We start from the raw sequence: 56,566 nt of genomic DNA on the forward strand, positions 1-56,566 counted from the left end.
GTCTCAGTCTTCCGACGCCCTCCGGTTGAAGCCACGGCCCCCGTTCTTCCACGCCGCACGTCTTGCTTCTCGGCGCACAGTCAAATCCCCTTCGCTCCCGGTTCCTTGGCCTGCCAGGGTCATGTCGGCGGGAGCCCCGGCGGCAACCCCCAGTAGGGTCGACGACGTGAGTAGCGAAGAGATCACGTTGGCCGCGGCCGACGCGCAGGCGGTGCTGGCCCCGGCCAACGGCGGACGTGTGGCGGGGCTACGGATCGACGGGCTCGAACTCCTGCGCCAGGGCGACCGGTTCGGCTGCTTCCCGATGGTCCCCTGGTGCGGCCGGGTCCGCGACGGCCGCTTCCTCAGCGGCGGCGCCGTCCAGCAGATGCCCCTCAACGCCCCGCCCCACGCCATCCACGGCACCACGCGCGACAGCCCCTGGCGGGTCGCGAGCCGCACCGACACCGAGGCCGTCCTCACGTACGACCTCGTCGACCCGTGGCCGTACCCCGGCCGTGTCACCCAGGTGTTCACGCTCACCCCGGACGCCCTCACCCTCACCATGTCCGTGGAGACGTACGAGTCGTCCTTCCCGGCGCAGATCGGCTGGCACCCCTGGTTCAACCGCACCCTGGGCGACGGCGGCGAGGACGTACGGCTCGACTTCGCCCCCGCCTGGCAGGAGGAGCGCGGCGCCGACCACCTCCCCACCGGCAACCGGATCGACCCGAGGCCCGGCCCCTGGGACGACTGCTTCGGCATGCCCGACGGCGTCGACGTCACCCTCACCTGGCCCGGCCTGCTGGAACTGAAGGTGGCCTCGCGGGAGGAGTGGGTCGTCGTCTACGACGAGCAGGCGGAGGCCGTGTGCGTCGAACCGCAGACCGGCCCGCCCAACGGCCTCAACACCCACCCCCGGCTGGTCACGCCCATCGACCCGCTGGAGGCGACCACGACCTGGAGCTGGCGCAGGCTGTGAGGGCGGGCGGAACGGCCCCCTTAAGCTGGCTGCCATGACTGACGTGGACGTTCGCGGCTCGCTGCTGCAGCAGATCAAGGACAAGGCCGTGGTGCACGGCAAGGTGACCCTGTCGTCGGGTCTGGAGGCGGACTACTACGTCGACCTGCGCCGCGTCACCCTCGACGGCGAGGCCGCCCCGCTGGTCGGGCAGGTGCTGCTCGACCTGACCGCCGACCTCGATTTCGACGCGGTCGGCGGTCTCACCATGGGCGCCGACCCGGTGGCCGCCGCGATGCTGCACGCCGCCGCCGCGCGGGGCCGCCGCCTCGACGCGTTCGTGGTCCGCAAGGCCGCCAAGGCGCACGGGCTGCAGCGCCGGGTCGAGGGGCCGGACATCGCGGGCCGCCGCGTCCTCGTCGTCGAGGACACCTCCACCACCGGCGGCTCCCCGCTGACCGCCGTCGAGGCCGTCCGGGAGGCCGGGGCCGAGGTCGTCGCCGTCGCCACCATCGTCGACCGCGCGACCGGCGCCGCCGAGAAGATCGAGCAGGGCGCCGGGGTCCCGTACCGGTTCGCGTTCTCGAAGGACGAGCTGGGTCTCGACTGACCCGGTCCGTCGTGTCCGTCGTATAAACACCAAGGTCAGGGGTTACCGCACAGTTTCGGACACCCTGGCCGGAGCATCCGGTCACGTCTGGAAAGATGGGGCCGACGATGATGTCGCAACCCTAGGTCAGGGCTCGTAAGCACAACGCCACCCGCACATACAAGGAGCGGACCATGCCCATCGCAACCCCCGAGGTCTACAACGAGATGCTCGACCGGGCGAAGGCAGGAAAGTTCGCCTACCCGGCCATCAACGTGACCTCGTCCCAGACCTTGCACGCCGCGCTGCGCGGCTTCGCGGAGGCGGAGAGCGACGGCATCATCCAGATCTCGACCGGCGGTGCCGAGTTCCTGGGCGGCCAGCACAACAAGGACATGGTCACCGGCGCCGTCGCCCTGGCCGAGTTCGCCCACATCGTCGCCAAGAAGTACGACATCACGGTCGCGCTGCACACGGACCACTGCCCGAAGGACAAGCTCGACGGCTACGTACGTCCGCTGCTCGCGGTGTCGGAGGAGCGCGTGGCCCGCGGCGAGAACCCCCTCTTCCAGTCCCACATGTGGGACGGCTCCGCGGAGACCCTCGCCGACAACCTGGAGATCGCCCAGGAGCTGCTCGCCCGCGCCGCCGCCGCGAAGATCATCCTCGAGGTCGAGATCACCCCGACCGGCGGTGAGGAGGACGGCGTCTCCCACGAGATCAACGACTCCCTCTACACGACGGTCGACGACGCGATCCGCACCGCCGAGGCCCTCGGCCTGGGCGAGAAGGGCCGCTACCTGCTGGCCGCGTCCTTCGGCAACGTGCACGGCGTGTACAAGCCGGGCAACGTCGTGCTGCGCCCGGACCTCCTGAAGGAGCTGAACGAGGGCGTCGCCGCCCGCTTCGGCAAGGAGTCCCCGTTCGACTTCGTCTTCCACGGCGGTTCCGGCTCCACGGAGGACGAGATCCGCACGGCCCTGGAGAACGGCGTCGTCAAGATGAACATCGACACCGACACCCAGTACGCCTTCACGCGTCCGGTCGCCGCGCACATGTTCCAGAACTACGACGGCGTCCTGAAGGTGGACGGCGAGGTCGGCAACAAGAAGACCTACGACCCGCGCACCTGGGGCAAGCTCGCGGAGGCCGGCATGGCCGCCCGTGTCGTCGAGGCCTGCAACAACCTCCGCTCCGCGGGCACGAAGATCAAGTAACCCGTCGTCCGACGGTCGCACCACGACTGCCCGCAGCCCACAAGGCTGCGGGCAGCCGCCGTTTCCGGCCGCGTTTTCGCCCGCTTTCCGGCGCCCGCTTTCCGGCCCGCGTGCCCGGCCTGCTTTCCGGCCCGCGTGCCCGGCCGGGTGTCCGGCCGCGTGCCCGGCTGGGTGCCCGGCCTGCCTCGGCCGCGGGGGTCGCTACTTCCTGCCGTGCGTCCCGCCTCGGCCGCATGCTGTCGTCACTCCCCGCTCGCCCGCTCGCCCGCTCGCCCGCTCGCCCGCTCGCCCGCTCGCCCGCTCGCCCGCTCGCCCGCTCGCCCGCTCGCCCGCTCGCCCGTCGCCCGCCCGTCTCGGCCGTGGGCCGCGTGCCGCCGCCCCCTGGCCCGAACAGCCCCCGCGCGGGATGATCCCTGCATGGCCGACGTACGGCTCGCCTCCGCTCAGGGCAAGTGGATCCTGCTCACCACGGTCCTCGGGTCGAGCATGGCCATGGTGGACTCGACGGTCGTCAACGTCGCCCTTCCCCGGATGGGGCGCGACCTGGACGCGGACCTCGCCGCCCTCCAGTGGACCGTCAACGCGTACATGCTCACCCTCGCCGGTCTGATCCTGCTCGGCGGTGCCCTCGGCGACCGGTTCGGCCGCCGCAGGATCTTCGTGCTGGGGGTGGTGTGGTTCGCCTCCGCGTCCCTCCTGTGCGGCGTCGCCCCCGACGCGGCCGTACTGATCGCCGCCCGAGCCCTCCAGGGCGTCGGCGGCGCCCTCCTCACCCCCGGTTCCCTCGCCCTCATCCAGGCCTCCTTCCACCCCGACGACCGGGCGCGGGCGGTGGGCCTGTGGTCCGGCTTCGGCGGCATCGGCGCGGCCGTCGGCCCCTTCCTCGGCGGCTGGCTCGTGGACGGCCCCGGCTGGCGCTGGGTCTTCCTCCTGAACGTCCCCCTCGCCCTGCTCTGCGTCCCGATCGCCCTGCGCCACGTACCGGAGTCCGGCGACGGCCGCACCCACGGCCGGGGCTTCGACGTCCTCGGCGCGGCCCTCGGCGCCCTGTCCCTGGCCTTCGTCACCTACGCGCTGATCGAGGCGACGACGGGCTCGGTCCCGGTGGCCGTCGCGGCCGTGGCCGGTGTCGCGACGGGCGTGGCCTTCGTCCGGGTCGAACGCCGCCGCGCCGACCCGATGATGCCGCCGGAGATCTTCGCGTCCCGCCAGTTCACGGCGGTCAACATCGTCACCCTGTTCGTGTACGCGGCGTTCAGCGGCTTCTTCTTCCTCGCCGCGCTCCAGCTCCAGGTGGTCTCCGGGTACTCGGCGCTCGCCGCCGGCACGGCCCTGCTCCCCATCACCGTCCTGATGCTGCTGCTCTCCTCCCGGGCGGGCGCCCTCGGTGAACGCGTCGGCCCGCGCATCCCCCTCACCGTCGGCCCCGTGCTGTGCGCGGCGGGCGTCCTGCTGATGCTGCGGGTGGGCCCCGACGCCTCGTACGCGAAGGACGTGCTGCCCGCGCTCCTCGTCATGGGCCTGGGCATGGTCACCCTCGTGGCGCCGCTGACGGCCACGGTGCTCGCCTCCGTCTCCACCGAGCACGCGGGGCTCGCCAGCGGCATCAACAACGCCGCCGCCCGCGCCGCCGGCCTCATCGCCGTGGCCGCGCTCCCGCTGATCGCCGGGATGGGCCCGGAGGCGTACCGGGACCCGGCCCAGTTCGACGACGCGTTCACCACGGCCATGCCGGTCTGCGCGGCCCTGCTCCTGGCCGCGGCGGCCCTGGCCTTCACCACGGTCCGCCGACCGCCCGCCGACTGCCACCACCCCGAATGCCGCACCCACGCCTCGGTGACGGCACCCCCACTGGAGGGCGAACCGGGCAGGCCGGGCCACGCCGGGGGGTGAGAGCCGCGTGCGGGTCCCGTGAGCCGGTCCCGTGCGCTGGTTCCGTATGCCGTCCGATCTCACGATGGCCGGCGGCCGGCTGGCCCTCGCCCCACCCGGCGCTCCCGCCTCCCCCGATGGGCCAGACTGGAACCCATGACGATTCACGAGAACCTCCTCGGGGGCCCGCCCCCGACGCACCTCCCCGACGACCCGGCGCCCCGCGAGCTCCTCGCGAACGGCACGGCCCCGGCCGACGTCGCCGCGCAGTACCCGACCTCCTCCCTCGCCTGGGCCCAGCTCGCCGACGACGCGTTCGAGCGGGGCAGCGTCGTCGAGTCGTACGCCTACGCCCGTACGGGCTACCACCGCGGCCTGGACGCCCTGCGCCGCAACGGCTGGAAGGGCCACGGCCCGGTCCCGTGGGAGCACGAGCCGAACCGCGGCTTCCTGCGCGCCCTGCACGCCCTCGCCCGCGCCGCCGGGACGATCGGCGAGCAGGAGGAGTACGAGCGCTGCACCCAGTTCCTGAAGGACTCGTCCGAGACGGCGGCCGAGACCCTGGGCTGACCCCTACGGCCGAGGCCCCTGGGGTGCGTTTGCGCAGGTCCGCCTGGTGTGACCAGGCGGACCTTGCGATGTCGGGGGCGCATCCCCGACTATGCGGGTGGGGACCGGGGCCCCCGTGTCGGTAACGGCAGGGGCGGACCGCTACCCGGAGCACACAACAGGAGACAGCGATGTCCCAGCAGGCTCAGCCCGTCGAGGCTTCGGAGCCCGAGACCCCGCATCTCGACTTCCAGGGAACCACCCCGTACGAGGACTACGTCCAGGCGGACGTCCTCACCCACCTCCAGCACCCCCTCTCCGACGACCCCGGAGAGATGGTCTTCCTGGTGACGACCCAGGTCATGGAGCTGTGGTTCACCGTCATCGTGCACGAGTGGGAGACCGCCACCGCCGCGCTGCGGAGCGACGACGTCCCGACCGCGAAGGACGCGCTGAAGCGTTCCGTGCGCGAGCTGGAGGCCCTGAACGCCTCCTGGAAGCCCCTCGGCCAGCTCACCCCGGCCCAGTTCAACTCCTACCGCGCCGCCCTCGGCGAGGGCTCCGGCTTCCAGTCGGCGATGTACCGCCGCATGGAGTTCCTGCTCGGCGAGAAGTCCGCGTCCATGCTCGTACCGCACCGCGGGGCGCCCCGCGTCCACGCCGAGCTGGAGAAGGCGCTGCACGAGCCGAGCCTCTACGACGAGGTCCTGCGGCTCCTGGCCCGCCGCGGCCACGCGATCCCCGAGTCCGTCGTACGGCGTGACGTCTCCCAGCGCTACGAGCCGTCCCCCGAGGTCGAGGAGGTGTGGACCGCGCTGTACTCCGGCGACCCGGACCACGAACTCGCGCGCCTCGGCGAGGCGCTCACCGACGTGGCCGAGCTGGTCTGGCGCTGGCGCAACGACCACCTCGTCGCCACGCGGCGCGCCATGGGCGCCAAGGCCGGCACGGGCGGCTCCGCCGGTGTCGCCTGGCTGGAGAAGCGGGCCCGGAAGAACGTCTTCCCCGAGCTGTGGACGGCGCGCTCCCATGTCTGACCTCACCGAGACGAAGACGGGGCACGCCGGTGGTGCCGAATACGCCGGTGGTGCCGAGCACCTGTCCTCCGAACTGGCCCTGGAGGCCGCGAAGCTCGACGAGGCAGACGAGCTGGCCGGCCTCCGTGACCGTTTCGTCCTCGACGACGCCGTGTACCTCGACGGCAACTCCCTCGGCGCGCTGCCGGCCGCCGTCCCCGGCCGGGTCGACGACGTCGTACGCCGTCAGTGGGGCTCCCTGCGCATCCGCTCCTGGGACGAGAGCGGCTGGTGGACCGCGCCCGAGCGGATCGGCGACCGCATCGCCCCGCTGGTGGGCGCGGCGCCCGGCCAGATCGTGGTGGGCGACTCCACAAGTGTCAACATTTTCAAGGCAGTTGTGGCGGCAGTCCGGATGGCCGACGAGGACGCCCGGGAGGGCGGGGGCGGGGTGGGACACGGCCGCGACGGTGACGGAGCCGGTGACGGCGTCGGAGCCGGTGACGGTATCGGAGCCGGGGGGCGGCCGGTCCGGGACGAGATCCTGGTCGACGCGACCACCTTCCCCACGGACGGCTACATAGCCGAGTCGGCCGCCCGGATGACCGGACGCACACTGCGCCCGGTGACCCCGGCGGAGGTACCGGACGCCCTCGGTCCCCGTACGGCCGCGGTGCTCCTCAACCACGTCGACTACCGCACAGGCCGCCTCCACGACCTGCCGTCCCTGACGGCGGCGATCCACGAGGCGGGCGCGTACGCCCTCTGGGACCTGTGCCACAGCGCGGGCGCCCTGCCGGTCGGTCTCGACGAGCACGGCGTCGACCTCGCGGTCGGCTGCACGTACAAGTACCTGAACGGCGGCCCCGGTTCACCGGCGTACCTCTACGTACGCCGCGACCTCCAGCCCCGCTTCGACTCACCCCTCCCGGGCTGGAACTCCCACACGGACCCCTTCGGCATGCGCCCGTCCTTCGAACCGGCGGGCGGCGCCCTGCGCGGCCGCGTCGGCACGCCGGACATCCTGTCGATGCTGGCGCTGGAGGCGGCGCTGGACGTGTGGGACGGAGGAGGGGCCGGGGCCGGCAACGGTTCTGGTGTCGGGGCTGGGACCGGCAACGGTTCTGATGTCGGGGCTGGGACCGGCAACGGTTCTGATGTCGGGGCTGGGACCGGCAACGGTTCTGGTGTCGGGGCGGAGGCCGGGGTGACGGTCGAGGCCGTTCGGGCCAAGTCCCTCGCGCTGACGGACTTTTTCCTGCGCTGCGTGGCGGCGTACGTCCCCGAGGGGCGCGTCGAGTGCCTCACCCCGGTCGCCCACGCCGAGCGCGGCAGCCAGGTCGCGCTCCGCTGCGACGACGCCGGCGACGTCATGAAGCGCCTCATCCAGCAGGGCGTCGTGGGCGACTTCCGCCACCCCGACGTCCTCCGCTTCGGCTTCACCCCCCTCTACGTGGGCTTCGCCGACGTGGAACGGGCGGCACGGGTCCTGGCTCAGACGCTGAGGTCCGCGGGCTGAGGTACGGGTCGGCTCGCCCCCGGTGGCGCGCGGCGCTCCTGCCCGCGCCACCGGGGCGCCGTTCGCGCCGGGGCACGGCACCTACGCCCCACTCCGCACCACCCCGCCCCACCCACCGGCGTGCGCCTCCCGTCCCGCGCGCCGCTCGGCACGCCCCCCGTCGCCGCACCCCCAAAACCCCCAGAACCGTCAACCCTGACCCGGCGTCATATCCGCGTGTCGACGCACGTCACCGGCCTGGTACCGTCCCCGCCAACGGCCGGCGTCCCCACCTCCGAGCCCGCCCACCCCCAAACCCATCCAAATCCGTTTCACCCTTGAGAGGTTGGAGCATGCCGGACGACGACGCCGCTGCCCGCGATGCCGCCGAAGAGGCATCCGCCTTCTCGCACCCCCCGGTCGACCCGGACGCCACCTCCGCCTACGGCGACCACCCCGACCAGGTGATCGACTTCTACGCCCCCCGTGCCACCCCCGGCGCCACCCCGGCCGCCTCGGCGGCCCCGTTGGTCGTGGTCCTGCACGGCGGTGCCTGGCGCGCCCCGTACGACCGCCGGCACATCACCCCATTCGCTGCCTTCCTGGCCCGCCGGGGCTTCGCCGTCGCCAACGTCGAGTACCGCAGGGGGAGCGCCCTGCCCGCGCAGAGCGGCCCCGGCGGCAGTGCGGGCCCGGTGGCGGGACGTTGGCCGGAGACGTTCGACGACGTGGCCGCCGCCCTCGACGCCCTGCCCGACCTCGTGCGGGACGCCGTGCCCGAGGCGGACCCCAGCCGCATGGTGCTCACCGGCCACTCCGCGGGCGGGCACCTGGCGCTGTGGGCCGCCGCCCGTCATGTCCTCCCGCCGGACGCGCCATGGCGTACGGCCGGCCCGGTCCCGCTGCGCGGCGTCGTCGCACTGGCGCCCATCGCCGACTTCGCCGTGGCCGAGAAGCTGGACGTCTGCGGCGGCGCGACCACACAACTCCTGGGCGGACAGGACAAGTTCAGCGAACGCCGTCCCTACGCCGACCCGGCTCTCCTCCTCCCGACGGGCATCGCCACGACCCTCGTCCAGGGCCGCACCGACATCGTCGTGCCGCAGCCCGTCGCCGACGCGTACGCGGACGCCGCGGCCAAGGCCGGCGAGGTCGTCGGCCTCACCCTCCTGGAGGACGTCGGCCATTTCCCCCTGATCGACCCGGCGGCGGACGCGTGCGCGGTGGTGGCGGAGGAGATCGCCCAGCTGGCCTGGTGAAACGGGGCACCGCCGAGCGGCAGCCTGCCCTCGGCGGCCCTCGATTCCCGCTGATACCCGTAGTACGAGCGAACTGTCCTTGGCTCCTGCTGATACCCGTCGTACGAGCGGCTTGTCCTTGGCTCCTGCTGATACCCGTCGTACGAGCGGTCTGTCCTTGGCGCCCGCTGATACCCGTAATACCTGAGAGCTACCTCGCAGGTGAGCTCTGTGGCGGGACGCCGACCACGGCCTCCGATTCATAGTTTCCTTCCCAGAACGCCCGGCAGCCGGGCGAGCGAAGGGGAGGGGCAGGGACATGGGGGCCGTGACATGGCCGAAGACAGCCACATCGCCACGGCGACCCGATCGGCGGAGCCGTACGGGGGGTCACCTCTGGCCCGCCCGTCTCCGCCGCACCCTTCTTGCCCTGCTCGTCGCCACCGCCGTCGTCGGCCCCGTCTCCGCCGCGGCCCGCCCCCGGATCCCGGCCCCGCCGCCGGCCACCCTCGCGCCCCTCACCCCGACGTCGCTGGAGGCGGTGTACGCGGCCAACCGCGCGAACGCGGCGGAGGCGGCCCGCATGGCCGAGGCCCACGGCAACCGCGACCGGGCCGCGAAGGACCGCTCGATGGCGCAGCCCTCGCGGCAGTTCCTGACGTTCGACGGGCGGGGCCCCGGCCAGGCCGTGGAGGTCACGGGCGACCTGCTGAAGGCCGACCACATAGCGGTACTGATCCCCGGCTCGGACACCAGCATCGACACCTACGACCGCTTCCGCGAGGCGGCGCTCGCCCTGCACGCCCGCACCGGCCCGGCCTCGGCGGTCATCACCTGGCTCGGCTACGAGACACCGGACACCATCAGTTCGACGGTGCTCACCGACACCCGGGCCGAGGAAGCGGCCCCGCGTCTCAGCTCGTTCATGCGCGAGCTACGAGGACTGGTCGGTGATACGGCCGACGTTTCCCTGCTCTGCCATTCCTACGGCTCGGTCGTGTGCGGCAGAGCCGCGGCGGACCTGGACGACGTGAACGACCTGGTCCTGATCGGCAGCCCGGGTACGGGCGCGGACAGCGCCGCCGCGCTGCACACGTCGGCCCGCGTATGGGCCGCCCGGGGTGCGGAGGACTGGATCGAGATGGTCCCGCACACCCGGGTCGACGTCTTCGGCACGACCGTCGGCTTGGGCACCGACCCGACGTCCCCAGCCTTCGGCGCCCATGTCTTCGCCGCGGGCGACGCCACCCACAGCGGCTACTTCGCCCCCGGCTCCCTCGCCCTCGACAACCTCGCGCACATAACCCTCGGCACCCCTCAGGAGGTGACCCATGCGTGAAACGGCCACGCCAGTGGGTGCGCGACGCGTAAGAAACCGCCTCCGTCGAGCCGCCCACCACCTGCACACCGCGACCCCGCCCACCCGGGACCGCGCGGTGGACGCCCTACGAGCCCTCGCCATCCTCGGGATAATCCTCGGCCACTGGCTGGTCACCGCCCTCGTCCCGGCCGGGGACGGCACCCTCCGCACCACCAGCCCCCTGCAGCACATGCCGTGGCTGGCCCCCGTCTCCTGGGTCTTCCAGACCCTCGCCGTCTTCTTCCTGGTGGGCGGCCACGTGGCGACGAGAAGCTACACCTCGGCACGGGCCCGCGCCATGACGTACCCCCAGTGGCTGCACGCCCGATTGAGCCGTCTGTTCACACCGGTCGCGGCGGTCCTGACCCTCTGGACCGTGGTGACGCTCGGTCTCCTGGCCACCGGCACGGACCTCGACACCATCCACACCCTCTTCAAACTGGCCCTGTCCCCGATGTGGTTCCTGCTGGTCTTCGCGGCCCTGACGGCGGCGACCCCGCTGGTGCTCCGCCTCAACCCGGTATGGCCCCTCGCCGTGGTCCTCCACGTGGACCTGGCCCGCTTCGGCCTGGGCGCCCCGCAATCGCTGGGCTGGATCAACCTGGCCGCCGGGTGGCTGGTCCCCTACACGGTGGGCGCGGCCTGGACGAGAGGCGAGCTGGACCGCCGCCGCGCGGGCTGGACACTCCTGCTGTCCGGTACGGCGGCGACGGCGGCCCTGATCACCTGGGCCGGTTACCCGGCGTCGATGGTCGGCGTGCCCGGCGCCCAGATCTCCAACCTGAACCCCCCGACCCTGGCGGCCGTCACCTTCGGCCTGGCCCAGTGCGGTCTGGCCCTGCTGCTCCGCGGCCCGCTCCGCCGGACCCTGGGACGACGCCCGTTGGCCTGGGCGGCGGTGGCCCTGGTCAACCTGTCGGCGATGACGGTGTTCCTCTGGCACCAGACCGCCCTGATGGCCACCATCGCCACGGCCCTGACGGCAGGCCACCTCCCCGGCCTCCACACGCTCCCCGACAACCCGGCCTGGACAGCGGCTCGTCTGGCCTGGCTCCCGGTGTTCGCCCTGGCCCTGCTGCTCTGCTGGGCCGCCTTCCACATCCATGAGACCAGGACCCCGCGAGCGGCCCGCCGCACCCGGCGGGACCCGCGGACAGCCCTGACCGCCGTATCGAAGGCCGCCCCGCACCGCACGTCGCCGCCGCACCGGAGCACTTCACATCCCCGCCTCCCGGAGAAGCCGCGAGCCGAAGGGGTGCGGCATGCCTAGGCTGTCCCGGATGAGTGCCGTGGAGAAGCGACTGACCACAGGGCTGCGGGTGTTGCGCGCGGACCTGCTGAACGGCGATTCCCATCCGCTGCCGCCGTCCGTCTGGCTGCGCTGGCTCCCGCACGGCGTGATCGTCCTGATCGCGTTCGTCGATCTGCTCGCCAACCTCGACCAGATAGGCGACGGTTACGAACTGGGCCCCGAGTACGCCCTGTTGGGCGCCGGTGTGCAGGCCGCGGCGGTGGTGCTGGCCCTGTGGTGGCCGGTCCCGGCGTGGTGGGCGTCGACGGCGGTCACCGTCGTCGTGGCCCTGGGCGCACGGGCACAGCTGCTCACGCAGCGGCCGGAGTTCGGGTTCCCGTTGCCCGCTCCCGCGACCGTCGCCGACGTCCCCTGGCCATGGAGTCCGCCCGGCCTCATCGCACACGCCGTGATCCTCTTCCTGCTCGCGCTGCGGCTGCCCACCCGGGTGGCCGTCGAGGTGCTGGCGCTGACCACGCTGCTCACCTTCGTCGTCGAGGGACTCATCGGCGCCTCCCACTACTCGTCGACGAGCCCTCTCGCCCTCGCCCTGTTCCTCGGCGTCGTCCTGCTCGGCAGCACCATGCGGGGCCGCCGCGAAGCCCGTACCCAACTCGTCGAACAGGCCGGGATCACCGCGGAGGAGCGCGCCCGCCGCACCCTCCTGGAAGAACGCAGCCGTATCGCCCGCGAGTTGCACGACGTCGTCGCCCACCACATGTCGGTGATCTCCATCCAGGCGCAGGTCGCCCCCCACCTGGTGGAGAACCCGTCCGAGGAGCTGAAGGAGAACCTCCACGGCATCCGCCAGAACGCCCTGGAGGCCCTCACCGAACTCCGCCGCGTCCTCGGGGTCCTGCGCTCGGAACACCCGCCGGGTCCCGACGACCCGCACGGCATAGCGGCCGCCGCCGAAGGCGCCGCCCCGCACACCCCGCAGCCGACGCTCGCCCGTCTCGACGCCCTCGTGGAGAACACCCGCGCGGCCGGTCTGGCGGTCACCGTGGAGACCGAGGGCGAGGCGCGTCCCCTGCCGCCCGGCGTGGAACTGTCGGCGTACCGGATAGTCCAGGAAGCGCTCAGCAACGCCCTGCGGCACGCACCCGGCTCCACCGTCCGGGTGGAACTCACCCACTTCCCGCGCGGCCTGCAGGTCCGGGTGATCAACTCCCGGCCCCAGCGGCCCGCCCCGCCGTCCCCCGGCGCCGGCCACGGCCTGCTGGGCATGCGCGAGCGTGCCGCCATGCTCGGTGGCACCCTCATGGCGGCCGAGACCTCCCATGGCGGCTTCGCGGTGGTCGCCTTCCTCCCGAAGGACGGCGGCCCCGGCAACGACACCACCGCCCCAGACCCCCACCCCGACCACCGACCGCCCGCGCCCCGTGGCCCCTCGGCCCGCGCGGACACGACAGGAGAACGCACTCCATGACGAGCAGCACCATCCGCGTACTGATCGCCGACGACCAGCAGATGGTCCGGCAGGGCTTCTCGGTGCTGCTCAACACCCAGCCCGACATCGACGTCGTCGGCCAGGCGGTGCACGGCCTCGACGCCATCGACAAGGTCGCCGACCTCGCCCCGCAGGTCGTCCTGATGGACATCCGCATGCCCGAGCTCGGCGGTATCGAGGCCACCCGCCGCATCACCACCGAGAACCCGCACATCAAGGTCCTGGTGCTCACGACCTTCGACCTCGACGAGTACGTCTACGAGGCCCTGCGCGCGGGAGCGTCCGGGTTCCTCCTCAAGGACGCCTCCGCGGACCAGCTCGCCGAAGCGGTCCGGGTCGTGGCCGCGGGCGACGCCCTGCTCGCGCCCGGCATCACCCGCAGACTCATCGCCGAGTTCTCCCGCCTCGGCACGCCACCCCGGGCTCCGCTGAAGGACCGCGTCGGCGACCTGACCGAGCGGGAGACGGAAGTGCTGTCCCTGATCGCCCAGGGCCTGTCCAACGCGGAGATCGCCCAGCGCCTCGTCGTCGCCGAACAGACCGTGAAGACCCACGTGGGCCGCATCCTGGTGAAACTGGGCCTGCGCGACCGCACCCAGGCCGCGGTCTTCGCCTACGAGTGTGGCCTGGTCCGGCCCACGGGCTACTGACCGCGTCGGCGGACCGGTGCCGGACCGGTGCCGGGCCGATACGCGCACCCCGTAGTACCTGAGACGGACCGGGACAGACCCTCCTCACTGGTGACGACGGCGACCCCGCCCCCCGCCTACCGTTTTCCACGTGACCGAGACGACTCACACCCAGCCCACGCCACCGCGACGGGGTGCCAAGGAACGCAGCCCGGAGTTCAGACTCGCCGTCAACGCTCTGAACGGTCTGTGGCAGGACATGTTCCACGACGCCTTCGCCTACCGACCCCTGCCCCGCATGCGACTGAACGGCCCGTTCGTCCGGCAGCTGCCCCTGCGGCTGCGCGAGCGCGCCGTCTGGGCCCCGCACGCGACGGTGATCTTCGGCGCCCTGATAGCGATGTACGCCTCGCTGGAGGGCAACGGAGGCAGTGATCTCACCCAGATGATCACGGCCGTCCTCTCCCTGACGGCGGTCCTGCTGACGCTCGCCAGGCCCGTCGGCGCCTTCTGGGCCTCCATGGGCGCCACCGTGATCGGCACCGTGATCGGCAGCGACTTCAACGACTGGCCGTGGATCCCCGGCGCCTTCGTGACCCACGTCATCGTCCTCACGGTCGTCGCCCTGCGCACCAGGCCCCGGATCGCCGCGTGGATGTGGGGCGTCACCGCGCTCTACAGCCTGCTCGCCGAGACGTTCTTCTCCTCCCGCTACATGAACTACGGCTACTACAGCGCCAACACCGGGCCGATGCTGACCGTCGCGGCCTTCGTCCTCCTGTCCGTGTCCGTGTGGCAGATACGGCGCACGGCCCAGCGGGAGGTGACCGCCCAGCAGACGGTGACCGAGCACGAGCGTTCCAAGCGGACCCTCCTGGAGGAGCGCACGACGATCGCCCGCGAGCTGCACGACGTGGTCGCCCACCACATGTCGGTGGTCGCCATCCAGGCCGAGGCCGCGCCCTACCGCGTGGAGAACCCGCCGCCCGAGCTGGAGCAGGCGTTCGCCACCATCCGGGAGAACGCGGTGGCCGCGCTCACCGAACTGCGCCGCGTCCTCGGTGTCGTCCGCGCCGAGGACTACGAGGCCCCGGACGCCCCGCAGCCCACCCTCGCCGACCTCGACGGCCTGCTCGCCAATGTGCGGGAGGCCGGCCTGACCGTCGAGAAGGCCGTCACCGGAGCGGTGCGGGAACTCCCGCAGGGAGTGGAGCTGTCGGCGTACCGAATAGTCCAGGAGGCCCTCAGCAACACCCTGCGGCACGCGCCCGGAGCGACGGCCCGCGTGGAGATCGGCTACGTCCTGGGCGGGCTGGGCCTGCGCATCGTCAACGGCCCATCCCCGGAGGTGACCCTGGTGAAGTCCACGCACGGCGCCGGCCACGGCATCACCGGCATGCGTGAGCGCGTCACGATGCTGAACGGCGAGATGACCACGGGCGAGACGGACGACGGAGGCTACGAGGTGACGGTGTTCCTGCCGGTGGCCAGTGCGAGCGAGGACGACGCATGACGATCCGTGTACTGATCGCCGACGACCAGATGATGGTCCGCGAGGGCTTCTCGGTACTGCTCGGCGCGATGCCGGACATCGAGGTGGTCGGCGAGGCGGTCAACGGCCGGGACGCCGTCGACCGTGTCCGGGAGCTGTCCCCGGACGTCGTCCTCATGGACATCCGCATGCCGGAGATGAACGGCATCGAGGCCACACGGGAGATCGTGGCGGCCGACGGCGGCGCCAAGGTGCTGGTGCTGACCACGTTCGACCTCGACGAGTACGTGTACCAGGCGCTGCGCGCGGGCGCCTCCGGCTTCCTGCTCAAGGACGCCTCGGCCCGCCAGCTCGCCGAAGGGGTCCGGGTGGTGGCCGCCGGGGAGGCGCTGCTCGCTCCGTCGGTCACCAAGCGTCTGATCACCGAGTTCTCCAAGCTGGCCGAGACACCCCGCCCCTCGGCGGCCGCCCAGCTGGCCTACGGGGAGCTGACCGACCGCGAGACGGAGGTGCTCGTCCTGATCGCCCAGGGGCTCTCCAACTCCGAGATAGCCGAGCGCCTGGTCGTGGCGGAGTCGACCATCAAGACCCATGTCAGCCGGGTCCTGGTGAAGTTGGGCCTCCGTGACCGTACCCAGGCGGCGGTCTTCGCCTACGAGGCCAGGCTGGTCACCCCCGGCTGAGCCGGCCCGAAGATCCCCTCGTGGTACGTTCGGCACCGCCGTGCTTCGCCGCGAACCGAGGAGGTGAGACCGATCAACGCTGTGACAGGTCGGGGCTCCCTCCCTCGCATGGCCTAGGGAGCGCCCGCAGAAGGCATCCCGAAAGGCTTGAACCGCTCATGCGTTTCAACTCCGAGACGTCGTCCGACGGCGTCCGCGAACACCTCTTCACCCTCGACGAGATCCCCGGCGTGCTGTGGACGCCGGACGGTGCCGTCGGTCCGCGTCCGCTGATCGTGATGGGCCACGGCGGCGGACAGCACAAGAAGGCGCCCGGTGTCGTGGCGCGTGCGCTGCGTTTCGTCACCGAGTGCGGGTTCGCCGTCGTCGCGGTGGATGTGCCGGGACACGGTGACCGGCCCAAGGACGAGAACTACGACCGGATAGTGGCGGAGAACCAGGCCCGGGCGGCTGCCGGGGAGGAGCTGGCTCCGCTGATCGCCGGGTTCCAGGCGCTCGTGGCGCGCCGGACCGTCCCGGAGTGGCGGGCGGTCCTGGACGCCGTGCAGGAGCTTCCGTTCGTCGGCACCGGGCCGGTGGGCTACTGGGGGGTGTCCCTGGGATGCGGGCTCGGTGTTCCGTTCGTCGCCGCCGAGCCCCGGGTCCGGGCGGCGGTACTGGGCCTGGGCGGGGCCCTGGCCTCGGCGGAGGCCGCCCGGCGGATCACGGTCCCGGTGGAGTTCCTGGTGCAGTGGGACGACGAGCGGGTGCCCAGGGAACAGGGGCTCGCCCTGTTCGACGCCCTGGGGTCGGCCGAGAAGACCCTGCACGCCAACCCGGGCGGGCACGGGGAGATCCCGCGCTTCGAACTGGACAGCACCATACGGTTCTTCGCCCGCCACCTGAGCTGATCCGATGAGCTGATCCGACCGCCGCCGTGCGGCGCGGGAGCCTCACCTCGGGCGAACACACCGCACGGCCGGCACGGGGAGGGACCGGGCCCTCCAGGAGGGTTTGTCGAGGTCATGCGGCAGGTCGGCTCTGTTCAGGGAGGTGGGTCGCGGGTTAGCGTCCGTTCATGGCACCTGCTTCCCCTCTCGCTTTCGACCCGTGGGACCCCGACTTCCTCGCGGACCCGTACCCGGCGTACGCCGAGCTGCGGGCGCTGGGCCGGGTGCGGTACTTCGAGCCCACGAACCAGTGGCTCGTCGCCCACCACGCGGACGTCTCGGCGCTGCTGCGGGACCGGCGCCTGGGCCGGACGTACCAGCACAGGTTCACCCACGAGGACTTCGGCCGCACCGCGCCGCCGCCGGAGCACGAGCCGTTCCACACGCTGAACGACCACGGGATGCTGGACCTGGAGCCGCCGGACCACACCCGGATCAGACGGTTGGTGTCGAAGGCGTTCACACCGCGCACGGTGGAGCGGCTGAAGCCGTATGTGGAGGGGCTGGCGGGCGACCTGGTGGCCCGGCTGGTCGAGGCCGGCGGCGGTGATCTGCTGACGGACGTCGCGGAGCCGCTCCCGGTGGCGGTGATCGCCGAGATGCTCGGTGTCCCGGAGTCGGACCGGGCGCCGCTGCGGCCCTGGTCGGCGGACATCTGCGGGATGTACGAGCTGAGCCCGTCGGAGGCGACGGCGAAGAAGGCGGTGCGGGCGTCGGTGGAGTTCTCGGAGTACCTCCGGGAGCTGATCGCGCACCGTCGGGAGAAGCCGGGCGAGGATCTGATCTCGGGTCTGATCGCGGCGTACGACGAGGGCGACCGGCTCACCGAGCAGGAGATGATCTCGACCTGTGTGCTGCTGCTGAACGCGGGCCACGAAGCGACGGTGAACGCCACTGTGAACGGCTGGTGGGCGCTGTTCCGCAACCCCGACCAGCTGGCGGCCCTGCGCGCGGACCACTCGCTGGTGCCGACGGCCGTGGAGGAGCTGATGCGGTACGACACCCCGCTCCAGCTCTTCGAGCGCTGGGTGCTGGACGACATCGAGATCGACGGCACGACCGTCCCGCGGGGCGCGGAGATCGCCATGCTGTTCGGCTCCGCGAACCACGACCCGGCCGTCTTCGCCTCCCCGGAGAAGCTGGACCTCACCCGTCAGGAGAACCCGCACATCTCGTTCAGCGCCGGTATCCACTACTGCATCGGCGCGCCCCTCGCCCGGATCGAGCTGGCGGCGTCGATGACGGCCCTGCTGCAGAAGGCCCCCACCCTGACCCTCGCGACGGAGCCGAAGCGCAAGCCGAACTTCGTGATCCGGGGGCTGGAGGGACTCCAGGTGGAGGTGGCGTAGAGCGCGCCGCTCCCCGGCAGTGCGCGGCTGTTACGTCCGCCGACCGAGGGGCATCGGAGGGGCATCCGTTGGCTTGTTGTCATCGGTTGGCTTGATCACTACGGTTGGCCTGTTCGTCCGACCGCCCGCGTCGGCCGTCGCCCTTCGGCGTACGCCGCTCGTCGCGTGAGCCGCGTACGACGATCGTCGTCCGAGGTGCGTACGGCGTTCGTCGTGTGAGCCGGTTCGCCGGTCGCACATGGGCCGTACTTCGGCCGCGCGCAGGGGGCCACCGTGCGCCGGTCGACGCCGTCGCGCTCGCAGGGCACCCGGGGCTCATAGGGCTTGTACACGCCGGCAGGGGTCGGATCGTCACTCGCTAGGGAGATGCATGCGCAAGCACGCGCTTTTCGCCGGGCTCGTCGCCGCCACCGTGCTGGGCGGCGTCACCGGCCCGTCCGCGTCCGCGGACGAGATAGTCGGCGACATCCAGATCACGAAGGTCGCCTTCAGCAGCGGCAAGGACATCGTGATCGACACCGCCGACAGGACGGTCACCGTCTCGGTGACCGCCACCGACCCCTCGGGGATCTGGGACGCCGATTTCCATCTGTGGCGCGGGGCCGACCCCGACGACCCCGACGGCTACATCACGCCCAACGAGGACACCACGCCCGCGGACTGCGTCGTCTCGGCCTCCAGCGCCACCACCTCCACCTGCTCGAAGACGTTCACCTTCGAACCGGACTGGTGGGTCACCAACGCCGACGCCGGCACCTGGAAGGTCTGGGTCACGGTCTCGGCCAACGACGGCAGCTGGACGGTACGGGACGCGTACACCACGACCCGGCTGCAGCGGCACGCCAAGCTGTCCGCGAACGCGAGCCCGGAGCCGGTCACCAAGGGCAAGACCCTCAACGTCACCGGCACGCTGACCCGCGCCAACTGGGACACGCTCGACTACCGCGGCTACACCAACCAGCCCGTCAAGCTGCAGTTCCGCAAGGCCGGCACGACCACGTACAGCACCGTCAAGACTGTGTACACCTCCGGCACGGGTGCTCTGGCGACCACGGTCACCGCGTCCACGGACGGTTACTGGCGCTGGTACTTCGCCGGTTCCTCCACCACTCCCGCCGTGAAGGCGACCGGCGACTACGTCGACGTGCTGTAGCCGACCACCGTCTCCGACCTGTCTCCGCCCTCGTCCACACAGCTCCTCGCGAACGTTCGTGGTCTGCTCAAGACCGTCGACGTCGTCGGTTCAGCAGCAGCCCGATCAGCAGGCCGAGGAGGGCGGGCGTGGCTCCGGCCGCGGCCACCAGGGGGAGTTCGGTGACGAGGACGGTGTAGTCGGTGCCCTCGCCCTCGAAACCGCCGCCCATGTGGCGCCGGGTCCGGGACGAGGACGCCCACGCGAGTGAGGCTGCGGTCGCCCCCACCGCCGACAGCGCCCACCCCGCGCACCCCGCGCACGCCAGCGCGCTCTGCCGATCGGACCGCCTCCCCCGCCCGCCCGCTTCGTCCAGCCCGTCCACCCCGTCCCGCGCCTCCGGCCCCTCCATGAGGACAGGGACGCGGCCCTCTCCTCCACGGTTCTCGCGGCCTGCTCCTCCGACCCGACCGCCCCGGCCCTCGCCGCACCGCCGACGGCCCTGGTGCTCGCCGCCCGCCGCCCGGTGTCCGGCGTCAGCTCATGACGACGTCCCGGCGTCGCAGGCCCGCCAGGCCCGCCGTCACCAGGGCGACCGCGAGCCCGATCAGGGTCAGTACCGGGCCCCCATCCATGTCTCCGCCCGGCAGCTTCGGCAGGTGGCCGAAGGGGGAGAGGTCGAGGACGGCCTGGGGGGCGTCGAGCGCCGGGCCGATCCAGCCGATCAGGAGGACGGCGCCGGCGACGCCCCACGCCGCCATGGCCGCCCGGGGGGCGAGGCCGTGCACGAGGACGGCGACACCGCCGATGACCCACACCCCGGCGACCTGGACGAGGCAGGCGCCCAGGATGGGGCCGAACTCCTTGCCGTAGCCGAGGGCGAAGCCCAGGCCGGCGAGCAGCAAGATCCACACGGAGCCGGCGAAGGCGACGGTCAGGTGGCCGGCGGCCCACCGCAGCCGGCCCACGGCGTTGGCGAGGAGGGGCTCGGCCCGGCCCGAGGTCTCCTCGCTGTGCAGCCGCAGGACGGCACCGACGATGTAGAGCGCGGCGATCAGCCCGAGCATGCCGATCATCGACGCGAGGAACGCGTCCGTGAGCCCGGACCGGCCGCCCATGCGTTCGAAGATCTGGCGGGCGCCCTCGTTGTCGGCGACCAGGTCGGCCGCGCCCTCGGTCAGCCCGCCGTAGACCAGCCCGGCGAGGAAGAACCCGATGCTCCAGCCGAGCACGCTGCCCCGCTGCAAGCGCCAGGCCAGCGCGCCCGCCGTCGCCAGGCGGCCCGTCGCCGGTCCCGGCCGGGTCGACAGGAAGCTCATGCCGACGTCCCGGCGCCCGGCGAGCGCGTAGGCCACCACGCCCTGGACCAGGGCGGCCCCGACGAACAGCAACAGCACCCACCAGCGCTCATGCGCGAACGAACGCTCGTTTTCGAGCCACCCCAGCGGTGACGACCACGTCAAAAAAGACGAACCTTCGTTCGCGGACGCGTCGCCCGCCGCCCGCAGCGCGAACGCCGCCCCCAGCATCCCCGCCGTCAGCCCTCGCGCCAGCCGCGCGCTCTCCGTCAGCTGAGCGACCACCGCGGCCATCGTCGCGAACACCATCCCGACGCCCGCGATCCCCAGCCCGAAGGCGAGCGCGCCCGCCGCGCCCTGCCCGGCGAGCCCGGCCGCGACCAGCAGCGCCAGCGCGCCGTTCGCGAGCGCCGCCATGAGCAGCGCCGCCGTCAACGGCGCCCGGCGCCCCACCGTCCCCGACACGACCACCTCCAGACGGCCGCTCTCCTCCTCGTCGCGGGTGTGGCGGATGACGACGAGGAGGCTCATCACGGCGGCGAGGGCACCGGCGTAGACGCCGACGCGCCATGCGGTCAGGGCGCCGAGGGAGTCATCGAACACCGGCCCGACCAGGGCGCGCAGCGACGAGTTGGTGGTCATCTGGCGCATCAGGTCGGCGCGTTCGGCGGCGGTACCGTACAGGCTGCGCAGGCTGTTCGGCATGGAGAGGACCATCAGTCCCGTCACCGCGACCCAGACCGGCACCATCACCCGGTCCCGCCGTAGGGCGAACCGCAACAGGATGCCCGTACCGGCCAGTTGGCGTCCCGCACCGGACCGCACGGCGAACGCGGACGTGGACGTGGACGAGGACGAGGACGACCCCGATGGCGAGGGCGCGGACGCGGAGGCGTTGTCGACGGCGGTCATCGCGCGGCCGTCCTCTCCGGTGAGCGGGCGGCGGCGTCGCCCCGGACGTCCTGGTAGTGCCGCAGGAACAGTTCCTCCAGCGTGGGCGGGGTCGAGGTGAGGGACCGTACGCCCGACTCGGTCAGGGAGCGCAGGACGGCGTCGAGTTCGCTGGTGTCGACCTGGAGGCGGACCCGGTTGCCCTGGACGTCGAGATCGTGGACGCCGGGGAGGCGGGACAGGTCGCCCGGCGGGGAGGCGAGTTCGGCGGCGACGGCCGTACGGGTCAGATGGCGCAGGTCGGCCAGGGAGCCGCTCTCGACGGTGACGCCCTTGCGGATGATGCTCACCCGGTCGCACAACTCCTCGACCTCGCTGAGGATGTGGGACGACAGCAGGACGGTGCGGCCCCGGCCGCGTTCCTCGCGGACGCAGTGCTGGAAGACCTCCTCCATCAGCGGGTCGAGGCCGGAGGTCGGTTCGTCGAGGATGAGCAGGTCGACGTCGGAGGCGAACGCGGCGACGAGGGCGACCTTCTGGCGGTTGCCCTTCGAGTAGGTGCGGCCCTTCTTCGTCGGGTCCAGCTCGAAGCGTTCGATCAGGTCGGCCCGGCGGCCGGCGTCGAGGCCTCCGCGCAGACGGCCGTAGAGGTCGATCACCTCGCCGCCGGACAGGTTCCGCCAGAGGGTGACGTCGCCGGGTACGTACGCGATGCGGCGGTGCACCTCCACCGCGTCCTTCCACGGGTCGCGGCCGAGGATCCGGGTGGCCCCGGCGTCGGCGCGGAGCAGGCCGAGGAGGACGCGGATGGCGGTGGACTTGCCGGCGCCGTTGGGACCGAGGAAGCCGTGGACCTCGCCGGACGCGACGGTCAGGTCGAGTCCGGCGAGCGCGTGGGTCCGTCCGAAGGACTTGTGGAGTCCGGAGACCTCGATGGCTGGGTTGGCCTTCGTCATGCTTCAGAACGTACGCTTACTTCAGAAATTTGTGAAGTTAAGGAAGCGTATGAATCGACAGTAGACTGATCGGTAGGGGGCTGCGGTGTGACTGGGGCGCCTGACCAGGGGAGATGATCCAGAGATGGCGGAATCGAAGTCCGGCTCCGAGACTGAGCCCGAGGCCGAAGCCGAGCTTGAGGCCGAGTCCGAGGGCACGATCAGGGCCGGGCTCGGTGCCGAGTCCGAGGAGGGCGCGGGGCGGGACCCCGAGGCGGTCTCGCGTTTCGTCGAGCACTTCGCGGCGCAGCTCGTCGAGGCCGGGATGCCGCGGATGCCGGCCCGGGTCTTCGCCGCGCTCCTCGCCTCCGACACCGGCGCGCTGACCTCCGCCCAGCTGGGCGAACAGCTGCGGATCAGCCCCGCCGCCGTGTCGGGCGCCGTCCGCTACCTGGCCCAGGTGCACCTGGTGTCACGCGAGCGTGAGCCCGGTTCACGGCGTGAGCGCTACCGCGTCCACAGCGACCAGTGGTACGAGGCCCTCACCAACCGTGAGGCGATCATGAAGCGGTGGGAGGACGCGTTGCGCGAGGGCGTCGCGAGCCTCGGCGCCGACAGCCCGGCGGGGCGCCGCCTCGGCGAGACCCTCGCGTTCTTCGAGTTCGTCGAGGTGGAGGTGGAGGCGATGATGGCCCGCTGGCGCATCCACCGCGACCAGCTGTTCGGCGGGGACTGACTCCGGAGGCCCCTGTGCCCGCTCCCGGCTCCCGGCGCCCGGTTGCGGTGCCCGGTGCCCGACGCTCTCCGCTACTCGACGGATTCGGCGGGCCTTTCCGTACGGCTCGCCAGGCGTTCGTAGCGCTGGCGGGCGGCCTGCGGGGTCTGGAGGCCCAGCCCGAACGCGATCTCCGGCCAGGTCATGCCCCGGCCCCGGGCCATCTCCAGAAGTCCGACCTCCAACTCGTCCATCTCCGCGCGGGCCAGCGGGACGAGGCTCAGCGCGGCGGTGATGTCCGCCCGGTCGACCTCCGGTTCCCCGTCCTCCAGCAGCGCGGCGCCACTGAGCAGGAACGACACCAGCCGCACGGCCTCGTGCGGGCCCAGCACGTGCGGGTGCGCCTGCCGACGGCGCTGCCCGTCCGTGGCCGCGTGCCGCTCGGCGATACGGAACAAGGAGGTGTACGTCCGCTGCGCCCGCGCCTCGTCGGCGCTCGGGGGCGTGAACGGGTCGGAGGGGTCCTGGGGCGGCGTCGACGCATCCGAGGGCTTCGAGGTCATGCGTACAGCCTCGGATGCAAACGATTCGTTGTCAACATTTTATTGCCGACCCCTGGGAAGGGCGGGGTCGCCGGTCAAGGGCCGCGCCCGTCGCTGCTCTCCGCGTCTACGGCAGGGGTAATGGCGGGACCACGGTGGTGTCGGTCGTCGCCATCGGGAGGGCATGGGCCGCATGCGACGTCGGCGCTGCGGGAAGGGCATCACGCTGTTCTTCCTCGCCCCGGTCATCTGGGTCGCCGCGGCGGTCCCCTGGCTCGTTCTGCACGGCACGCTCGGACGCCGTCACCGAGGGGCGGCGCCGGCCGTGGGGGCTGTTCACGCTGTGGTTCACGTGGTTTCTCGTGACCTGGCTGGGCATCCCGGACGCGTACCCCGCGCCCCTCTGCCCGGGCAACGTCCCCCGTGGTGGCCGGACTTCCTCCCCACCTGACCCTGCGCGGCGGCGTGGCCGAAACGCCCTGCCCGGGGCCCCGTGGACGTGCCGACCGCTCCGCGCGGCCGCCGTAGGATCCGGCGAGGGGGTGGTGGTGATCGATTCCGGAGGCATCGGCGGCATGGACGAGCGACGGTCACGGCCCGGAGGAGTACCGGACGGGGGGCGACAGCCGGGGGCAGTCGCCCCCGCCCTCACCGCCCCCGGCGGTTCGCTGGACGAGGCGGCCGAGGTGTTCGAGCGCCTGCGCTCGCGGCTGTTCGGGATCGCGTACCGGGTGCTGGGGAGCGTGTCCGAGGCCGAGGACGTCGTGCAGGAGGCGTGGGTGCGGTGGCAGGGGGCCGACCGTGCCGCCGTGCTGGACCCCGGCGCGTTCCTGGCCAAGGCGACGACGCGGCTCGCGATCAACGTGGCGCAGTCGGCGCGGGTCCGCCGCGAGGCGTACGTCGGGCCCTGGTTGCCGGAGCCCGTGGACACCAGCGTGGATCCGCAGGTCGGCGCGGAGCGCGGCGAGGCGGTGGAACTGGCCGTGCTGCTCGTCCTGCAGAAGCTCAACCCGGTGGAGCGGGCGGCCTACGTCCTGCGGGAGGCCTTCGACTACCCGTACGACGACATCGCCGACATGCTCCAGGTGACCCAGGCCAACACCCGGCAGATCGTCAGCCGGGCCCGCAAACGGCTGTCCGCCGAGCGCCGCGACCCCGTCGGCACGGCGGAACACCGGCGGCTGCTGGAAGCGTTCGTCGCGGCGGCACGCCACGGTGACGTCGCCGCGCTCGAAGGAGTGCTCTCCGCCGACGTCGTCGCCTACGCCGACGGCAACGGCATGCGCGGTGTGGCCCGTCTGGAGGTCACGGGCGCCGGGCGGGTGGCCAGGATCAGCGCCTTCGCCAGGAAGTTCTTCCCGGGCGCCGAGTACGACGTGGTCGAGGCCAACGGCCGGCCCAGCCTGCGGCTCGTCAGGGACGGCGCCACCGTGGCCCTGGTGAGCGCCACGGTGGGCCCGGACGGCATCGACGGGCTCTACTGGATCCTGACCCCGGCCAAGCTACGGGCGTACGAGCGCTCGGCCCACCGGGTCGCGTGCGGCCGGACGTAGCGGAACGGCCCGCCCGGGCCCCGGGAGCCCCTGGTCAGCGCTGCTTGAGCGAGTGCCTGGTCAGCGCTCCTTGAGCCAGTTCCTGATCAGCGCTGCTTCAGCCAGTCCTCGTAGCGGGTGCTCGCCAGGTGCGCGGTGTCGTCGCCCGTGAGGACGTCCGGCATGCTCGCGAAGAGACCGGCGGTCTCGTCGGTGACGACCGTACGGCCGTCCGGCTTCGCCGCCAGCGTGATCTCGGCGAGCCGGGCGAGCGGCAGGATCTCGGGGCCCGCGATGTCACGGACCCCGTTCGACGGTGCGCCGAGCGCCGCCTCGGCGACGGCCGCCGCGACCTCGGCGGACGCGATCGGCCGCAGCCGCGTGGACGACAGCCGCACCTCCGTGCCCTGGGTGGACATGTCCATCACCGGGGCGATGAACTCGAAGAACTGGGTGGCCCGCACGACGCTGTACGGCACCCCGCCGTCACGCACCGCGTTCTCCTGGGCGACCTTGGCCAGGTAGTAGCCGTAGTCGGGCACCTGGTCGACGCCGACGATGGAGAGGACGACGTGGTGGCCGACACCGGCCTCCTTCTCGGCCGCGACCAGGTTGCGCCCGGCGCGCGTGAAGAAGTCCAGCGCCGCCTCCGCCTCGAACGAGGGGGAGTTCGACACGTCCACGACCACGTCCGCGCCCTTCACCGCCTCCGCGAGGCCCTCCCCGGTGAGAGTGTCGACGCCCGTGGAAGGAGCGGCGACCACGGCCTCGTGACCCTTCTCGCGCACGAGCGCGACCACCTGCGAGCCGATGAGCCCGGTACCACCGACGACCACGATCTTCATCACTGTCTCCGTTCACTCACACGCTTCCCGACGGACCCGGCACCCTCCGCCGCACCCGGTGCGCCGCCCGATCGGGAGGCGCACACGAGAAGGACCAGTCAACGCACGGGTCTGTGACAGCCGGTCCGTGATCGCTCGCCAGGACTGCCCAGACAGCGTTTCAGTCGCCCCCGCCCCCGCCACCCCCACCGCCGCAATCGAACCCACCCCCGAGCCGCTGTCCGACCCCGAACCCCAGTCGGAGCCGGAGCCGGAGTCAGAACCGGTCCCGTGGCCGTAGTCGTTGTCCAGGGCCTTGCCCATGCGGATCAGTGCCCTGCCCAGGCCGGACGGGATCGGCTGGACCCCGGCGATGCCGCGCCGGACCGGCCCACGGGGGAGCACGACGGGTCCCTCGAACACGACGCGTGTGCCCCGCACCGTGAGCAGGCCGCGCTCGGCCAGCGTGATCACGGCGCTGTCGGCGACCCGGTGCGCCCCGCCCGCCAGACACCCCGTCTGCCGGCAGTGTCACCGGCGGCGGGGCCCCGCAACCCCGCTCCCGGCCACTTCAGAGGAACACTTGAGCCTTCCGCGAGACGTCAACTCCCCGAATTCATAGGGCCCCTGATCGGGTGATACCTCGCATACCGGCACAAAGGCTGGGAAGGTCACCGCGTCGGCTCCGGCCGACCGCGTCCGACCACGTCAACGCCAGCCACGGGGAATCACCGCATGAGCCGTCCCACGAGCCGTCCCGCCCGCCGCCTCGCCGGAGGTCCCTCCCTCCGCCTCAGCCGCCGTCTCGCCGTCCCGGCCGCCGCCCTCGCCGCGCTTCTCGCGTCCGCGGCCCCCGCCGTCCCGGCCGCGCCCACCGCCCCCGCCGCCGTCCCGCCCGGCCATGTGTACTTCTGGGCCGAGCGCGGCCAGATGGGCCCCGGCGGCGCCTGGGACTACGCGCCTCCCGGCTACCGCGAGGCCGAGCCCCGCGTGAAGCGCCACGCCTACTCCTTCGACTCCCACGCCCAGGTCAGCGTCTACGCCATCCACTTCCGCGCCGGCGGCGGCTGCCTCTACCGCGAGATCCGCCCCGACGACTACGACGACGACTGGAGCGACTGGGCGACCAAGTTCGACGGCGTCAGCGACACGAAGATGGGGTGCGAGGCGGGTTGACCACGCCCCCGAGCACGCCGTCTCCCACGCCCACGCCACCCACGCTCTCGCCCCCGTCCCGGCCTTCGACCGGGCCGGCCCGTCGCGGCGGGCCGGTCGCCGTCGGCCTGCTGGGGTGCGGGCTGCTCCTCCTCGGCGGGGCGGTCCTCACCGGCTGTACGGCCGCCCCGGCGCCGTCCCGGATGTCGCCCGACGACGTCATCAAGGCGGCGACCCAGCGGCTCACCGACGACTGCCTCGTCCGGCAGGGGCTCACACCCCCGCGGCCGGGAGGGAGTCCGCCGCCGGACGCCGAGCGGGAGCGGGTCGCCGAGGCGATGTTCGGCGCGGGCCGTACCGAGCTGTCGCTGCGGCTGCCCACCGGGTACGTCGTCCGCGCCCACACCGACGGCTGTCTCGCCGCCGCCCAGCGACGGCTCTACGGCGACCAGCGCCGCTGGTTCCGTACGTCGACGATCGTCAACAACCTCAGGCCCGAGGCCGCCCACAGCGACCGCACGCTCGCCGAGGTCCGCGCCGACCGCGGCGCCGAACTCGCCGACTGGCGGCGGCTGCGGACCCGCGCCCTCACCGAGGCCGAAGCCCTGCTCCAGCGCCGGAACGACCACACGTCGTCCTGATCCGGCGCGCCACCGAGAAGAACCGACCCCCGCCGAGAAGAAAACCCTCCACCGAGAAGAAAACCCCCCATCGAGAAGAAAACCCCCCACCGAAAGGACCCGTACCACCGTGACTCGCTCGACCGTGACCCGTTCGACCGTGACCCGTTCGACCATGAAGCGCTGTACCGCTCTGCTCTCCGCCGCGCTGCTGTCCGCCGGAGTCGTCCTCACCGCCTCGGGCTCCGCGCAGGCGGCCGCCTGCGGCAGCGGCAACTTCTGCGTGTGGACCGACGCCAACTTCTCCGGCATGAAGATCGAGTGGCCGGGCGACGACCACTGGTGGGAGAGCAACATCGCCGACGAGGACTCCTCCTGGGCCAACCACGGAATCTCCGGCGCCGGCATCAAGGACCACGTCAAGGTCTACTCCAGCGGCAACCTCGGCGGCCACATGACCATCTGCCTCACCCCCGGCCAGGAGGTCGGCTACAACGGCGCCGCCAACGACGACGGTGACTCCCACACGTGGGCCGCCGGCTGCTGACGCCACCTCCGGGCCGGACCCCGCGCACCGGCGACCGGCCGCGGACCACATGAACGAGGGCGCCCGACCACCGCCGGGCGCCCTCCCCGCAAGCCGCTCACCTCGACCGCCGCGCTCACCCCGGCAACGTCAGCCCCCACGCCCCTTCGCGCACCGTCCACGTCCGGGTCCGTACCGGTCCGGCCACCACCAGGGAGTCCGCCCGGTAGCGGAAGTCCGCGCCGGACACCGTCACGCGCTGCCCCACCGCCCGCAGCGGCGCGGCCTCGGCGCCCACGGACACCGGCCTGACCTCGACGTCCGCGCCGCCGTCCGTGCCGGGGGCGATCGACACCGCCTGCACCGGCTGGTCGAGGTCGACGAGTGTCACCCCGTCCACCTCCACCCGCAGCCGGGAGGGCCCGACCGAGGCCGGGGAGGCGACCCGTATCCGGGCGGGCCGCGCGACCCGCCTGATGCGGGGCGGATGCGCGGACAACGTCCGCACCAGGGACTGCGGCCAGTTCCGCAACCACGACTGATGCCCGGAGGAGCCACCCCCCGCCCCGACACCGGCCCGCGCGCCAGAGCCGAAGCCGGACCCGGCCCCGGTTCCCGACGTGTCGCCGTCGCCCTCGCCCTCGCCCTCCGCTTCGGCCGACGTCTCCGCGTCCGCGTCGGCCTCCGCGTCGAGGGCGGTCGCCCCCGCGGGCGCCGGGATCCGCAGGGTGCCGAGCACCACCCCGTCGCTGTCGTCGACGAGCAGATCCAGCCGTCGTTCGACCCCGTCGAGGGCGGCCCGCGCGGCGGCCACGGCACCGGTCGGCACGCCCAGCGACCGGGCCAGGCCCAGCGACGGCCCCACCGGAACCATGGCCAACGCGCACGCCGTCAGCTCCCGCTGCCGGTGCAGAAGGGCCACCGCGCGCAGCAGCGCACGGTCGTCCCCGACCACCACCGGCCGCCGGGAACCCCGCCGCGCCAGCACCCGAGCGAATTCCTCGGGCCCTTCCGGAAGGCACACTTTCGTACTCGCCGCACCCGCGCTGAGCACGTCTTTCGCGATCCTTACCGCCTCACCGTCCGTGTGACGGGCGAGGGGGTCGATGACCACGAGGAGCTGGTCGCCAGTTGCCACCTCGGTCCTGCCTCGCTTCCTCGGGTAGCATCTTTGTGCAAGAGCCCCTTGCGCTATTGCGCCAGGGGCTTCGTCTATTCCGGGGCATCCGGGTCCACAGTGTGCGACCAACAGCGGTCGCGGTGCACGCGGTGAGCATTCAAGCCACCGCGTACGCCCCCGACCTTGGACATGCCCCGCCCGGAAGGGGTGTACGCGCGTGCCCGCACTTGTGCTGCTCGGTGCTCAGTGGGGTGACGAGGGTAAAGGGAAGGCCACCGACCTGCTCGGCGGATCCGTCGACTACGTGGTCCGCTATCAGGGCGGCAACAACGCCGGCCACACGGTCGTCGTCGGCGACCAGAAGTATGCCCTCCACCTTCTCCCCTCCGGCATCCTCACTCCGGAGTGCACTCCGGTCATCGGCAACGGCGTCGTCGTCGACCCGTCGGTCCTGCTCTCCGAGCTGAGCGGTCTGAACGAGCGCGGCGTCGACACGTCCAAGCTCCTGATCAGCGGCAACGCTCACATCATCACGCCTTACAACGTGACGGTCGACAAGGTCACCGAGCGCTTCCTCGGCAAGCGCAAGATCGGCACGACGGGGCGGGGCATCGGCCCCACCTACGCGGACAAGATCAACCGTGTGGGCATCCGGGTGCAGGACCTGTACGACGAGTCGATCCTGACGCAGAAGGTCGAGGCGGCCCTCGACGTCAAGAACCAGATCCTGACCAAGCTCTACAACCGGCGCGCCATCGCCGTCGAGCAGGTCGTCGAGGAACTGCTGGGCTACGCCGACAAGCTCGCCCCGTACGTCGCCGACACGGTCCTGGTCCTCAACCAGGCCCTCGACGACGACAAGGTGGTCCTCTTCGAGGGCGGCCAGGGCACGCTCCTGGACATCGACCACGGCACGTACCCCTTCGTGACCTCCTCGAACCCGACCGCCGGCGGTGCCTGCACGGGTGCGGGCGTCGGCCCCACGAAGATCAGCCGCGTCATCGGCATCCTCAAGGCGTACACGACCCGTGTCGGCGCCGGCCCGTTCCCGACGGAGCTGTTCGACGAGGACGGCGAGGCCCTGCGCCGCATCGGCCACGAGCGGGGCGTCACCACCGGCCGTGACCGCCGCTGCGGCTGGTTCGACGCGGTCATCGCCCGGTACGCGACCCGTGTGAACGGTCTGACGGACTTCTTCCTCACCAAGCTCGACGTCCTCACCGGCTGGGAGCAGATCCCGGTCTGCGTGGCCTACGAGATCGACGGCAAGCGCGTCGAGGAGCTGCCGTACTCGCAGACCGACTTCCACCACGCCAAGCCGGTCTACGAGACCCTGCCGGGCTGGTCCGAGGACATCACCAAGGCGAAGTCCTTCTCCGACCTGCCGAAGAACGCGCAGAACTACGTCAAGGCCCTGGAGGAGATGTCCGGCGCGCCCATCTCCGCCATCGGTGTGGGCCCGGGCCGCGACGAGACGATCGAGATCAACTCGTTCATCTAGCGCCCGCGCGGATCCCTAACAGACCCACTGCTTGACCGACGGGGCGGCCGACTCGACACGAGCCGGCCGCCCCGTCACCTATGTGGGCCGCGGCGGGGTGGGCGAGGTCGAGGGCCAGGGTGGCGCGGCCCATGAGGTAGAAGACGTCCTGACGGTGGCCGGGCGCGTGCGACGGTGGTGTCCCCCTCGGCGGCCGAGGTCCGCGCCGAAGCCAGCATCGACCGCAGCCGGCACCCCCCGAACGACAGCGCCACACGAGAGACAGGCCAAGCCACAGCCGCCCGGGAATACCCGCCCCACGTGGTCCATGTCGTGCCGTGCGGGTCGGCGGTGCCCGCGTACGGGGCGTCCGCGTCCCGCGCGGCTTCGGACGGACTCTTCCATCGGACATTGTTCGCCTGGCGGGCATATCCTGAAGTTGTGCCCGGTGTGGTCCACGGGGTGGAAGAGGGGGCTGGTGGCCGGGAGTTCTCAGGGGGGCGGAGAGGAGACTGCCATGCGTGTGTTGCTGAAGGCGTCTTTCGACACCCAGCGGTCGAGCGAGATGCTGCGGAGCGGCAAGCTGCCCCAGATGATGGAGGCGCTCATGGAGCGCACCAGGCCGGAGGCCACTTACTTCACCGTCGATCACGGACAGCGCACCATGTACCTGTTCTTCGACATGACGGACTCCTCCGACATGCCCTCGATCGCCGAGCCGCTGTTCATGGACATGGGCGCCAGCGTCGACTACACGCCGGTCATGAACTTCGACGACCTGCAGACGGGCCTCGCCAAACTGAGCTGAGGCGACGTCCACCACCCGCCCCTCGCCGCCTCCGCGACCGCCGCCCCTCAGCTGAAGATGATCATCGAGCCCTGGGCCAGGCTGCGGGTCGCCGCCGCATTCAGCCCCAGCCAGACGTGGCGTTCACGGGCGAAGGGGCTGGAGTCGAACGGCGCGGGAGCGGCCGGTTCCTCCAACGACGTCGGCGCGAGCGGCGGGGCCGGGGCCAGCGGCGGGTTCGCGGGGTCGATCCCGATCGCCGGGGCCACGATCTCCAGTTCGCGCAGCAGGCCCTGGGAGGAGCCGAGAGGGCCGTTGCCGGCGAGGAGTTCGTCGTTGGCCAGCGGGTGCGGGAAATCCACGGGGACGTACGCGCCCGCGTGGTCGTAGTGCCAGACGAGGTGCGACTGCTGGGCCGTCGTCTCGAACATCTCCAGCAGCTGCTCGTAGTCGCCGCCCAGCTCACCCACCGGCGTCACCGGCAGCCCGCACACCTGCAACAGGTAGGCCCGGCGCAGGAAGTGCAGCGCGTCGTAGTCGAAGCCCGCGATCGGGGCGACCTCCCCGGTCAGCCCGGGCATGTACTGGTACACCGGCACCGGGGGCAGTCCTGCCTCGCCCAGCACCTGGTTGTAGAGCGCGAGTTCCTCGGCGAAGGGGTTGTCGGGCGTGTGGCAGAGCACGTCGACGAGCGGGACCAACCAGAGGTCACAGGCCAAAGGAGCACTCCTCACAGTGTGGGCGGGGAAGAAGCGTAGTCGCTGAACGCCGCCTTCAGTCCCCTTCGTGCAGGTCCCATACCCACACACCGCCCACCCACTTACCGGGACGCCCGACGAGCTTGTCCACGGTGGCGCGCAACTGCTTGTCGTAGTACTGCGGCCGGAGGACCAGCGCCCCCGCGTGCCAGTACGCGAAGTCCTTGCGGGCCTGCGCCTGCCAGGCCTCCCCGATCACCGGGGTGCGGCCGGTGTAGCGCACGTCCCGCAGCAGGGCGGACGTGTGGCGAGGTACGGCGCCGTAGATCCCGGCGCGGTCCTCGCCGTAGGGGCCGTTGAAGTAGCCGCCGGGCATCCGGAAGCCGAAGCGGGCCGTGGTCTGCCAGTGCAGCGCCTCCGCGTTGCCGGGGTCCGGCAGCGGCACGGGCACGAGCGTCTCGCCGGCCCCGGTGTCGACGTACGTCCGCCAGGTGCCGTCCGCGATGAACGACGGCACCTCGGGCCGGTCCTGCGACTTCAGCGGGGCCGGGACGATCGGCAGCAGCGCCAGGGTGATCGCGAGGAACCCCACGTAGCGGGTGCCGAGGCCCGGCACCTCCGCCAGCCGTTCGAACGCGAGCGCCAGCAGCATCCCGAGCACCGGCGCGCAGATCATCGCCACCCGGCCCTCGATGACCGACTCGAACAGCGGCCGGTCCGCGAGCAGCGCCCACGGGCCGGGCAGGACGAGGTCGGTCTGCGGGAGGCGGATCTCGGGGCCGAGGGAGAGGACGGCGGCGGCGACCGCGGTGAAGCCGAGCGCCTTCACCAGGGGGCGCTCCCACAGGCGTACGACGATGCCGAGGGCCAGCAGCACCAGCGGCCAGCCGTAGAAGGCGTTCTGCTCGGTGGGGTTGAGGGAGAGCGCGTCCGCCCGCTCGGGGTCGCCCGCGAGGAGGGAGCGCTCGGCGAAGGAGAGCAGGGCGAGAGGGCTGTTCCCGGCGTTGTCGCCGTGGCCGATGCTCTTGTAGCTCTGCGGGCCGAAGAACTGCCAGGAGAGGAAGAACGCCACCAGGGGCAGCGTGGTGAGGGCCGCGACACCGAGGCCCTTCAGGAGCGGGCGCCAGGAGACGCGGGCCACGTCCGGCCGTACGGCCCCGTACGCGGCGGCGAACAGCAGCATGCCCATCGCGGCGAGCAGGAGGGGCTCCTCGCCGAGGAAGACCTGGTACGCCGCCATCAGGCCGAGGACGACACCGTCCCGTACCGTCCGGGTGCCGGAGCAGAGCCTGAGGGCCCGGTCGACGATCAGCGGGATCATGAACAGGACGACGAAGTTCGGGTGCGCGTTGGCGTGGCTGACCATCGGGGGCGCGAACGCGGCGAGGGCCGCACCCGTGAAGGCCGCGCCCCGGTGCCGTACGAGCCGCTTGACGAGCAGCCGGTACCAGGCGGCGGCGGTGGCGGCCAGACCCAGCGTCATCACGAGGCCGAGCGTCACCGCGGGGCCCAGGGCGAGCGTCACCGGGGTGAACGGCACCGACAGGCCCAGCATGACCGTGTTGGCCATGAGGTTCACCCCGTCGGGGAAGCCCTGGAAGTCGGTGAACAGGGGGTTCCTGAGGTGGGCGACGTTGTCGGCGGTGACGGCGAAGAACCACTCCCACTGGTTCTGGTCCTGGAGCGAGTCGGGGAGGTAGCGGCCGTTCGGGTCGATCCAGCGGCCGGCGTAGAGGGTCACCGCCATCAGCAGGAAGACGACGACGGCGAGGATGTCGGCGGGGCGCGGCGACCGGGCCGCCGCCCGGAGCGAACGGCCCTTCAGGGAGAGGAGTTCACCGAGGACGTGGGCGTAGTCCCCGGCGCGGATCTTCGAACCGGGCTGATGGGACCAGCGGATCGGCACCTCGGCGACGGACCAGTCGGCGCGCCGGAAGTGCCGCAGTATCTCGACGTCTATCCCGAACCCGTCGAGCCGGGAGGCGGCGAACGCCTCCCGGGCCCGCTCGCCGTCGAACAGCTTGAACCCGCACTGGGTGTCGCGGATGCCGGGCACCACGAGCCCGCGGATCAGCAGGTTGCCCGCGCGGCCGAGGTTCTCGCGCAGCCGGTGCTGCCGCCGCTCGATGCGCGCCCCCGGTGCCTCACGGGAGCCGATCGCCGCCGCGTGCCCCTCACTGAGCGCCTTGTCGAGGAGCTCCAACTCGTCGATGGGCGCGGCGAGATCGGCGTCCGTCAGCAGCACCCGGCGGCCGTACGAGGCGCAGACCCCGAGGCGCAGGGCGTGGCCCTTGCCCCGGTTGCGGGGCCCGCCCCTGATCAGCTGCACCCGCGCGTCGCGCTCGGTGACGGCGGCCACGACCTCGCGCGTACCGTCCGTCGAACCGTCGTCGACGACGAGGACCTCCCAGGTCTCGGCGGCCTCCGTCGCGGTGAGGTGGGAGACGATCGCGTCGAGGGTGGGCCCGAGGCGCCGCTCCTCGTTGTAGGCGGGGATGACGACGGACAGGTCGACGCCGACCCGGGGACCGGCGCCCGTGCGGGCCTCGCTCATTCGCCGGCCAGCCGTTCCACGAGGGTCAGAGAGTGGTCGTCGTACTCGGCGATGATCTCCTGGGCGGTGATCGCGTCCCGGCGGGTGAGCGCGTCGACGAGGTCGGTGTAGCGGCCCCACAGCCGGCCCCTGAGGTCGTCCGCCCGGCGCAGGTGCTGCACCGCGCACACCCAGGACTGCACGCGCAGCCGGTGCAGGAAGTCGGAGAGGTAGGGGTTGCCGAACAGGACGATCAGCTCGCGCCAGAAGCGCAGGTCGTAGCCGATGAGGATGTTGAGGTCGCCGGCGGTCGCGGCCCGCCGGGCCTCCTCGCCGCGCCGCCGGACCCCGGCGAGCGCCGCCGCGGTACGGGTGTCCATCTTCCGGTCGCCGAGCCTGCGGAACATGCCGTCGCCGATGAGGATGCGGGCCTCGACCATGTGCCGGTAGTCGCCCAGCGAGTACTCGTGCACCTGGAAACCGCGGTGCTGCACCGCGTCCAGCAGTCCCTGCGCGGCCAGGTCCACCAGCGCCTCGCGCACGGGCGTCGCCGACACCCCGTACTGCTCGGCGATCTCCTTCACCGTGAACTCCTGCCCCGGCTTCAGCCGGCCGGCCAGCACCTCGTCACGGAGCGCGTCCGCGAGCTGCTGCCGCAGGGTGCTTCGAGTCACGGCGCCATTGCCGCCGCCGGTGCCGGTGCCGGGCATCGTGGTCCGCTTCCCCCATCCGCGTACGCGTACGCATTCCTGTGCGTGGTCTCTGCGTTCTCTTACGAGCACGTCACCTTACGCGTTCGCGTTCCGGGGAGGCTGTTTCGGGCCCGCCACCGCGACGGCCGCGCCGTAGGGGCGCCGACCGACACGAATCAGCCACCTGGCGTGCGGTTTTTCCTCACGGAGAGGAGGCGGGGGAGGAGGCGCGGCACATGCGGAAGGGCGCCCCCGGGTGGGGGACCGCGGACGCCCTTCGGCACTCCTGGGCGGGCGGCGTCAGACGGTGAACTCGTCCGCCGCCGTGAGCGCCGCGTCGAGGGCGGCGAGGCCCTCCTTGGCCTCGGCCTCCGTGATGTTGCACGGGGGCACGACGTGGGTGCGGTTCATGTTCACGAACGGCCACAGGCCCTGTGCCTTGGCGGCGCCCGCGAAGGCCAGCATGGGCGCGTTGGCCTCGCCGGCGGCGTTGTAGGGGACGAGGGGCTCGCGGGTCTCCTTGTTCCGGACGAGCTCCAGCGCCCAGAACATGCCGACGCCGCGCACCTCGCCCACCGACGGGTGCCGCTCGGCCAGTGCGCGCAGCCCCGGCTCGATGACGGACGCGCCGAGCGTCGCCGCGTTCTCCACGACCCCCTCCTCCGCCATGACGTTGATCGTCGCGACGGCGGCGGCGCAGGCCAGCGGGTGCCCGGAGTACGTCAGTCCGCCGGGGTAGGGCCGCCGGGCGAACGTCTCCGCGATGGCCGGCGAGATGGCGACGCCGCCGAGGGGGACGTAACCGGAGTTCACGCCCTTGGCGAAGGTCATCAGGTCGGGGACGACGTCGAAGAGGCCGGCCGCGAACCACTCGCCGGTCCGCCCGAAGCCCGCCATGACCTCGTCGAGGACGAAGACGATGCCGTACTTGTCGCACAGCTCCCGCACCCCCGCCAGATAGCCCGGCGGCGGAACCATGATCCCGGCCGTACCGGGGATGGTCTCCAGGATGATCGCGGCGATGGTCGACGGGCCCTCGAAGGCGATCGTCGTCTCCAGGTGCTCCAGCGCGCGGGCGCACTCCTGCTCCTCGGTCTCCGCGTAGAAACGGGACCGGTAGAGGAACGGCGCCCAGAAGTGCACGACCCCGGCGGTGCCGGCGTCGGAGGCCCAGCGGCGGGGGTCGCCGGTGAGGTTCACGGCCTGCTGCGTGCCGCCGTGGTACGAGCGGTACGCGGACAGCACCTTGGGGCGGCCGGTGTGCAGGCGGGCCATTCGCACGGCGTGCTCGACGGCGTCGGCACCGCCGTTGGTGAAGAAGACCTTGTCCAGGTCACCCGGGGTGCGCTCCGCGATCAGCCGGGCCGCCTCCGAGCGGGCCTCGATCGCGAACGCCGGTGCGAACGTGGTGAGCCGCGCCGTCTGCTCCTGGATGGCCGCGACGACCTTCGGGTGCTGGTAGCCGATGTTCGTGTAGACGAGGCCGCTGGTGAAGTCCAGGTAGCGCTTGCCGTCGTAGTCCCAGAAGTACGACCCCTCCGCGCCGGCGACTGCGAGCGGGTCGATGAGCTCCTGGGCGGACCAGGAGTGGAACACGTGCGCACGGTCCACCGCCTTCACGGCGGCGCCGAGCTGGGGGTTGGGCTGAGGGGTCATGGCGTCGAGGGTAGGGGCCGGGGGTGCGGCCCCGACATCGGCGTCCTGTATGGGGCAGGGCGCCGCATCGCGACAGTGTGTCGCCCCAGGGGGGGCGGTAGAGCGCCGCGGACCCACCGCTAAGACGCCGGGGGAGGGCGGGCCGCAGGCCCGTTCCTCCAGGGGCGCGGGGAACTGCGCGAGCAACCACGACTCACCCGCACCCGCCGAACAGACCGCGCACCCCGAGCCATAACGCACCCTCCATTGACAGCATCCTGGCAAAATGTCAGCATACTGTCATAATAACGAACGGCCCCGGAGGAGAAGCCATGACCAGCGCCCCCGTCCACCTCGCCGTCTACGACACCTACGCCGACTGGGAGACCGGCCACACCACCGCCTGGCTCGCCCGCGCCGGCCACGAGATCCGTACGGTCGGCCCGACAGGGAACCCCGTGCGGACCCTCGCCGGCGTCCGTATCCAGCCGGACACCGCCCTCGCCGACCTCCGCCCGGAGGGCAGCTCCCTGCTGATCCTCACCGGCGCGGACCTCTGGGACTCCGGCGACGACCTGGCCCCGTTCGCCCGCAAGGCCCGGGAGTTCCTGGCCGCCGGCGTCCCCGTCGCCGCGATCTGCGGGGCGACCGCGGGGCTCGCCCGGGAAGGGCTGCTGGACGACCGCGCCCACACCAGCGCGGCCCCCTTCTACCTCGCCGCCACCGGCTACAGGGGCGCCGACCACTACGTCGACACGGACGCCGCGACCGACGCGGACGGCCTGCTCGTCACCGCCGGGCCCACCGAACCCGTCGCCTTCGCCCGCGAGGTCTTCCGGCTCCTCGGCGTCTACGAGGGCGAGGTCCTCGACGCCTGGTACCGCCTGTTCCACGACTCGGACCCGGAGGCGTACGCCGTCCTGGAAGCGGCCGCCCGATGAGCCGCGCGCGGCAGGACCTGCTCAGCCGCACCGCCCTCGGCGTCTTCCGGCTCAACGGCCAGTTCCTGTCCGTCGCGGACGAGCTGGCACGTCCGGCGGGGCTCACGGCGGCCTGGTGGCAGGTCCTCGGCGCGGTGCTCCCCGAGCCGCTGCCCGTGTCCGGGGTCGCCCGCGCCATGGGTATCACCCGGCAGAGCGTGCAGCGCGTCGCCGACCTCCTGGTCGACCGCGGCCTCGCCGCGTACGTCCCGAACCCGGCCCACCGCCGTGCCAAGCTCCTCACCCCGACCCCGGCGGGCCGCGCCGCCGTCGAGAAGATCGACCCCGGTCACGCGGCCCTCGCCGACCGGCTCGCCGAGGCCCTCGGCGAGGAGGGGTTCGCGGAGACCGTCCGGGTCCTGGAGACCCTGTCGGCCGCGCTGGAGGACCTGTCCGCCGGGCGTGAGGCTGTTACGGAACCGTAGACACCGCCCCACCCGCCATCTCCCGCCTCCGCACTACGATCGGTTCGTTGCGCACGTTCGGCACGTTCAGCATGTACACGGCGTAACCGCACGTAGGCGACAGACGCCCGTACATCCGTACGGCGCCACAGGCACGCGTACACATGCGCAGGGGATCGCACGGGGGAGAGACGGGGGGCGGTGGCCATGGAGAAGCTCGGGCCGGGGGATCCGCAGCGGATCGGGGCGTACCGGTTGCTCGCGCGGCTGGGGGCCGGCGGGATGGGCAACGTGTATCTGGCGCGGTCCGACCGCGGCCGTACCGTCGCCGTCAAGCACGTACGGCAGGAACTGGCGGAGCAGGAGGAGTTCCGGGCCCGGTTCCGGCAGGAGGTGCAGGCCGCCCGGCAGGTCGGCGGGTACTGGACCGCGCCGGTGCTGGACGCGGACACCGAGGCCGACATCCCGTGGGTGGCCACCGGGTACGTCGCCGGCCCGTCCCTCCAGGCCGTGGTCGGCAGCGACCACGGCGCGCTGCCCGAGCGGACGGTCCGCATCCTCGCCGCCGGGCTCGCCCACGCGCTCGAGGACATCCATGCGGCCGGGCTCATCCACCGCGACCTCAAGCCGTCCAACGTCCTCGTGACGATCGACGGACCCCGCGTCATCGACTTCGGTATCGCGCGGGCGCTGGAGACGATCACCGACGGAGGGCTCACCCGCACCGGCGCGCTCGTCGGCTCGCCGGGCTTCATGGCACCCGAGCAGGTGCGCGGCGACCGCATCACCCCCGCCTGCGACGTCTTCTGCCTCGGCTCCGTCCTCTCCTACGCCGCCACCGGCAACCTCCCCTTCGGCGCCGCCAACTCCGGCGTGCACGCGCTGATGTTCCGCATCGCCGAGGAGGAACCCGACCTGGAGGGCCTGCCCGAGGGCCTGTACGACCTCGTACGGGACTGTCTGCGCAAGGACCCCGCCGCCCGCCCCACGCTCGCCCAGATCCTCCAGCGCACCGGCGCCGAGGACACGGTCTTCGCGGGCCGCTCCCGCGACCCCTGGCTGCCGAGCGCCCTCGTCGCCCAACTCGGCCGCCACGCGGTGCAGTTGCTGGACACGGAGGACCCGGAGGAGTCCGCGCCGGGGGAAGCGGGGCCGTTCGGGGCGGGAGCCGCGGGCGCGGTCGGCGCCTCGGCGGGCGGGGCCGCCGGTCAGGGTTCCCCGGGGGCGTCCGGGGTGCCCGGGGTGCCTGGTGGTCCGGCTGAGGGCGGCGGGTCGGGGGCACCCGACCTCACCAAGCAGCCGCCCGGTGCCGCCGCTGCCGGCGCCGGGTTCGCCGCCTCGGGGGCGCCCGCCTCCGCCGGGGGCGCGCCGACACCGCCGGGCGCCCCGGCATCCTCGTACGCGCGCCCCTCCGGCCACCCCGAGGGCGCCCCCGGTCATGCGTCCACCGGCCCCGAGGACGGTGCCGTGCCGCCTCCGCCCGGGGCGCCGGGGACCGGTGGGCCGGGCTCCGCCCCGCTCGACCGGCTGCCCACCCAGGTCGTGAGGACGGGCTCCCAGCCGCCTCCGCCCGCCTCGCCGCCCGGCCCCGCCGCGTACGGCTTCCCGCACCAGCGACCGGCGCATCCGCAGGCCCCCGCCGGGTACGGCCGACCGCCGGGCGCTGCCCCCGGCTACGGCTATCCGCAGGGCGCCCCGCAGGGACAGGCCGGTTACGGGACGTACGGGCAGCAGCCGTACGCCGATGCGCAGCCGTACGGGGGGCAGGCACCGTACGGGGGGCAGCAGCCGTACGGCGGTCACCAGTCCCTCGGCGCCGCCGGCGGCCTCGGCGCGACCCCTCCGTACGGACCGACGCCCCTCCTGGGTCCCGGCGGGCGGCCGCGGCCCGACCGGTCCGGCGGCAGGCGTTCCTCCGTGGTCCTCGTCGCGGTCGCCCTGGTGGTGGCGCTCGGCGCGGGCGGCTCGGTGTACGCGCTGATGAAGAAGGGGGAGGAGGGCGGCAAGAAGAACGACGCCAAGGGCGGACCCACGACGAGCGGGCCCGAGACCCCCGGGCCGACGACGTCCGGGCCGACCGACCCCGAGACCTCTCCCGACCCCACCACCGAGTCCCCGGACGCGGGCACGATCCCGGAGGACTTCCTCGGCACGTGGAGCGCCACCCTCAGCGGCTCCGACGGGGCCGACACCCGTGAACTCGTCATCCAGCAGGGCGAGGTCGGGGACACCGTGCTCTCCCTGACGGCGGACGGCCCGCTGGAGGTGGGCGGCACGTACCACTGCGTGTTCGAGGCGGAGTTGAGCGAGGCGCCGGACGACGACGGCCCCCTGCGGATCGGCCCCTCCACGGTCACCGAGGGCGAACCGGCCACGTCCTGCTCACCGGGCGCCGCGACCACGGTCACGCTCCTGCCCGACGGGCGCCTGCGCCGCGTGGACACGGCGGGCAAGTCGGTGACGTACACGAAGGGCTGAGCGGGGGCCGGGGCGCCTCATGGCTCGGGGGTGCGCGGTTCGTTGGCGGGTGCGGGTGGTGTGTGGTTTCTCGCGCAGTTCCCCGCGCCCCTGAAGGGTTGGGCCTGCGGCCCGCCCTTCATCCTGAAAAGCACGGGGCGCAGCCCCGGTCGCTTTTCAGGGGCGCGGGGAACTGCGACTGCGCGAACAACCCCCACTCACCCGCACCCGCTCACGAAACAGCGCCCCCGAGCTATAAGGCGCCCCGGTCACCGCGTATCCGGCGGTCTCTGGCGAGGCATGTTCGGCCGTGCCCCCGGCGACATCGGCAGTCGGCCGCCGGGCGGGATCTCGGTGGGGCGGGAGGCCGACCCGCTCGTCTGGATGCCCAGCGGCGCCGCCCCCGCGCGGAACTCGACCATCCAGTCCGTGGTCTCCGCCCGCACCAGCTCCGTCACGTCCTCCGAGAACCGCCGCAGCACCGACAGGCACCGCTCCGCCGCCTCCCCGGCCGTCCCCTCCGTCGGCCCGAGCACCTCCCGCGCGCTCTCCGAGGCCCAGTCGAACTGGAGTGCCTGGAGCCGCCGCTGCACCGCCTGTGCCGTGGCGACGTCCCTCATCCACCCGGAGGTGAGCCCGAAGTACCGATCCGCCGCCACACAGGCCACTGAGCCCAGCAGGGCCAGGTACCCCCAGGGGGCCATGCCGTCGACCGCCCCGGTGACGTCCAGCAGCGGCAGCCCGGCCCCCGCCAGCGCGCCCACCGCCGCCCCCACCCGCAGCACCCGCGCCGCCAGCCGTTTCCCCACCCGGTCCGCGAGATACCACGCGGTGGTCTCCAGCGCCGCCCGCTCCACCCACCGGTACAGCTCGTCCAGCCGCTCCGCCGGCACCGCCCAGTCCCCGTGCGGAAAGGGCCGCCCGGTCAGATCACCCGCCCACGGCCCGTCCGCCCCCGTCCACGGCTCGGCCCACAGCCCCGGCCCCTCACCCCGCCCGTCCTGGGGGGACCCCTCGGGCTGCATCTCCGGCTGGCTCACCCGGTACTCCCTACTGACGACGCCGCTGACGACAGTGCGAGACGCGTGCGCGCAGCGCCGCGTCACCGGCCGTGCGCACGGCCTCTTCCTACCTCCCAATGGGTGGCGAAAACCCCGGTTTCATGGCTTTTCCGCCTGGAAGAGGTCCTTGATCAGGTATACGAATCCCCGCCCGCTCACTCGAAAGAGTGGCGCCGCGCGGGCCGGGCCGACCACGTAGGCTCGTGGGCGACCGCAAGAGAGCGAAACGAGGGAGCTGAACGTGATCCCCGGTGGTGGCCAGCCCAACATGCAGCAGCTGCTCCAGCAGGCCCAGAAGATGCAGCAGGACCTGGCGCGGGCCCAGGAGGAGCTCGCGAACACCGAGGTCGACGGTCAGGCGGGCGGCGGCCTGGTCAAGGCCACGGTCAACGGCTCCGGCGAGCTGCGCGCCCTGAAGATCGACCCGAAGGCGGTGGACCCGGAGGACACCGAGACCCTCGCCGACCTGATCCTCGCGGCCGTCCAGGCGGCCAACGAGAACGCCCAGAGCCTCCAGCAGCAGAAGCTGGGCCCCCTCGCCCAGGGTCTCGGCGGCGGCTCCGGCATCCCCGGCCTGCCCTTCTGAGCCGTATCCCCCCTGATCCCCCCTCCACCGACCCCATCCGTGCCCCGTACCGCCTTCCTCGGACCGGCGGCGGCCGACTACGGTACGTACTGAAAGACACCAGGAAGGACGGCAGTCCGTGTACGAAGGCGTGGTCCAGGACCTCATCGACGAGCTGGGGCGGCTGCCCGGCGTCGGTCCCAAGAGCGCGCAGCGGATCGCCTTCCACATCCTTCAGGCGGAGCCGACGGACGTACGGCGTCTCGCGCAGGCCCTGATGGAGGTCAAGGCGAAGGTCCGCTTCTGCGCGACCTGCGGCAACGTCGCGCAGGAGGAGCTGTGCAACATCTGCCGCGACACCCGCCGCGACCCGTCGGTCATCTGTGTCGTGGAGGAGCCGAAGGACGTCGTCGCCATCGAGCGGACCCGTGAGTTCCGGGGTCGGTACCACGTCCTCGGCGGCGCGATCAGCCCCATCGAGGGCGTCGGACCCGACGACCTGCGGATACGGGAACTTCTCGCCAGGTTGGCCGACGGTACGGTCACGGAGCTGATCCTGGCCACCGACCCCAACCTGGAGGGCGAGGCCACGGCCACGTATCTCGCCCGCATGATCAAACCCATGGGCCTCAAGGTCACCCGCCTGGCCAGCGGCCTCCCGGTGGGCGGCGACCTGGAATACGCGGACGAGGTGACCCTCGGCCGCGCCTTCGAGGGGAGACGATTGCTGGATGTCTGACGCCACGCTGCACGCGACCGGCCTGAACCCGGACGACTTCGCCGTCCAGATCGCGGACCAGATCGAGAGCTTCCTGGTCGCGGTCACCGAGGTGGCCAAGGGCGACGAGCCGGACTCGGCCGTGCCCTTCCTGCTGCTGGAGGTCTCCCAGCTCCTCCTGGCGGGCGGCCGCCTCGGCGCGCACGAGGACATCGTGCCGGACGAGCGCTACGAGCCCGACCCGGGCCCCGATCAGGACGTCGACGAGCTGCGGGAACGTTTGGCCGCGATGCTCGACCCGGTCGACGTCTACTCCGAGGTCTTCGACCCGTACGAGCCCCGCAAGGCGCCCGTGCCGGCCCGGATCTCCGACGACCTCGTCGACGTCATGGCCGACCTCCGCCACGGCATGGCCCACTACCGCGCGGGCCGCACCACCGAGGCGCTGTGGTGGTGGCAGTTCTCCTACTTCTCCAACTGGGGGTCCACCGCCTCGGCGACCCTGCGCGCCCTGCAGTCCCTGGTCGCCCACGTCCGCCTCAACCAGCCGCTGGCCGAACTCGACGGCCTCGACACCGACCAGGAACTCATGGGCGACGAAACCCTGGAGTTCGAGGCGGGCCAGGTCATGGCGGAGGAGATCGCGGGACCGCTGGGGTTGCGGAAGGTCAAGTAGACCGCACGGACCCACGTCGGCCGACGGGACGCCCGGCGCGGACCGGGCGTCCACCGTCCCCGGCGAGGATCACGGTGCGGCGCGCCCGTCCGTACGCCCAACTCCCGCCTAACCATGACGTTTTCCGGCGACAGCGGTCATGATGTGACGTATGAGCGCGTTGTTCGACCGTCGGCCCCCCGGGCCGGGCACCGGTCCGGAGACGTCCGTGGAGGCCTCCGGTGCCGAAGCCATCGCCGCAGGCGGGAACATCGCCCAGGCGTTCACCGGAGCCGGTGCGGTGGGGCTGCACATCAACAACGTGGGGGTACTGGCACCGCAGGCATGCCCACCGGCCGAGTCGGTCGACTGCCCTCCCGGACTGGCGAACCTTCCCTCCCGGCCGTCCTTGTTCGTGGGCCGTGCCCCGCAGCTCGCTGCGCTGGACGAGGCGTCGGCGCCTCCCGGCCGTGCTCTCGCCCATGTCCTGTACGGCCTGGGCGGCATAGGCAAGTCCACGCTCGCCGCGCGCTGGGCGTCCCGCTACAGCTCCGGCCACGCGCCGGTCTGGTGGATCACTGCCGACAGCCGTCCCGCCCTCGACGCGGGTCTCGCCGACATGGCGACCAGCCTGCAACCCTCCCTCGCCGCGTTGCTGCCCCAGGAGCAACTGACCGAGTGGGCCCTGCGCTGGCTCGGCTCCCACACCGGGTGGCTGCTGGTCCTGGACGACGTGGCCACCCCGGCGGACATCGATCCGCTGCTCTCCAGAGCCACAACGGGCCGCTTCCTCATCACGAGCAGACAGGCCACCGGCTGGCGGGGGCTCGCCCAGGAAGTGCCGCTGGACGTGCTGTCGAACGACGACGCGGTGGACCTCTTCATCCTGCGCCACGGCGAGGACCCGGACGCCGCCGAACTGTGCGCGGAACTGGGCTGCCTGCCGCTCGCTGTGACCCAGGCGGCGGCGTACTGCGAGGAGACGGTCTGCACGGCCCGTGAGTACCTGGACGACCTGGCGGCACACCCGGTCGAGATGTACGCGGGCAAGGACGAGAACCGTGACCACGAACGCACCGTTGCCCGGGTCTGGCAGGTCACCCTGGACCGCCTCGCCGAGGACCCGCTGACCGTGCGTATCCTGCTGATGCTTGCCTGGTACGCGCCCGACGGCATCCCCCGGACCCTCTTCGCCCAGTTGGGCAACCGGCCCGCGGTACGGGGAGCCCTCGGCCGGCTGGCCGCCCACAGCATGATCGCCCTGTCGGGCGAGACGGTGTCCGTGCACCGCCTGGTGCAGGCCGTTTCCCGCACGGAGGACCCGACGGGCCACCGGAGCCGCGTGGCGATCGATGGGGCGCGCGCGGCGGCGACGGAGGCATTGCTTCGGGCCGTGCCCCAGGAGGTCGACGACCCGTCAGCCTGGCCGGTCATGCGGACTCTGCTGCCCCATGTCGAGGAACTGGCTCGGCGTACCTCGCCCGAGGACGACACGGAGGCGATGGCACGCCTCCTGACCCGGACCGGGGACTACATGCTGGGCGCGGGGGTGGGTCTCGCGCCCCGTGCCCTCGGCCTGCTCCAGCGAGCGGTGTCGTCCTGCGGGCGCCTCTTTCCCCCGGACTCCGTCGAGTTGCTCGACGCCCGCGTTCAACTGGCCCATGGCGAGCGGATGCTGAGTGCACCCCAGCAGGTCGCGCCGCTCGTCGAAGAGGTCCTGGACGACTGCGAACGGGCGCTGGGCCCCGACCACGACGTGACGTCGTCGGCCCGGATGAACGCGTACCGGGTGGCCTCGCTGACAGGCCACCACGAGCGGGCGCTCCGGCTCGCGCGGGAGACGCTCGCGGGCCGGGTGCGAACCCGTGGCGAGGAGCACCCCCTGGCGTTCGGCGCACGCCAGGCGGTGATTCTCGCCATGGCGGAGACCGGCGACGTCCACGAGGCCCACGCCCTGATGACGGAACTGCTCGCCGACTGCGTCCGTGTCCTGGGCGAGGAGCACCCCGAGACGCTCGCCGCGAGAGCCGTGGCCACGGTACTGGCACATCACGCCGACTTCCCGGTGGCGCCGTTGACCGCGGCCAACAAGGTGTTCGCGGCCATGCAGGACGGTGGGGATCTGGTCGGCGCGGTGCGCGGGATGGTCGACGAGGTCGACTCCTGGGGGCCGATCGACATACCCAGGGCCACCGAGGAGGAGGTGGCCGCCGCAGAGCGAACCCTCGAGACCTGCCTGCGTGTCCTGGGCGAGGACCACGCGGACACCTTCGCCGCGAAACTGGCGCTGGCCCAGGTGTGTGCGGCCACTCAGGACGAACGTCAGATGGAACGGGCGGCTCGGCTCCTCGAGGAGGTGTTGTCGGCGTTCGGCGACGACCAGCATCTGACGGCCATGATGGAGGGCCTGTTGCTGGCCCTGGGCACGGTCGCCGGGGAGCAACTCTCCCTCGACCAGTTTCGGTCGCCTCGGCTGACACGACTCTTCGACGACGAAACGGCGCGCCCCGACCGTACCGACTTGGGTGACTCCACCCCTTAAGCCCGCGTCCGCCCCCACAATGCCTTCATGACACTCAAGCCTTGGGCATGGGCCGGACTCGCCATCGGTGGGCTCGGCGTGGCGACGCTGGTCTCGGTCGCCTTCGTCGATCTGGGAAAGGCGGACCAGATCGCCAGCGTGGCGGGCGGTTCGGTCGGCGTGATCGGCTTCGTGCTCGCCCTCATAGTCCAGTTCGGCGGCTCGTCCCCGTCGACGGCACCGCCCAACCCGGTTCCGCCCGCCCAGCCCGGGCCGGTCGACGCCTCCGGCGCCGGAGCGATCGCCGCGGGCGGCAACATCGGCTCGGCCTCGACCGGGGGTGGCGCCACACCGCCGGCCGCACCGATGCCCGCCCCGTCCACGACCGCCCCCACGGCCGGCGTGACCGCCTCCGGCGCGGGCGCGATCGCCGCGGGCGGCAACATCGGCACCGCTTCGACCGGCGGCACGACACCCCCCGCCGCCCCGCCCCAGACCCAGCCCACCCCGCCGCCGCCCGGCCCGACCGCCCCCGGCGGCAGTGTGACGGCCTCCGGTCCGAGGTCCATCGCGGCGGGCGGCGACATCGGGTCGGCGTCGACGGGGAACTGATGGACGTCGAGGCGTCGGGGGAGGGGGCAGGCGCGGCGAAGGGGCCCATCGGCTCGGTGTCTTCACCTGGGACCACGCGGCCCCCACCATCGTCGAACGGATGATGGCCCCGCTGCCCGCCGAGGCGTACGTGCTGCCCGTACGCACGAGCGCGCGTGGTCAACCTGCCCGACGGACCGGACGTGTTCGTGGGCCGCGAAGCCGAACTCGCCGCACTGGACACGGCTTTCTCCCTCCAGCGGGCGACGACGATGAAGCGCTGGAGCGCGACGGCGAGGTCGGCCAGGCCCGCGTCCAGGTCCGACTCGGTCTCCGCCGTGACCCACCACACGAGGTTGTACGCCTCCGCCCGTTCCCAGGCCGGTGGACGCTCTTGGGACGAGATACGCCTGGCTGAGAGGAGGGGATCGCCGCACGGGACCCGTCCGGGTACGCGCCGCACGCCATCGCACCCCCGCCTTCCAGGCCAGCGCGCGATGCCCTGGGAAACCTGCTGCGCGAACGGCGTCTGTAAGGGCTCGCTCAAGGCTCGCCTCGTTGGCGGCTTCCACCGGTGGCTTCCGCCGTGTTCCCCGGTAGCGTGTCCTCTCGGCTGCGGCAGGCCGCATACGCAGATGCATCCACACGTCAGCCACACGCACGCCCCGCTCCCCCCTCGACAAGGAACCGGAGTCACCGACGTGACCGTCCTCCTGCTCCTTCTCATCGCCGTGGCCCTGACCGCCGCCGTGCTGGGCCCTCGTGCGCTGCTTCGGGCCGGGTGGCCGCAGCGGGAACCCGTGGTCGCGCTGTGGGCGTGGCAGTGCCTCGTCGCGGCGGCGCTGCTCAGCTGCCTCGCGGCGCTGGTGCTGGGCGCGGCGGCCGTGTTCGAGACGGTCCGGACGCATGCCTTCGCGCCCGCGCCGGCGGCCGTGACCGCCGCGTACGACCTGACGGCCGCGCCGCCCTGGACGGCCGTCCTGACGCTGCTGCTGGCCTGCGGGGCCGCGTGGAGCGGGGCCATGCTCGCCCGGGAGGTCGTCGAGGCCCGGCGCCGCCGCCTCCTGCGCCGCGCCCATCTGCGTGAGCGCGCCCCCGATCTGCCGGCCGGCCTGCCCGACGCGCAGGGCCCGCTGCTGGTGCTGGAGGACGAGTACCCGGACGCCTGGCTGATGCCCGGCACCCCTCCCCGACTGGTCGTCACCACCGGCGCGTTGGGCAAGCTCACCGACCGTCAGCTGGACGCCGTGCTCGCCCATGAACTCGGCCACGCCCGGGCCCGCCACGACTGGTTGCTCCACCTCTCCACGGCCCTCGCGACCGGTTTCCCGCGCGTCCCGCTCTTCGCGCACTTCGCCGACCAGACCCACCGTCTCGTCGAACTCGCCGCCGACGACACGGCGTCCCGCCGTTGCGGCCACCTCACCACCGCGCTCGCGCTGATCGAACTGAACCAGCACCGGGGCGTGTTGAGCTGTGCCAACACCCGCCGGCTGCTCGGTGACCGCGTCGAGCGGCTGCTGTCGCCGCCGCCCCGCCTGGACCGGACCCGTCGCGCGGCGACCACGACCGCCGCCGCGCTCCTCGCCCTCCTCCCGCTCCTCATCGCCTTCGCACCGGCGCTGGGGACGCTCTAGGAGGTGTCCCCACGCCCCCGCCGGGACCCGGCGGGGGTGCGGGACGGACGGGTAGTTCGACGACAGCCGCCAAGGCCGAGCGCTCCTCCAGGGAGTCGCTCAAGTCGCGTGTTCCCTCAGGAAGTCCATCAGTACGGCGGTGAGTTCGGCGGGGTTGTCCTCCTGGACGAGGTGCCCCGCGCTCGTGATCGGCTCGAAGCGCGCACCCGGGATGCGGGCGGCCAGCTCCCGCCCCTTCGCCAGGGGGATCCAGCCGTCGTCCTCGCCCCAGCACACCAGCACCGGGATGTCGATCTCCCCGTACCGGTCCTGGATCTCGTCCGTGTGGGCCTGGTCCGCCTGGGCGATCTGCCGGTAGAAGGCGGACTGCCCGTGTTCGCCGAGCCACGGTTCGACGAGCCGGTCGATGACCGCCGGGTGCAGCCCTGGTCCGCCGACGGAACTCACGTACTCCCGCACGAGGGCCCGGTGCAGTGCGGACGGCAGCTGTTCGAAGACGTCGGCGTGCCGGCCGAGCAGCCGGAAGGAGGGGGAACCCCACGGCGCGAGCGCCACGGGGTCGACGAGGGCCAGCGCGCGGTAGCGGGCCCCGTGCAGCAGGTGGGCCCGCAGGGAGACCGCCCCGCCGAAGTCATGGGCGACCACCGAGGGTTCGCGCAGCTCCCACCGCGTCAGCAGCTCGGCGAGGACCCGGCCCTGGGCGGCCAGGGACACGTCCTGACCGGTGTGCATGTCCGACTCCCCGTACCCGGGCATGTCCCACACGAACACCTGGTACCGGCCGGTGCCCGCCAGTGCCTGGGCGATGCCGCGCCAGACGTAGGAGGAGAAGGGGGTGCCGTGACAGAGCACGACCGGGTCCTGCCCGTCCTCCCCGACCCTGCCCCACCGCACGTCCCCCGACGTACTCCGGAAAGTCTCAGTCAGCAGCACTTCGCTCATGGCTGTCTGCTTACCCCGGTGCACGCAGCCGTCACTGCGGTGATCGGCAACTCCAGTGCGACACAAGGGCTTTCAGACGTACGGGTCCCGTACCGAGGGTGACCGGGGTGTCGCGGTGCGTGCTTTGTACGATCCCTGCCCCACCGCTGTATCTCCGTTGCACGGACCCTAACCGGCTCCCCGCGAATCTGGAGTCACTTCCACCGCACACGAGGCGGAGGCAGCAGAACCCCACATTCGCACAGGAGTTAACGATGACCCGCAAGAACCGCATACGCGCCGCCATCGTCACCGCCACCGCTCTCGTCACCGTCGGCACGGTGACCGCCGGCGTCAGCACGGCCGGTGGCGAGTCCGCCCCGAAGAAGCCCTCCGAGAAGGAGATCGCGGCGCTCTTCGACGGCTGGAACAAGTCGCTGCGGACCGGGGACCCGAAGAAGGTGGCCGACCGCTACGCGAAGGACGCGGTTCTGCTGCCGACCGTCTCCAACAAGGTCCGCACGGACCGCGCCGGAATCGTCGACTACTTCCACCACTTCCTGGAGAACAAGCCCAAGGGCAAGAAGATCCAGACGATCGTCAACGTCCTGGACGGCAACTCCGCGATCGACGCCGGTGTCTACCAGTTCACGCTCACCGACCCGAAGACCGGCGACAAGCGCGTGGTCAAGGCCCGCTACACGTACGAGTACGAGAAGCGCGACGGCGTCTGGAAGATCGTGAACCACCACTCGTCGGCGATGCCCGAGGGCTGATCACCGGCGTCCGTACCGGTGGCTGAGCCACACCCCCCGGCTCAGCCACCCACTGGCTCAGCAGCCTCCGGCTCAGCCACCCACTGGCTGAGCAGCCGGTTCAGGCACCGTCCGGTTCAGGCACCGTCCGGTTCAGCCGCCTCCGTGTCGCGCCGCCCGTAGGGTGAGCGCGACGCACAGGCCGCCGCCGGGCGCGTCCTTGAGGATCACGGTTCCGCCGTCGTCGGTGACGAGTTGCTTGACGACGGCGAGACCGAGGCCCGAACCGGACTTGCCGGTGAGGCCCTGACCGCGCCAGAAGCGGTCGAACGCACGGGACTTCTCGGCGTCCGACATACCGGGCCCCTCGTCCAGCACCGACAGCACCACCTCGTCGCCCCGGCTCTCCACCCGCACGGTGATGGTCGCACCGTCGGGTGAGACCTCCAGGGCGTTCGACAGCACGTTGTCCAGGACCTGGTCGAGATGACCGGGACTGGCCAGCACGAGCGGCCGGCCGTCGGCACTCCCCCTGAGCGTGATGGTGACTCCGCGCTCGTCGGCGGCCGGTCTCCACACATCGAGGCGCTCCTGGATGACGTCCCGCAGGGACAGCGGTTCCGCCGCCGTCACCTTCGCCTCGGCGCGGGCCAGTACCAGCAGCCCGTTGACGAGCCGGCTCATCCGGACCACCTCGGCGGTCGCCTGCTCCACGTCCTCCCGTACGAACTCGTCGTCCACACCGTCCGCGATGTTGTCCAGCGACAGGCGCAGCGCCGTCAGGGGGGTGCGGAGTTGATGGGAGGCGTCGGCCACGAAGATGCGCTGCGAGGCGATGAGCGTGTCCAGGCGCTCGCTCGCCTGGTTGAGGGTGCGCGCGAGGGTCTGTGTCTCCTGCGGGCCGGTGATCGCGGAACGCGCCTTCAGGTCGCCGTCGCTCATCCTGCTCGCCATCTCGTTGAGCTGGCGCAGGGGGGCGGTCAGCCGCCGCGCGGCGAACACCCCGATGCCCGCGGCCGCCAGCAGGACGAGTACGGCGAGGGTCGCCCGGAAACCCCAGATCTGCCAGAGCCGGTCGGTGAGGTGGTCGGTGGAGAACTTGATCCGGACGGCGCCGACGACATCGGCTGTCTGCTTCTTCCCGGCCGCCCGCGTCCCGTCCGTCGCGTCGCCGTCCGCGGGGCGGGCGAAGGCGGGCACGGTGACCACCAGGTTCTTGCCCCAGATGAAGTCGGAGCCCCAGTCGACGGTCTTCTCGCCCCGCTCCAGGGCCCTGGTCAGCGCCGCGTCCGGCGTGGGCCGCCGCAGCGTCTCCCGTACGCACCGGTCCGTGGCCGAGACCTCGACCTTCTCCTTCTTCGGATAGGCCCCGGCCATCTTCGCCAGCGCCTCGCAGGACGCGACGTCACCGGCGCCGAGGAGCCGGGCCATCGTCCTGGCCTCGCGGGTGATGGACTCCCTGGTGTCGCCCCGCAACTGGTTGGTGAGCGTGAACGCCACCGGCACCGTGAACAGGGCGATCGCCACCGCCACGAGCAGCACATAGCTGCGGATGAGCTGCCGGATCATGACGCACCGCTGCTCCCGCTCGCGGCCCCCGAGGCGTCGTCGCTTCCGCGCGGGGCCCCCGACGTGCCCATGCGCACGCCCGCGCCGCCGAGCGTCCCGCTGCTCACGCCCGTGCCGCCGGTGGTCCCGTTGTGGCCGCTCGTGCCGCCGGAGGCGTCGGCGTTCTCGTCCGTGCCGTTCACCATCAGGCGGAAGCCCACCCCGCGCACCGCCTCGATGGTGATCGCGCCCGCGAGTTTGCGTCGCAGTGCCGCCACATGCACGTCGAGCGTCTTCGTCGGGCCGAACCAGTTCGCGTCCCAGACGGCCTCCATGATCTGCTCGCGCGACATCAGCGCGCCCGGCTCCTCGGTGAGGAACGCCAGCAGGTCGTACTCCTTGGGGGCCAGCCCCACCTCCGCGCCGTCCAGGTGCACCCGCGCGGCCTTGCGGTCGATGGTGAGCCGGGAGCCGTACCGGTCGGGCCCGGCCGGCGGCGCGTCCGCGGGGCGCGGCTGCACCCGGCGCATCACCGCCCTTATCCGGGCGATGACCTCGCGCACCCCGAACGGCTTGGAGACATAGTCGTCGGCGCCGAGTTCGAGTCCCACCACCCGGTCCGTCTCGTCGCTGCGGGCGCTGATCACGATGATCGGCACGGCACTGCGGGCCCGCAGCGCCTTGCAGACGTCGAGCCCGTCGGTGTCGGGCAGCCCCAGATCGAGGAGCACCACGTCGTACGGGCCGTCGTACGTCAGCGCCGCCCCGCCCGTGGACACCCACTCCACCTCGAAGCCGTATCGCTGCAAGCCACGCCGGAGCGACTCGGCCACCGGCTCGTCGTCTTCCACCAGAAGTACGCGCACAGGCGGAACGATAATCGTTGAATTTTGAGACGGTTGGTCGACGGGCCCCCGGCTCCGGCGGGCCGGGCGCCGACAGGGAGGGGAGTGCTCATGGTGGAGGCGTCGGGGGAGCGGGCCGTCGGGCTCGGCGGGAGCGCGCGCAACGTGGCCACGGGCGACGGCGCCACCCAGATCGACATGCAGATCGAGCAGGCGACCGTCCTGCCCGCGGAAGCGTTCGCGCCGGTCGGGGACTTGCCGGAGCGGCTGCTCAGAGTGCCTTACCGGACAGGGCTGTTCGTGGGCCGGGAGCGGGAACTGGGGCTGCTGGACGAGGCGTTCGGCGTGCCCGGAGGTCCGGCCGCCGTCGTCGTCCACGGACTCGGCGGCATCGGCAAGTCCACCCTGGTCGCCCGGTGGGTCCGGAGGAACGCGGCCGACGCCAACCCGGTGTGGTGGATCACCGCCGACAGTCCCGCCGCGATCGACACCGGCCTCACCGAGCTCGCCATGGCCATGCAACCGGCCCTGGCCGACACCCTGCCGCCGTACGTCCTGCGGGAGCGGGTGCTGCGGTGGCTGGCCACGCATGACGGCTGGCTGCTCGTCCTCGACAACGTGAGTGAGCCGGCCGACGTAGAGCCCCTCCTGGAGCGGGTGCCGAACGGCCGTTTCCTCATCACCAGTCGCCGGGCGACCGGCTGGCACGGGGCGGCCACCGGCGTGGATCTCACCGTCCTCGACGCGGCGCACGCGGTCGAACTGTTCGAGCGTGTCTGCCCGACCGGCGGCGCGCGCGTACCCGAACTCGTCGCCGAGCTGGGCAACCTCCCCCTCGCCGTGGAGCAGGCGGCGGCCTTCTGCCGCGAGTCGGCCACCTCGGCCGAGCGGTACCTGGACCTGCTCGCCGCGTACCCGGCGGACATGTTCGCGGTGTCCGCCGAGGGCGGGGACCCGCAGCGGACGGTGGCCCGGGTCTGGCGTGTGACGCTCGACCGGTTGGAGGAGGGCGACCTCACGGCGGTCGTGCTGCTGTCGGTGCTCGCCTGGTTCGCGCCGGACGCGATCCCGCGCGGCATGCTGGAGGCGTCGGCGCAGCCGCTGGTCGTGGCCAGGGGCCTCGGGCGGCTCGCCGCGCACAGCATGATCTCGCTGAACGGCGACACCGTCTCCGTCCACCGGCTGGTGCAGGCCGTCGTCCGCACGCCCACCGGGACGGAACCGGCCGAGACCGAGTTCATCGCCCTCACCCGGGACCAGGCGATCCGTCTGCTGCACACGGCGCTCCCCGCCGACTACGAGGACGTCGGCGCCCTGCCGGTCTGGCGCGCGCTGCTGCCGCACGTCCAGGCACTGGTCGGCCATGTGCCCCCGGCGGACGACACCGACGAACTCGGCCGGATGGCGAACGAGGCGGGGATGTTCCTCTTCGGGCAGAAGGACGTCCGGGAAGCCGTCCACCTGCTGGAGCGCGCCCACGGTGTCGCCGCGCGGTTCCTGGGGCCCGAGCACCACAGCGCGCTCGTGGTGGCGAGCAATCTGGCCCTGGCGTACGCCGAGGCCGGCGACACCGGCCGTTCCCTCGACCTGATGCGGTGGGTCCGTGAGGTCGGCGAGCGGGTCCTGGGCGCGAACACCCCCGAGTACGCGGTGCTCCTCGGCAACCTCGGATCGGTGCACTACGCGGCCGACGACCTGGACACGGCGACCGAGCTGCACGCCCGGGCGGTGGAGATCCTGCGCAACACCGTCGGCCGCGACGACCCCCGGACCTTCCGCGCCCGCGGCAACCTGCTGAACGACCTGATCACCGCCGGGGAGGGGGCGCGCGCGGTGCCAGTGATGGAGGAGTACGTCAAGGACTGCGTACGCCGCCACGGCGAGGATCATCCGGCGACGCTGCAAGCCCGCAACAACCTGGCCGGGGCCTGTCAGTACTCCGGCGATCTCGACCGGGCCATCGACCTGCTGCGCCGCAATGTCGCCGACCGCGAGCGCCTCCTCGGCCCGGACCACCCGCAGACCTCGCTGTCGCTGAACAACCTCGGCGGGGCGCTCCTCAGGGCCGGCCGGGCGGGCGAGGCCGTCGCCGTGTACGAGCGGGCCCTGGAGGCGTACGCGCGTTCGCTCGGCGCGGATCACCCCCACTGCCGGAAGGTGCGCGACAACCTGGAGGACGCGCACCGGGCGGTGCGCGAGGGCACTGCGCCCCCCGAGTGACCTCGCCCACTTTATGACTGCGGCGTGCCCGGGGCGGGCAGGGACCACCCCGGAGCGGCCTGGCCACCGACGGTCTCCCGGCGAAGAAGCCGGGGTGAAATCCGGCGGCGGCCCGCAGGAATCCGAGGTGATCGAAGGGTGAGCGGGACATCTCACCATGCGGGAGCCCGGAGGCGGGATGCGGCCGCTCGATAGACTGAGCCGACCGCAGTACCTGTGTATGTGCGGATAAGGGACGAAACCGAGCGAGGAGCGCACGTGGGCCTTGTCGTGCAGAAGTACGGAGGCTCCTCCGTAGCCGATGCCGAGGGCATCAAGCGCGTCGCCAAGCGGATCGTGGAAGCCAAGAAGAACGGCAACCAGGTGGTTGTCGTGGTCTCCGCGATGGGCGACACGACGGACGAGCTGATCGATCTCGCCGAGCAGGTGTCTCCGATGCCTGCCGGACGTGAGTTCGACATGCTGCTGACCGCCGGAGAGCGTATCTCCATGGCCCTGCTGGCCATGGCGATCAAAAACCTGGGTCACGAGGCCCAGTCGTTCACCGGTAGCCAGGCAGGCGTCATCACCGACTCGGTCCACAACAAAGCCCGGATCATCGATGTCACGCCGGGCCGCATCCGGCAGTCCGTCGACCAGGGCAACATCGCCATCGTCGCCGGGTTCCAGGGCGTCAGCCAGGACAAGAAGGACATCACCACGCTGGGCCGCGGCGGGTCGGACACGACCGCCGTCGCGCTGGCCGCCGCGCTCGACGCCGAGGTCTGCGAGATCTACACCGACGTCGACGGTGTCTTCACCGCCGACCCGCGGGTCGTGAAGAAGGCCCGGAAGATCGACTGGATCTCCTTCGAGGACATGCTGGAGCTGGCCTCGTCCGGCTCCAAGGTGCTGCTCCACCGCTGTGTCGAGTACGCCCGCCGCTACAACATCCCGATCCACGTCCGCTCGTCCTTCAGCGGACTTCAGGGCACGTGGGTCAGCAACGAGCCAGTCGTCGGAAAGACGCAGCAGCAAGGGGAACAGAAGGTGGAGCAGGCCATCATCTCCGGTGTCGCGCACGACACCTCCGAGGCCAAGGTCACGGTCGTCGGCGTCCCGGACAAGCCGGGCGAGGCCGCCGCGATCTTCCGCGCCATCGCCGACGCCGAGATCAACATCGACATGGTGGTGCAGAACGTCTCCGCCGTGACCACCGGTCTCACGGACATCTCCTTCACCCTCCCCAAGACCGAGGGCCGCAAGGCGATCGACGCGCTGGAGAAGAACAAGGCCGGCATCGGCTTCGATTCCCTGCGCTACGACGACCAGATCGGCAAGATCTCCCTGGTCGGCGCCGGTATGAAGACCAACCCCGGCGTCACGGCCTCCTTCTTCGAGGCGCTGTCCGACGCGGGCGTGAACATCGAGCTGATCTCCACCTCCGAGATCCGCATCTCCGTCGTCACCCGCGCCGACGACGTCCCGGAGG

At 72.2% G+C, this 56,566-nt stretch carries 50 protein-coding genes (1 of these 50 cut by a window edge); 36 read left to right on the top strand and 14 right to left on the bottom strand.

Features of this window, described 5'->3' with window-relative positions; all coding sequences use genetic code 11:
- The first annotated feature begins 166 nt into the window (after positions 1-166).
- The 17 genes from ACZ4Z3_RS36200 to ACZ4Z3_RS36280 all read left to right on the top strand — a co-directional run bounded on the left by ACZ4Z3_RS36200 (position 167) and on the right by ACZ4Z3_RS36280 (position 19,255).
- Entirely contained in the window at positions 167-961 is a 795-nt protein-coding gene (locus ACZ4Z3_RS36200) for an aldose epimerase family protein (RefSeq protein ID WP_468505029.1), read from the top strand.
- A 34-nt stretch (positions 962-995) separates the two neighbouring features.
- Complete coding sequence (pyrE, locus tag ACZ4Z3_RS36205) at positions 996-1,550, top strand: orotate phosphoribosyltransferase (protein WP_055523665.1); 555 nt, start codon at positions 996-998, stop codon at positions 1,548-1,550.
- A 173-nt stretch (positions 1,551-1,723) separates the two neighbouring features.
- Positions 1,724-2,746: a class II fructose-bisphosphate aldolase gene (gene fbaA / locus ACZ4Z3_RS36210; RefSeq protein ID WP_468505030.1), complete on the top strand. Its 1,023-nt coding sequence runs from the start codon at positions 1,724-1,726 to the stop codon at positions 2,744-2,746.
- Positions 2,747-3,163: 417 nt separating this feature from the next.
- Positions 3,164-4,639, top strand: coding sequence for an MFS transporter (locus tag ACZ4Z3_RS36215; protein ID WP_468505031.1), 1,476 nt, complete (start codon positions 3,164-3,166; stop codon positions 4,637-4,639).
- Positions 4,640-4,774: 135 nt separating this feature from the next.
- Positions 4,775-5,188, top strand: a complete 414-nt coding sequence (locus ACZ4Z3_RS36220) for a DUF3151 domain-containing protein (protein WP_107466701.1) — start codon at positions 4,775-4,777, stop codon at positions 5,186-5,188.
- Positions 5,189-5,358: 170 nt separating this feature from the next.
- Positions 5,359-6,204 carry a tryptophan 2,3-dioxygenase family protein gene (locus tag ACZ4Z3_RS36225; protein WP_468505032.1) on the top strand — a complete coding sequence of 282 codons (846 nt, stop codon included), beginning with the start codon at positions 5,359-5,361 and terminating at the stop codon, positions 6,202-6,204.
- Positions 6,197-7,702: a kynureninase gene (locus tag ACZ4Z3_RS36230; protein WP_468505033.1), complete on the top strand. Its 1,506-nt coding sequence runs from the start codon at positions 6,197-6,199 to the stop codon at positions 7,700-7,702. Before ACZ4Z3_RS36225 ends, ACZ4Z3_RS36230 begins: the two co-directional genes overlap by 8 nt.
- A 332-nt stretch (positions 7,703-8,034) precedes the next feature.
- Positions 8,035-8,940 (top strand): alpha/beta hydrolase, encoded by a 906-nt coding sequence (locus tag ACZ4Z3_RS36235; RefSeq protein ID WP_468505034.1) that lies wholly within the window; start codon positions 8,035-8,037, stop codon positions 8,938-8,940.
- A 298-nt stretch (positions 8,941-9,238) separates the two neighbouring features.
- On the top strand, positions 9,239-10,258 hold the full coding sequence (locus ACZ4Z3_RS36240; protein WP_468505035.1) for an alpha/beta hydrolase: 1,020 nt from the start codon (positions 9,239-9,241) through the stop codon (positions 10,256-10,258).
- A complete protein-coding gene (locus tag ACZ4Z3_RS36245) occupies positions 10,251-11,549 on the top strand; it encodes an acyltransferase family protein (RefSeq protein ID WP_468505036.1) in 1,299 nt (432 codons plus the stop codon). The genes ACZ4Z3_RS36240 and ACZ4Z3_RS36245 overlap by 8 nt, the downstream gene beginning before the upstream one ends.
- Positions 11,550-11,559: 10 nt before the next feature.
- On the top strand, positions 11,560-12,999 hold the full coding sequence (locus tag ACZ4Z3_RS36250; RefSeq protein ID WP_468505037.1) for a sensor histidine kinase: 1,440 nt from the start codon (positions 11,560-11,562) through the stop codon (positions 12,997-12,999).
- On the top strand, positions 12,996-13,670 hold the full coding sequence (locus tag ACZ4Z3_RS36255; RefSeq protein WP_055520906.1) for a response regulator: 675 nt from the start codon (positions 12,996-12,998) through the stop codon (positions 13,668-13,670). Before ACZ4Z3_RS36250 ends, ACZ4Z3_RS36255 begins: the two co-directional genes overlap by 4 nt.
- A 130-nt stretch (positions 13,671-13,800) precedes the next feature.
- Positions 13,801-15,162: a sensor histidine kinase gene (locus tag ACZ4Z3_RS36260; protein WP_468505038.1), complete on the top strand. Its 1,362-nt coding sequence runs from the start codon at positions 13,801-13,803 to the stop codon at positions 15,160-15,162.
- Entirely contained in the window at positions 15,159-15,824 is a 666-nt protein-coding gene (locus ACZ4Z3_RS36265; protein ID WP_055712682.1) for a response regulator, read from the top strand. The genes ACZ4Z3_RS36260 and ACZ4Z3_RS36265 overlap by 4 nt, the downstream gene beginning before the upstream one ends.
- A gap of 158 nt (positions 15,825-15,982) precedes the next feature.
- Positions 15,983-16,714 (top strand): dienelactone hydrolase family protein, encoded by a 732-nt coding sequence (locus ACZ4Z3_RS36270; protein ID WP_468505039.1) that lies wholly within the window; start codon positions 15,983-15,985, stop codon positions 16,712-16,714.
- A gap of 167 nt (positions 16,715-16,881) precedes the next feature.
- Positions 16,882-18,102, top strand: coding sequence for a cytochrome P450 (locus ACZ4Z3_RS36275; RefSeq protein WP_468505040.1), 1,221 nt, complete (start codon positions 16,882-16,884; stop codon positions 18,100-18,102).
- Between the two features lie 370 nt (positions 18,103-18,472).
- Entirely contained in the window at positions 18,473-19,255 is a 783-nt protein-coding gene (locus ACZ4Z3_RS36280; RefSeq protein ID WP_468505041.1) for a calcium-binding protein, read from the top strand.
- 67 nt (positions 19,256-19,322) lie between these two features.
- Here ACZ4Z3_RS36280 and ACZ4Z3_RS36285 read toward each other — a convergent pair whose 3' ends face one another.
- The 3 genes from ACZ4Z3_RS36285 to ACZ4Z3_RS36295 form a co-directional block, all read right to left on the bottom strand.
- Complete coding sequence (locus tag ACZ4Z3_RS36285) at positions 19,323-19,646, bottom strand: hypothetical protein (RefSeq protein ID WP_468505042.1); 324 nt, start codon at positions 19,644-19,646, stop codon at positions 19,323-19,325.
- Positions 19,647-19,770: 124 nt separating this feature from the next.
- Entirely contained in the window at positions 19,771-21,444 is a 1,674-nt protein-coding gene (locus ACZ4Z3_RS36290) for an ABC transporter permease (RefSeq protein ID WP_468505043.1), read from the bottom strand.
- Positions 21,441-22,379 (bottom strand): ABC transporter ATP-binding protein, encoded by a 939-nt coding sequence (locus ACZ4Z3_RS36295; protein ID WP_468505044.1) that lies wholly within the window; start codon positions 22,377-22,379, stop codon positions 21,441-21,443. Before ACZ4Z3_RS36295 ends, ACZ4Z3_RS36290 begins: the two co-directional genes overlap by 4 nt.
- A 124-nt stretch (positions 22,380-22,503) precedes the next feature.
- Here ACZ4Z3_RS36295 and ACZ4Z3_RS36300 point away from each other — a divergent pair, with 124 nt between their 5' ends.
- Positions 22,504-23,094 (top strand): GbsR/MarR family transcriptional regulator, encoded by a 591-nt coding sequence (locus ACZ4Z3_RS36300; RefSeq protein ID WP_468505045.1) that lies wholly within the window; start codon positions 22,504-22,506, stop codon positions 23,092-23,094.
- A 71-nt stretch (positions 23,095-23,165) separates the two neighbouring features.
- On the opposite strand, the gene ACZ4Z3_RS36305 is transcribed toward ACZ4Z3_RS36300, so the two are convergent.
- Positions 23,166-23,636 carry a DNA-binding protein gene (locus ACZ4Z3_RS36305; protein WP_468505046.1) on the bottom strand — a complete coding sequence of 157 codons (471 nt, stop codon included), beginning with the start codon at positions 23,634-23,636 and terminating at the stop codon, positions 23,166-23,168.
- 527 nt (positions 23,637-24,163) lie between these two features.
- Here ACZ4Z3_RS36305 and ACZ4Z3_RS36310 point away from each other — a divergent pair.
- Entirely contained in the window at positions 24,164-25,168 is a 1,005-nt protein-coding gene (locus tag ACZ4Z3_RS36310; protein WP_468505047.1) for a sigma-70 family RNA polymerase sigma factor, read from the top strand.
- Between the two features lie 86 nt (positions 25,169-25,254).
- Here ACZ4Z3_RS36310 and ACZ4Z3_RS36315 read toward each other — a convergent pair whose 3' ends face one another.
- Positions 25,255-25,992, bottom strand: a complete 738-nt coding sequence (locus ACZ4Z3_RS36315) for an SDR family oxidoreductase (RefSeq protein ID WP_468505048.1) — start codon at positions 25,990-25,992, stop codon at positions 25,255-25,257.
- Positions 25,993-26,706: 714 nt separating this feature from the next.
- On the opposite strand from ACZ4Z3_RS36315, the gene ACZ4Z3_RS36320 reads away from it, so the two are divergent.
- The 3 genes from ACZ4Z3_RS36320 (at position 26,707) to ACZ4Z3_RS36330 (ending at position 28,293) form a co-directional block, all read left to right on the top strand.
- Complete coding sequence (locus ACZ4Z3_RS36320; RefSeq protein ID WP_468505049.1) at positions 26,707-27,147, top strand: hypothetical protein; 441 nt, start codon at positions 26,707-26,709, stop codon at positions 27,145-27,147.
- A complete protein-coding gene (locus tag ACZ4Z3_RS36325) occupies positions 27,144-27,767 on the top strand; it encodes a hypothetical protein (RefSeq protein WP_468505050.1) in 624 nt (207 codons plus the stop codon). Before ACZ4Z3_RS36320 ends, ACZ4Z3_RS36325 begins: the two co-directional genes overlap by 4 nt.
- A 154-nt stretch (positions 27,768-27,921) precedes the next feature.
- Complete coding sequence (locus ACZ4Z3_RS36330; RefSeq protein ID WP_249829209.1) at positions 27,922-28,293, top strand: peptidase inhibitor family I36 protein; 372 nt, start codon at positions 27,922-27,924, stop codon at positions 28,291-28,293.
- Positions 28,294-28,408: 115 nt separating this feature from the next.
- On the opposite strand, the gene ACZ4Z3_RS36335 is transcribed toward ACZ4Z3_RS36330, so the two are convergent.
- Positions 28,409-29,410 carry a diacylglycerol kinase catalytic domain-containing protein gene (locus ACZ4Z3_RS36335; RefSeq protein WP_468505051.1) on the bottom strand — a complete coding sequence of 334 codons (1,002 nt, stop codon included), beginning with the start codon at positions 29,408-29,410 and terminating at the stop codon, positions 28,409-28,411.
- A 199-nt stretch (positions 29,411-29,609) separates the two neighbouring features.
- On the opposite strand from ACZ4Z3_RS36335, the gene ACZ4Z3_RS36340 reads away from it, so the two are divergent.
- Both ACZ4Z3_RS36340 and ACZ4Z3_RS36345 read left to right on the top strand, forming a co-directional pair.
- On the top strand, positions 29,610-30,893 hold the full coding sequence (locus ACZ4Z3_RS36340; protein WP_055539281.1) for an adenylosuccinate synthase: 1,284 nt from the start codon (positions 29,610-29,612) through the stop codon (positions 30,891-30,893).
- A 496-nt stretch (positions 30,894-31,389) separates the two neighbouring features.
- Positions 31,390-31,680 (top strand): hypothetical protein, encoded by a 291-nt coding sequence (locus tag ACZ4Z3_RS36345; protein WP_468505052.1) that lies wholly within the window; start codon positions 31,390-31,392, stop codon positions 31,678-31,680.
- Positions 31,681-31,727: 47 nt separating this feature from the next.
- Here ACZ4Z3_RS36345 and ACZ4Z3_RS36350 read toward each other — a convergent pair whose 3' ends face one another.
- The 4 genes from ACZ4Z3_RS36350 to ACZ4Z3_RS36365 form a co-directional block, all read right to left on the bottom strand.
- A complete protein-coding gene (locus ACZ4Z3_RS36350) occupies positions 31,728-32,378 on the bottom strand; it encodes a hypothetical protein (protein ID WP_055542634.1) in 651 nt (216 codons plus the stop codon).
- 55 nt (positions 32,379-32,433) lie between these two features.
- On the bottom strand, positions 32,434-34,911 hold the full coding sequence (locus ACZ4Z3_RS36355) for a glycosyltransferase (RefSeq protein ID WP_468505053.1): 2,478 nt from the start codon (positions 34,909-34,911) through the stop codon (positions 32,434-32,436).
- A complete protein-coding gene (locus ACZ4Z3_RS36360) occupies positions 34,908-35,600 on the bottom strand; it encodes a GntR family transcriptional regulator (protein ID WP_468505054.1) in 693 nt (230 codons plus the stop codon). Before ACZ4Z3_RS36360 ends, ACZ4Z3_RS36355 begins: the two co-directional genes overlap by 4 nt.
- A 282-nt stretch (positions 35,601-35,882) precedes the next feature.
- A complete protein-coding gene (locus tag ACZ4Z3_RS36365) occupies positions 35,883-37,238 on the bottom strand; it encodes an aminotransferase class III-fold pyridoxal phosphate-dependent enzyme (RefSeq protein WP_468505055.1) in 1,356 nt (451 codons plus the stop codon).
- A 311-nt stretch (positions 37,239-37,549) separates the two neighbouring features.
- Here ACZ4Z3_RS36365 and ACZ4Z3_RS36370 point away from each other — a divergent pair, with 311 nt between their 5' ends.
- The 3 genes from ACZ4Z3_RS36370 to ACZ4Z3_RS36380 all read left to right on the top strand — a co-directional run bounded on the left by ACZ4Z3_RS36370 (position 37,550) and on the right by ACZ4Z3_RS36380 (position 41,079).
- A complete protein-coding gene (locus ACZ4Z3_RS36370; protein ID WP_468505056.1) occupies positions 37,550-38,158 on the top strand; it encodes a DJ-1/PfpI family protein in 609 nt (202 codons plus the stop codon).
- Positions 38,155-38,622, top strand: coding sequence for a MarR family winged helix-turn-helix transcriptional regulator (locus tag ACZ4Z3_RS36375; protein WP_468505057.1), 468 nt, complete (start codon positions 38,155-38,157; stop codon positions 38,620-38,622). Before ACZ4Z3_RS36370 ends, ACZ4Z3_RS36375 begins: the two co-directional genes overlap by 4 nt.
- A gap of 186 nt (positions 38,623-38,808) precedes the next feature.
- A complete protein-coding gene (locus tag ACZ4Z3_RS36380; protein ID WP_468505058.1) occupies positions 38,809-41,079 on the top strand; it encodes a serine/threonine-protein kinase in 2,271 nt (756 codons plus the stop codon).
- A 248-nt stretch (positions 41,080-41,327) separates the two neighbouring features.
- Here ACZ4Z3_RS36380 and ACZ4Z3_RS36385 read toward each other — a convergent pair whose 3' ends face one another.
- A complete protein-coding gene (locus ACZ4Z3_RS36385) occupies positions 41,328-42,098 on the bottom strand; it encodes an SLATT domain-containing protein (protein WP_468505059.1) in 771 nt (256 codons plus the stop codon).
- Positions 42,099-42,360: 262 nt separating this feature from the next.
- Here ACZ4Z3_RS36385 and ACZ4Z3_RS36390 point away from each other — a divergent pair, with 262 nt between their 5' ends.
- From ACZ4Z3_RS36390 to ACZ4Z3_RS36415, 6 genes are all read left to right on the top strand, one after another.
- A complete protein-coding gene (locus ACZ4Z3_RS36390) occupies positions 42,361-42,705 on the top strand; it encodes a YbaB/EbfC family nucleoid-associated protein (protein WP_468505060.1) in 345 nt (114 codons plus the stop codon).
- 118 nt (positions 42,706-42,823) lie between these two features.
- Positions 42,824-43,423: a recombination mediator RecR gene (recR, locus tag ACZ4Z3_RS36395; RefSeq protein ID WP_055536881.1), complete on the top strand. Its 600-nt coding sequence runs from the start codon at positions 42,824-42,826 to the stop codon at positions 43,421-43,423.
- The gene (locus ACZ4Z3_RS36400; RefSeq protein ID WP_055516354.1) at positions 43,416-44,078 is read left to right on the top strand and encodes a DUF5063 domain-containing protein; all 663 of its coding nucleotides are present in this window, start codon (positions 43,416-43,418) and stop codon (positions 44,076-44,078) included. The genes recR and ACZ4Z3_RS36400 overlap by 8 nt, the downstream gene beginning before the upstream one ends.
- A 151-nt stretch (positions 44,079-44,229) precedes the next feature.
- Positions 44,230-46,599 carry a tetratricopeptide repeat protein gene (locus ACZ4Z3_RS36405; RefSeq protein WP_468505061.1) on the top strand — a complete coding sequence of 790 codons (2,370 nt, stop codon included), beginning with the start codon at positions 44,230-44,232 and terminating at the stop codon, positions 46,597-46,599.
- A gap of 27 nt (positions 46,600-46,626) precedes the next feature.
- The gene (locus ACZ4Z3_RS36410; protein ID WP_468505062.1) at positions 46,627-47,190 is read left to right on the top strand and encodes a hypothetical protein; all 564 of its coding nucleotides are present in this window, start codon (positions 46,627-46,629) and stop codon (positions 47,188-47,190) included.
- A 680-nt stretch (positions 47,191-47,870) separates the two neighbouring features.
- Complete coding sequence (locus ACZ4Z3_RS36415) at positions 47,871-48,806, top strand: M56 family metallopeptidase (RefSeq protein ID WP_468505063.1); 936 nt, start codon at positions 47,871-47,873, stop codon at positions 48,804-48,806.
- 99 nt (positions 48,807-48,905) lie between these two features.
- Here the strand turns inward: ACZ4Z3_RS36415 and ACZ4Z3_RS36420 are convergent, their stop codons facing one another.
- Entirely contained in the window at positions 48,906-49,748 is an 843-nt protein-coding gene (locus ACZ4Z3_RS36420; RefSeq protein WP_468505064.1) for an alpha/beta fold hydrolase, read from the bottom strand.
- Positions 49,749-50,002: 254 nt separating this feature from the next.
- On the opposite strand from ACZ4Z3_RS36420, the gene ACZ4Z3_RS36425 reads away from it, so the two are divergent.
- Complete coding sequence (locus ACZ4Z3_RS36425; RefSeq protein ID WP_468505065.1) at positions 50,003-50,503, top strand: SgcJ/EcaC family oxidoreductase; 501 nt, start codon at positions 50,003-50,005, stop codon at positions 50,501-50,503.
- Between the two features lie 132 nt (positions 50,504-50,635).
- Here ACZ4Z3_RS36425 and ACZ4Z3_RS36430 read toward each other — a convergent pair whose 3' ends face one another.
- Both ACZ4Z3_RS36430 and ACZ4Z3_RS36435 read right to left on the bottom strand, forming a co-directional pair.
- Positions 50,636-52,051, bottom strand: a complete 1,416-nt coding sequence (locus ACZ4Z3_RS36430; RefSeq protein ID WP_468505066.1) for a HAMP domain-containing sensor histidine kinase — start codon at positions 52,049-52,051, stop codon at positions 50,636-50,638.
- Positions 52,048-52,896: a response regulator transcription factor gene (locus ACZ4Z3_RS36435; protein WP_468505067.1), complete on the bottom strand. Its 849-nt coding sequence runs from the start codon at positions 52,894-52,896 to the stop codon at positions 52,048-52,050. The genes ACZ4Z3_RS36430 and ACZ4Z3_RS36435 overlap by 4 nt, the downstream gene beginning before the upstream one ends.
- A gap of 90 nt (positions 52,897-52,986) precedes the next feature.
- Here ACZ4Z3_RS36435 and ACZ4Z3_RS36440 point away from each other — a divergent pair, with 90 nt between their 5' ends.
- Entirely contained in the window at positions 52,987-55,095 is a 2,109-nt protein-coding gene (locus tag ACZ4Z3_RS36440) for a tetratricopeptide repeat protein (RefSeq protein WP_468505068.1), read from the top strand.
- Positions 55,096-55,353: 258 nt separating this feature from the next.
- On the top strand, positions 55,354-56,566 hold the 5' portion of the coding sequence (locus ACZ4Z3_RS36445; RefSeq protein ID WP_055536890.1) for an aspartate kinase. It continues 80 nt past the right edge of the window; the window shows 1,213 of its 1,293 coding nt (coding positions 1-1,213); its start codon is at positions 55,354-55,356; its stop codon lies off the right edge, out of view.

This window comes from Streptomyces sp. NPDC030296 (assembly GCF_055572815.1).

What these genes read in the sequence shown, in the direction of transcription:
- ACZ4Z3_RS36370 (WP_468505056.1), top strand. Translation starts at nt 37,550, where the DNA reads ATGACCAGCGCCCCCGTCCACCTCGCCGTCTACGACACCTACGCCGAC.
- ACZ4Z3_RS36425 (WP_468505065.1), top strand. Translation starts at nt 50,003, where the DNA reads ATGACCCGCAAGAACCGCATACGCGCCGCCATCGTCACCGCCACCGCT.
- ACZ4Z3_RS36430 (WP_468505066.1), bottom strand. Translation starts at nt 52,051, where the DNA reads ATGATCCGGCAGCTCATCCGCAGCTATGTGCTGCTCGTGGCGGTGGCG.
- ACZ4Z3_RS36315 (WP_468505048.1), bottom strand. Translation starts at nt 25,992, where the DNA reads ATGAAGATCGTGGTCGTCGGTGGTACCGGGCTCATCGGCTCGCAGGTG.
- ACZ4Z3_RS36240 (WP_468505035.1), top strand. Translation starts at nt 9,239, where the DNA reads ATGGGGGCCGTGACATGGCCGAAGACAGCCACATCGCCACGGCGACCC.
- ACZ4Z3_RS36365 (WP_468505055.1), bottom strand. Translation starts at nt 37,238, where the DNA reads ATGACCCCTCAGCCCAACCCCCAGCTCGGCGCCGCCGTGAAGGCGGTG.
- ACZ4Z3_RS36305 (WP_468505046.1), bottom strand. Translation starts at nt 23,636, where the DNA reads ATGACCTCGAAGCCCTCGGATGCGTCGACGCCGCCCCAGGACCCCTCC.
- fbaA (WP_468505030.1), top strand. Translation starts at nt 1,724, where the DNA reads ATGCCCATCGCAACCCCCGAGGTCTACAACGAGATGCTCGACCGGGCG.
- ACZ4Z3_RS36275 (WP_468505040.1), top strand. Translation starts at nt 16,882, where the DNA reads ATGGCACCTGCTTCCCCTCTCGCTTTCGACCCGTGGGACCCCGACTTC.
- ACZ4Z3_RS36255 (WP_055520906.1), top strand. Translation starts at nt 12,996, where the DNA reads ATGACGAGCAGCACCATCCGCGTACTGATCGCCGACGACCAGCAGATG.
- ACZ4Z3_RS36230 (WP_468505033.1), top strand. Translation starts at nt 6,197, where the DNA reads ATGTCTGACCTCACCGAGACGAAGACGGGGCACGCCGGTGGTGCCGAA.
- ACZ4Z3_RS36420 (WP_468505064.1), bottom strand. Translation starts at nt 49,748, where the DNA reads ATGAGCGAAGTGCTGCTGACTGAGACTTTCCGGAGTACGTCGGGGGAC.
- ACZ4Z3_RS36225 (WP_468505032.1), top strand. Translation starts at nt 5,359, where the DNA reads ATGTCCCAGCAGGCTCAGCCCGTCGAGGCTTCGGAGCCCGAGACCCCG.
- ACZ4Z3_RS36375 (WP_468505057.1), top strand. Translation starts at nt 38,155, where the DNA reads ATGAGCCGCGCGCGGCAGGACCTGCTCAGCCGCACCGCCCTCGGCGTC.
- ACZ4Z3_RS36220 (WP_107466701.1), top strand. Translation starts at nt 4,775, where the DNA reads ATGACGATTCACGAGAACCTCCTCGGGGGCCCGCCCCCGACGCACCTC.
- ACZ4Z3_RS36245 (WP_468505036.1), top strand. Translation starts at nt 10,251, where the DNA reads ATGCGTGAAACGGCCACGCCAGTGGGTGCGCGACGCGTAAGAAACCGC.
- ACZ4Z3_RS36330 (WP_249829209.1), top strand. Translation starts at nt 27,922, where the DNA reads ATGAAGCGCTGTACCGCTCTGCTCTCCGCCGCGCTGCTGTCCGCCGGA.
- ACZ4Z3_RS36355 (WP_468505053.1), bottom strand. Translation starts at nt 34,911, where the DNA reads ATGAGCGAGGCCCGCACGGGCGCCGGTCCCCGGGTCGGCGTCGACCTG.
- ACZ4Z3_RS36405 (WP_468505061.1), top strand. Translation starts at nt 44,230, where the DNA reads ATGAGCGCGTTGTTCGACCGTCGGCCCCCCGGGCCGGGCACCGGTCCG.
- ACZ4Z3_RS36280 (WP_468505041.1), top strand. Translation starts at nt 18,473, where the DNA reads ATGCGCAAGCACGCGCTTTTCGCCGGGCTCGTCGCCGCCACCGTGCTG.
- ACZ4Z3_RS36360 (WP_468505054.1), bottom strand. Translation starts at nt 35,600, where the DNA reads ATGCCCGGCACCGGCACCGGCGGCGGCAATGGCGCCGTGACTCGAAGC.
- ACZ4Z3_RS36295 (WP_468505044.1), bottom strand. Translation starts at nt 22,379, where the DNA reads ATGACGAAGGCCAACCCAGCCATCGAGGTCTCCGGACTCCACAAGTCC.
- ACZ4Z3_RS36265 (WP_055712682.1), top strand. Translation starts at nt 15,159, where the DNA reads ATGACGATCCGTGTACTGATCGCCGACGACCAGATGATGGTCCGCGAG.
- ACZ4Z3_RS36235 (WP_468505034.1), top strand. Translation starts at nt 8,035, where the DNA reads ATGCCGGACGACGACGCCGCTGCCCGCGATGCCGCCGAAGAGGCATCC.
- ACZ4Z3_RS36345 (WP_468505052.1), top strand. Translation starts at nt 31,390, where the DNA reads ATGCGTGTGTTGCTGAAGGCGTCTTTCGACACCCAGCGGTCGAGCGAG.
- ACZ4Z3_RS36290 (WP_468505043.1), bottom strand. Translation starts at nt 21,444, where the DNA reads ATGACCGCCGTCGACAACGCCTCCGCGTCCGCGCCCTCGCCATCGGGG.
- ACZ4Z3_RS36285 (WP_468505042.1), bottom strand. Translation starts at nt 19,646, where the DNA reads ATGGAGGGGCCGGAGGCGCGGGACGGGGTGGACGGGCTGGACGAAGCG.
- ACZ4Z3_RS36215 (WP_468505031.1), top strand. Translation starts at nt 3,164, where the DNA reads ATGGCCGACGTACGGCTCGCCTCCGCTCAGGGCAAGTGGATCCTGCTC.
- ACZ4Z3_RS36300 (WP_468505045.1), top strand. Translation starts at nt 22,504, where the DNA reads ATGGCGGAATCGAAGTCCGGCTCCGAGACTGAGCCCGAGGCCGAAGCC.
- ACZ4Z3_RS36440 (WP_468505068.1), top strand. Translation starts at nt 52,987, where the DNA reads ATGGTGGAGGCGTCGGGGGAGCGGGCCGTCGGGCTCGGCGGGAGCGCG.
- ACZ4Z3_RS36380 (WP_468505058.1), top strand. Translation starts at nt 38,809, where the DNA reads ATGGAGAAGCTCGGGCCGGGGGATCCGCAGCGGATCGGGGCGTACCGG.
- ACZ4Z3_RS36410 (WP_468505062.1), top strand. Translation starts at nt 46,627, where the DNA reads ATGACACTCAAGCCTTGGGCATGGGCCGGACTCGCCATCGGTGGGCTC.
- pyrE (WP_055523665.1), top strand. Translation starts at nt 996, where the DNA reads ATGACTGACGTGGACGTTCGCGGCTCGCTGCTGCAGCAGATCAAGGAC.
- ACZ4Z3_RS36320 (WP_468505049.1), top strand. Translation starts at nt 26,707, where the DNA reads ATGAGCCGTCCCACGAGCCGTCCCGCCCGCCGCCTCGCCGGAGGTCCC.
- ACZ4Z3_RS36250 (WP_468505037.1), top strand. Translation starts at nt 11,560, where the DNA reads ATGAGTGCCGTGGAGAAGCGACTGACCACAGGGCTGCGGGTGTTGCGC.
- ACZ4Z3_RS36400 (WP_055516354.1), top strand. Translation starts at nt 43,416, where the DNA reads ATGTCTGACGCCACGCTGCACGCGACCGGCCTGAACCCGGACGACTTC.
- ACZ4Z3_RS36270 (WP_468505039.1), top strand. Translation starts at nt 15,983, where the DNA reads ATGCGTTTCAACTCCGAGACGTCGTCCGACGGCGTCCGCGAACACCTC.